Annotated in this window: 58 protein-coding genes (2 of these 58 cut by a window edge); 14 read left to right on the plus strand and 44 right to left on the minus strand. The window is 55.7% G+C overall.

Features of this window, described 5'->3' with window-relative positions:
• From urtB to UF64_RS16010, 3 genes are all read right to left on the minus strand, one after another.
• Positions 1-1318 carry the 5' portion of an urea ABC transporter permease subunit UrtB gene (gene urtB / locus UF64_RS16000; protein ID WP_082049874.1) on the minus strand. It extends 386 nt beyond the left edge of the window, so 1318 of the gene's 1704 nt are visible here — the first part of the coding sequence; its start codon is at positions 1316-1318; its stop codon lies off the left edge, out of view.
• A gap of 142 nt (positions 1319-1460) precedes the next feature.
• Positions 1461-2735, minus strand: a complete 1275-nt coding sequence (gene urtA, locus UF64_RS16005) for an urea ABC transporter substrate-binding protein (RefSeq protein ID WP_044829636.1) — start codon at positions 2733-2735, stop codon at positions 1461-1463.
• 361 nt (positions 2736-3096) lie between these two features.
• Complete coding sequence (locus UF64_RS16010; RefSeq protein ID WP_044829637.1) at positions 3097-4050, minus strand: LysR family transcriptional regulator; 954 nt, start codon at positions 4048-4050, stop codon at positions 3097-3099.
• Between the two features lie 100 nt (positions 4051-4150).
• Here UF64_RS16010 and UF64_RS16015 point away from each other — a divergent pair, with 100 nt between their 5' ends.
• On the plus strand, positions 4151-5134 hold the full coding sequence (locus UF64_RS16015) for an MBL fold metallo-hydrolase (RefSeq protein ID WP_044829910.1): 984 nt from the start codon (positions 4151-4153) through the stop codon (positions 5132-5134).
• Between the two features lie 107 nt (positions 5135-5241).
• On the opposite strand, the gene UF64_RS16020 is transcribed toward UF64_RS16015, so the two are convergent.
• Positions 5242-6465 (minus strand): urate hydroxylase PuuD, encoded by a 1224-nt coding sequence (locus UF64_RS16020; protein WP_235285109.1) that lies wholly within the window; start codon positions 6463-6465, stop codon positions 5242-5244.
• Between the two features lie 260 nt (positions 6466-6725).
• Between UF64_RS16020 and UF64_RS16025 the strand changes: the two genes are divergently transcribed.
• The gene (locus tag UF64_RS16025) at positions 6726-7637 is read left to right on the plus strand and encodes a LysR family transcriptional regulator (protein ID WP_044829638.1); all 912 of its coding nucleotides are present in this window, start codon (positions 6726-6728) and stop codon (positions 7635-7637) included.
• Between the two features lie 68 nt (positions 7638-7705).
• Here UF64_RS16025 and UF64_RS16030 read toward each other — a convergent pair whose 3' ends face one another.
• The 3 genes from UF64_RS16030 to UF64_RS16040 all read right to left on the minus strand — a co-directional run bounded on the left by UF64_RS16030 (position 7706) and on the right by UF64_RS16040 (position 10575).
• On the minus strand, positions 7706-8743 hold the full coding sequence (locus UF64_RS16030; protein ID WP_044829639.1) for a histone deacetylase family protein: 1038 nt from the start codon (positions 8741-8743) through the stop codon (positions 7706-7708).
• A gap of 77 nt (positions 8744-8820) precedes the next feature.
• Positions 8821-9990: a methyl-accepting chemotaxis protein gene (locus tag UF64_RS16035; RefSeq protein ID WP_044829640.1), complete on the minus strand. Its 1170-nt coding sequence runs from the start codon at positions 9988-9990 to the stop codon at positions 8821-8823.
• A gap of 51 nt (positions 9991-10041) precedes the next feature.
• The gene (locus UF64_RS16040) at positions 10042-10575 is read right to left on the minus strand and encodes a PAS domain-containing protein (RefSeq protein ID WP_044829641.1); all 534 of its coding nucleotides are present in this window, start codon (positions 10573-10575) and stop codon (positions 10042-10044) included.
• Between the two features lie 431 nt (positions 10576-11006).
• Between UF64_RS16040 and UF64_RS16045 the strand changes: the two genes are divergently transcribed.
• On the plus strand, positions 11007-11378 hold the full coding sequence (locus tag UF64_RS16045) for a hypothetical protein (RefSeq protein ID WP_044829642.1): 372 nt from the start codon (positions 11007-11009) through the stop codon (positions 11376-11378).
• Between the two features lie 126 nt (positions 11379-11504).
• On the opposite strand, the gene UF64_RS16050 is transcribed toward UF64_RS16045, so the two are convergent.
• From UF64_RS16050 to uraH, 9 genes are all read right to left on the minus strand, one after another.
• Positions 11505-12587, minus strand: a complete 1083-nt coding sequence (locus UF64_RS16050; RefSeq protein ID WP_235285110.1) for a BMP family ABC transporter substrate-binding protein — start codon at positions 12585-12587, stop codon at positions 11505-11507.
• Between the two features lie 209 nt (positions 12588-12796).
• Positions 12797-13717: an ABC transporter permease gene (locus UF64_RS16055; RefSeq protein ID WP_044829643.1), complete on the minus strand. Its 921-nt coding sequence runs from the start codon at positions 13715-13717 to the stop codon at positions 12797-12799.
• A complete protein-coding gene (locus tag UF64_RS16060; RefSeq protein ID WP_152630721.1) occupies positions 13717-14796 on the minus strand; it encodes an ABC transporter permease in 1080 nt (359 codons plus the stop codon). Before UF64_RS16060 ends, UF64_RS16055 begins: the two co-directional genes overlap by 1 nt.
• Positions 14783-16414, minus strand: coding sequence for an ABC transporter ATP-binding protein (locus tag UF64_RS16065; RefSeq protein ID WP_052657672.1), 1632 nt, complete (start codon positions 16412-16414; stop codon positions 14783-14785). Before UF64_RS16065 ends, UF64_RS16060 begins: the two co-directional genes overlap by 14 nt.
• Before the next feature lie 63 nt (positions 16415-16477).
• A complete protein-coding gene (locus UF64_RS16070) occupies positions 16478-16951 on the minus strand; it encodes a nucleoside deaminase (RefSeq protein WP_200892690.1) in 474 nt (157 codons plus the stop codon).
• Positions 16952-17061: 110 nt separating this feature from the next.
• A complete protein-coding gene (xdhC, locus tag UF64_RS16075) occupies positions 17062-18096 on the minus strand; it encodes a xanthine dehydrogenase accessory protein XdhC (RefSeq protein ID WP_044829646.1) in 1035 nt (344 codons plus the stop codon).
• 3 nt (positions 18097-18099) lie between these two features.
• The gene (gene xdhB / locus UF64_RS16080; protein ID WP_044829647.1) at positions 18100-20496 is read right to left on the minus strand and encodes a xanthine dehydrogenase molybdopterin binding subunit; all 2397 of its coding nucleotides are present in this window, start codon (positions 20494-20496) and stop codon (positions 18100-18102) included.
• Positions 20489-21985, minus strand: coding sequence for a xanthine dehydrogenase small subunit (xdhA, locus tag UF64_RS16085; RefSeq protein WP_044829648.1), 1497 nt, complete (start codon positions 21983-21985; stop codon positions 20489-20491). Before xdhA ends, xdhB begins: the two co-directional genes overlap by 8 nt.
• Before the next feature lie 8 nt (positions 21986-21993).
• The gene (gene uraH / locus UF64_RS16090) at positions 21994-22347 is read right to left on the minus strand and encodes a hydroxyisourate hydrolase (protein WP_044829649.1); all 354 of its coding nucleotides are present in this window, start codon (positions 22345-22347) and stop codon (positions 21994-21996) included.
• A 696-nt stretch (positions 22348-23043) separates the two neighbouring features.
• On the opposite strand from uraH, the gene puuE reads away from it, so the two are divergent.
• The 4 genes from puuE (at position 23044) to UF64_RS16110 (ending at position 26136) form a co-directional block, all read left to right on the plus strand.
• Complete coding sequence (gene puuE, locus UF64_RS16095; protein ID WP_044829650.1) at positions 23044-23958, plus strand: allantoinase PuuE; 915 nt, start codon at positions 23044-23046, stop codon at positions 23956-23958.
• A 38-nt stretch (positions 23959-23996) separates the two neighbouring features.
• Positions 23997-24524, plus strand: coding sequence for a 2-oxo-4-hydroxy-4-carboxy-5-ureidoimidazoline decarboxylase (gene uraD / locus UF64_RS16100; protein ID WP_044829651.1), 528 nt, complete (start codon positions 23997-23999; stop codon positions 24522-24524).
• A gap of 76 nt (positions 24525-24600) precedes the next feature.
• Positions 24601-25617 carry an allantoicase gene (gene alc, locus UF64_RS16105; protein ID WP_044829652.1) on the plus strand — a complete coding sequence of 339 codons (1017 nt, stop codon included), beginning with the start codon at positions 24601-24603 and terminating at the stop codon, positions 25615-25617.
• A 9-nt stretch (positions 25618-25626) separates the two neighbouring features.
• Positions 25627-26136 (plus strand): ureidoglycolate lyase, encoded by a 510-nt coding sequence (locus UF64_RS16110; RefSeq protein ID WP_200892691.1) that lies wholly within the window; start codon positions 25627-25629, stop codon positions 26134-26136.
• Between the two features lie 6 nt (positions 26137-26142).
• Here the strand turns inward: UF64_RS16110 and UF64_RS16115 are convergent, their stop codons facing one another.
• Together UF64_RS16115 and UF64_RS16120 are read right to left on the minus strand one after the other, a co-directional pair.
• Positions 26143-26817 carry an HAD family phosphatase gene (locus UF64_RS16115; protein ID WP_044829654.1) on the minus strand — a complete coding sequence of 225 codons (675 nt, stop codon included), beginning with the start codon at positions 26815-26817 and terminating at the stop codon, positions 26143-26145.
• A gap of 6 nt (positions 26818-26823) precedes the next feature.
• Positions 26824-27504 carry a tetratricopeptide repeat protein gene (locus UF64_RS16120; RefSeq protein ID WP_235285111.1) on the minus strand — a complete coding sequence of 227 codons (681 nt, stop codon included), beginning with the start codon at positions 27502-27504 and terminating at the stop codon, positions 26824-26826.
• Between the two features lie 262 nt (positions 27505-27766).
• Between UF64_RS16120 and UF64_RS16125 the strand changes: the two genes are divergently transcribed.
• Complete coding sequence (locus tag UF64_RS16125; protein WP_044829656.1) at positions 27767-28036, plus strand: type II toxin-antitoxin system ParD family antitoxin; 270 nt, start codon at positions 27767-27769, stop codon at positions 28034-28036.
• A complete protein-coding gene (locus UF64_RS16130) occupies positions 28026-28370 on the plus strand; it encodes a type II toxin-antitoxin system RelE/ParE family toxin (protein ID WP_044829657.1) in 345 nt (114 codons plus the stop codon). The genes UF64_RS16125 and UF64_RS16130 overlap by 11 nt, the downstream gene beginning before the upstream one ends.
• A gap of 110 nt (positions 28371-28480) precedes the next feature.
• Here the strand turns inward: UF64_RS16130 and UF64_RS16135 are convergent, their stop codons facing one another.
• The 14 genes from UF64_RS16135 to pspA form a co-directional block, all read right to left on the minus strand.
• Positions 28481-29263 (minus strand): succinate dehydrogenase iron-sulfur subunit, encoded by a 783-nt coding sequence (locus UF64_RS16135; RefSeq protein ID WP_044829658.1) that lies wholly within the window; start codon positions 29261-29263, stop codon positions 28481-28483.
• Positions 29264-29288: 25 nt separating this feature from the next.
• The gene (gene sdhA, locus UF64_RS16140; protein WP_044829659.1) at positions 29289-31085 is read right to left on the minus strand and encodes a succinate dehydrogenase flavoprotein subunit; all 1797 of its coding nucleotides are present in this window, start codon (positions 31083-31085) and stop codon (positions 29289-29291) included.
• Positions 31086-31089: 4 nt separating this feature from the next.
• The gene (gene sdhD, locus UF64_RS16145; RefSeq protein WP_044829660.1) at positions 31090-31473 is read right to left on the minus strand and encodes a succinate dehydrogenase, hydrophobic membrane anchor protein; all 384 of its coding nucleotides are present in this window, start codon (positions 31471-31473) and stop codon (positions 31090-31092) included.
• A gap of 26 nt (positions 31474-31499) precedes the next feature.
• The gene (gene sdhC, locus UF64_RS16150; protein ID WP_044829661.1) at positions 31500-31880 is read right to left on the minus strand and encodes a succinate dehydrogenase, cytochrome b556 subunit; all 381 of its coding nucleotides are present in this window, start codon (positions 31878-31880) and stop codon (positions 31500-31502) included.
• A 572-nt stretch (positions 31881-32452) separates the two neighbouring features.
• Positions 32453-33028 (minus strand): alpha/beta hydrolase, encoded by a 576-nt coding sequence (locus tag UF64_RS16155; RefSeq protein WP_044829914.1) that lies wholly within the window; start codon positions 33026-33028, stop codon positions 32453-32455.
• A gap of 342 nt (positions 33029-33370) precedes the next feature.
• The gene (locus UF64_RS16160; RefSeq protein WP_044829662.1) at positions 33371-34420 is read right to left on the minus strand and encodes a MaoC family dehydratase; all 1050 of its coding nucleotides are present in this window, start codon (positions 34418-34420) and stop codon (positions 33371-33373) included.
• A gap of 120 nt (positions 34421-34540) precedes the next feature.
• The gene (locus tag UF64_RS16165; protein ID WP_044829663.1) at positions 34541-35419 is read right to left on the minus strand and encodes a CoA ester lyase; all 879 of its coding nucleotides are present in this window, start codon (positions 35417-35419) and stop codon (positions 34541-34543) included.
• 135 nt (positions 35420-35554) lie between these two features.
• Positions 35555-36706: a serine hydrolase gene (locus tag UF64_RS16170; RefSeq protein WP_235285112.1), complete on the minus strand. Its 1152-nt coding sequence runs from the start codon at positions 36704-36706 to the stop codon at positions 35555-35557.
• A gap of 59 nt (positions 36707-36765) precedes the next feature.
• On the minus strand, positions 36766-37086 hold the full coding sequence (locus tag UF64_RS16175; RefSeq protein ID WP_044829664.1) for a hypothetical protein: 321 nt from the start codon (positions 37084-37086) through the stop codon (positions 36766-36768).
• A 38-nt stretch (positions 37087-37124) separates the two neighbouring features.
• Complete coding sequence (locus UF64_RS16180; RefSeq protein WP_052657674.1) at positions 37125-37670, minus strand: EndoU domain-containing protein; 546 nt, start codon at positions 37668-37670, stop codon at positions 37125-37127.
• Positions 37671-37784: 114 nt separating this feature from the next.
• Complete coding sequence (locus UF64_RS16185) at positions 37785-39161, minus strand: ATP-binding protein (protein WP_044829665.1); 1377 nt, start codon at positions 39159-39161, stop codon at positions 37785-37787.
• Positions 39162-39559: 398 nt separating this feature from the next.
• The gene (locus UF64_RS16190) at positions 39560-40129 is read right to left on the minus strand and encodes a hypothetical protein (protein WP_235285113.1); all 570 of its coding nucleotides are present in this window, start codon (positions 40127-40129) and stop codon (positions 39560-39562) included.
• Complete coding sequence (pspB, locus tag UF64_RS16195) at positions 40126-40383, minus strand: envelope stress response membrane protein PspB (protein WP_235285114.1); 258 nt, start codon at positions 40381-40383, stop codon at positions 40126-40128. Before pspB ends, UF64_RS16190 begins: the two co-directional genes overlap by 4 nt.
• A gap of 48 nt (positions 40384-40431) precedes the next feature.
• Positions 40432-41109, minus strand: coding sequence for a phage shock protein PspA (pspA, locus tag UF64_RS16200; protein ID WP_044829666.1), 678 nt, complete (start codon positions 41107-41109; stop codon positions 40432-40434).
• Between the two features lie 169 nt (positions 41110-41278).
• On the opposite strand from pspA, the gene pspF reads away from it, so the two are divergent.
• Positions 41279-42292 carry a phage shock protein operon transcriptional activator gene (gene pspF / locus UF64_RS16205; protein WP_044829667.1) on the plus strand — a complete coding sequence of 338 codons (1014 nt, stop codon included), beginning with the start codon at positions 41279-41281 and terminating at the stop codon, positions 42290-42292.
• Here the strand turns inward: pspF and UF64_RS16210 are convergent.
• Complete coding sequence (locus UF64_RS16210) at positions 42289-43122, minus strand: AbiJ-NTD4 domain-containing protein (protein ID WP_044829668.1); 834 nt, start codon at positions 43120-43122, stop codon at positions 42289-42291. The two genes, pspF and UF64_RS16210, sit on opposite strands and share 4 nt — an antisense overlap.
• A gap of 97 nt (positions 43123-43219) precedes the next feature.
• Between UF64_RS16210 and UF64_RS16215 the strand changes: the two genes are divergently transcribed.
• From UF64_RS16215 to UF64_RS16225, 3 genes are all read left to right on the plus strand, one after another.
• Complete coding sequence (locus UF64_RS16215; RefSeq protein ID WP_044829669.1) at positions 43220-44368, plus strand: 2-methylaconitate cis-trans isomerase PrpF family protein; 1149 nt, start codon at positions 43220-43222, stop codon at positions 44366-44368.
• A 113-nt stretch (positions 44369-44481) separates the two neighbouring features.
• Positions 44482-44733 carry a helix-turn-helix domain-containing protein gene (locus UF64_RS16220; protein ID WP_044829670.1) on the plus strand — a complete coding sequence of 84 codons (252 nt, stop codon included), beginning with the start codon at positions 44482-44484 and terminating at the stop codon, positions 44731-44733.
• Positions 44733-46052 (plus strand): type II toxin-antitoxin system HipA family toxin, encoded by a 1320-nt coding sequence (locus UF64_RS16225; RefSeq protein WP_044829671.1) that lies wholly within the window; start codon positions 44733-44735, stop codon positions 46050-46052. Before UF64_RS16220 ends, UF64_RS16225 begins: the two co-directional genes overlap by 1 nt.
• Before the next feature lie 2 nt (positions 46053-46054).
• On the opposite strand, the gene UF64_RS16230 is transcribed toward UF64_RS16225, so the two are convergent.
• The 10 genes from UF64_RS16230 to UF64_RS16275 all read right to left on the minus strand — a co-directional run bounded on the left by UF64_RS16230 (position 46055) and on the right by UF64_RS16275 (position 57226).
• Complete coding sequence (locus UF64_RS16230; RefSeq protein ID WP_044829919.1) at positions 46055-47188, minus strand: acyl-CoA dehydrogenase; 1134 nt, start codon at positions 47186-47188, stop codon at positions 46055-46057.
• Between the two features lie 77 nt (positions 47189-47265).
• The gene (locus UF64_RS16235) at positions 47266-47886 is read right to left on the minus strand and encodes a carbonic anhydrase (RefSeq protein ID WP_044829672.1); all 621 of its coding nucleotides are present in this window, start codon (positions 47884-47886) and stop codon (positions 47266-47268) included.
• Between the two features lie 141 nt (positions 47887-48027).
• Positions 48028-48339, minus strand: a complete 312-nt coding sequence (locus tag UF64_RS16240; protein ID WP_044829673.1) for a hypothetical protein — start codon at positions 48337-48339, stop codon at positions 48028-48030.
• 4 nt (positions 48340-48343) lie between these two features.
• Entirely contained in the window at positions 48344-49318 is a 975-nt protein-coding gene (locus tag UF64_RS16245; RefSeq protein WP_044829674.1) for a sodium-dependent bicarbonate transport family permease, read from the minus strand.
• Between the two features lie 171 nt (positions 49319-49489).
• Positions 49490-50677 (minus strand): acetyl-CoA C-acyltransferase, encoded by a 1188-nt coding sequence (locus tag UF64_RS16250; RefSeq protein WP_044829675.1) that lies wholly within the window; start codon positions 50675-50677, stop codon positions 49490-49492.
• A 66-nt stretch (positions 50678-50743) separates the two neighbouring features.
• A complete protein-coding gene (locus UF64_RS16255) occupies positions 50744-51916 on the minus strand; it encodes an isovaleryl-CoA dehydrogenase (RefSeq protein ID WP_044829676.1) in 1173 nt (390 codons plus the stop codon).
• Positions 51917-52042: 126 nt separating this feature from the next.
• Complete coding sequence (locus UF64_RS16260; RefSeq protein ID WP_044829920.1) at positions 52043-52507, minus strand: PaaI family thioesterase; 465 nt, start codon at positions 52505-52507, stop codon at positions 52043-52045.
• Positions 52508-53007: 500 nt separating this feature from the next.
• Entirely contained in the window at positions 53008-53841 is an 834-nt protein-coding gene (locus UF64_RS16265) for an ABC transporter substrate-binding protein (protein ID WP_052657675.1), read from the minus strand.
• 291 nt (positions 53842-54132) lie between these two features.
• On the minus strand, positions 54133-55914 hold the full coding sequence (locus UF64_RS16270) for a DEAD/DEAH box helicase (protein WP_044829677.1): 1782 nt from the start codon (positions 55912-55914) through the stop codon (positions 54133-54135).
• Between the two features lie 421 nt (positions 55915-56335).
• The gene (locus tag UF64_RS16275) at positions 56336-57226 is read right to left on the minus strand and encodes an efflux RND transporter periplasmic adaptor subunit (RefSeq protein ID WP_044829678.1); all 891 of its coding nucleotides are present in this window, start codon (positions 57224-57226) and stop codon (positions 56336-56338) included.
• On the opposite strand from UF64_RS16275, the gene UF64_RS21010 reads away from it, so the two are divergent.
• Positions 57210-57494 carry a hypothetical protein gene (locus tag UF64_RS21010; RefSeq protein ID WP_235285115.1) on the plus strand — a complete coding sequence of 95 codons (285 nt, stop codon included), beginning with the start codon at positions 57210-57212 and terminating at the stop codon, positions 57492-57494. The genes UF64_RS16275 and UF64_RS21010 overlap by 17 nt on opposite strands.
• Before the next feature lie 36 nt (positions 57495-57530).
• Here UF64_RS21010 and UF64_RS16280 read toward each other — a convergent pair whose 3' ends face one another.
• Positions 57531-57671, minus strand: partial view of a hypothetical protein gene (locus tag UF64_RS16280; protein WP_044829679.1) — the 3' portion only. The gene runs 573 nt beyond the window's last position; only the last 141 of its 714 coding nucleotides appear in the window; its start codon lies beyond the right edge, outside the window; it ends in the stop codon at positions 57531-57533.

Raw genomic sequence — 57671 nt, forward strand, 5'->3', positions numbered from 1 at the left:
CAAACGCGGTATAGCGCAGCACGGCCGCGATGCCGGCAACAACGATGATGCTAAACAGAATGATCCACAGCCGGTTATAGGTCAGGACCAGACCGGTCGAAAATTCGATCGCGCCACTCATGAAGTCGGGCGCAGTCACCTGCTGATTGGTCGCGCCAAAGATCGTGCGGATCGCCTGCTGCAAAACAAGGCTGACGCCCCATGTCGCCAGCAACGTTTCCAGCGGACGACCATAAAGGAAGCGGATCACACACCGTTCGATCACAACCCCGACCGCACCTGCGACCAGAAAGGCAGCCGGGACTGAAATCACCAGCGACCAGGCCGAACCGGATGGCAGGAAAGATCCCAGCGCCTGCTGCACCATAAAGGTGGTATAGGCGCCGATCATGATCATTTCGCCATGGGCCATGTTGATGACCCCCATTACGCCAAAGGTGATGGCAAGACCAACAGCGGCCAGAAGCAGGACCGAACCCAGACTGATGCCGCGATAGACATCGCCGACTGTCTGCCAGGTCGATAGGCGACCCTCGACAGATTCCAGTGCATCTTCGGCGGCGGCAACCACTTCGGGCTCATACCCCTCGGCCTCGGCACTGGCGACAAATTGCGACAGCACGGCACGGATTTGCGGGGTGGTTTCGCTTGAAAGAACTTCGATCGCAGCTAGACGTTCTTCGGTGGTTTCACCGGCTGCCAGCGCCATGGTTGCACGCGCCAGTTCCATCCGTGCGAGAAGCGTTTCGTTTTCTTCGCGGTCAATCGCACGCAGAAGCAACGGCAACATCGCCGGATCACGGGCATCCATGATCTGTTCGACCGCATTGGTCCGCGTCGTCAAATCCGAACTAAACAGGTTCAGCGTCGCCAAGGCATCGCGCAGCACACCGCGCAGACGGTTATTGACCTTGATCTTGGAGATTTCCTTCGATCCGCTTTCACCAACCTCTTCGCCGCTGACGATGTCGATATGGGTATAGACCTTGCCCTGTTTGCGGGTGATCACGATGTGCTCATCGCTTTCGCGGACATAAAGATCACCCTCAAGCATCGCGCGCAGGATCGGCGCAACACGGGGGTCCCCGTCTGCGGCCATTTCCTCGATCACTTTAATTTTCTGGGTCGCACTTTTTGCATTCAGACCTTCGGCAACGATGCGAAGTTCTTCGTCGCTATAGGCCATTGCCCCCTTGGGCAGGGCAGTCGCAAAAATCAAAAGACAGGCGAAAAGCAGCCCGAAACCAAGGACAACTTTGCGGGCCTGTTGAATGCAGAACGGAGAACGGCGCAGCATCGAAAACATGTCATTGCGCATGATCACCAAACCTTTGAATGCAAATGGGAAAATGAAATAAAGAATGGTCAGGCCGAGCCGCACAGAAAGACAGCCCCATAGTGCCTAAGCACCAAAGTGAACAGGCCGGTCGCATACAAACGACCGGCCCATCCGAAACCAATTAGTACATCGGTTTTTCACAGTTGCCGCAGACCCACGGATAGGTCCAGTCGGCGGTCAGCTTTGCGCTTTCCGGCAGGAAGTCCGACCATGCATCGCCAACGACGGTGCCTTCGGTTTCCCAAACGATGTCGAACTGACCATCATCCTGAACTTCGCCGATCAGAACCGGCTTGGACAGGTGGTGGTTGGTGTTCATGACAGCGGTGCCACCGGTCAGGTTGGCAACTTCCTGGCCATACATTGCCTGACGAACGGCATCAACATCGGTGGTGCCAGCCTGCTCGACAGCCTGTTTCCACATGTTAAAGCCGATATAGGTTGCTTCCATCGGGTCGTTGGTTACGCGCGACTCATCACCGATGAAGGCGTGCCATTTTTCGATGAAGGCAGAGTTGGCATCAGACTCAACCGACTGGAAGTAGTTCCAGGCAGCAAGGTGACCAACCAGCGGCGCGGTATCGATACCGGCCAGTTCTTCTTCACCAACCGAGAAGGCAACAACCGGAATGTCTTCGGCTTTGATGCCCTGGTTTGCCAGTTCCTTGTAGAACGGAACGTTCGCGTCACCGTTAATGGTTGAAACCACTGCGGTTTTCTTGCCAGCAGATGCGAATGCTTTCACGTCAGCAACGATCGACTGCCAGTCGGAATGACCGAACGGGGTGTAGTTCTCCATGATGTCTTCATCGGAGATACCATTGCCGTTCAGGTAAGAACGCAGGATCTTGTTGGTGGTACGCGGATAGACATAGTCGGTACCCAGAAGAACGATACGCTCGGCAGAACCGCCATCTTCGCTCATCAGGTAATCAACAGCCGGAATGGCCTGCTGGTTCGGAGCGGCACCGGTATAGAACACGTTGCGCGAGCTTTCCTCACCTTCGTACTGAACCGGATAGAACAGCATGCTGTTGAGTTCTTCGAAGACCGGCAGAACCGATTTACGCGAAACCGACGTCCAGCAACCGAACACAACATCAACCTGTTCCTGTTCGATCAGCTCACGGGCTTTTTCAGCAAAAAGCGGCCAGTCAGAAGCCGGGTCAACGACAACTGCTTCGACTTGCTTGCCAAGCAGACCACCGTTCTTGTTCAGATCATCGACCAGCATCAGGACGGTGTCCTTCAGCGTGGTTTCGGAAATTGCCATCGTCCCGGAAAGAGAGTGCAGCACACCGACCTTGATGGTCTCTGCTGCCTGTGCGGCTGACATTGCCATTGCAGACACTGCCATGGCCCCAGCGCCGATAAGCGCTTGAAGCTTCTTGTTCATTTATAGCCTCCACTGAGTTTTTATTGCACCGCGGCTACACTTGCTAAAACCGTGCCAGACTCAGAGGCCAAATCGAATAAAATCGCGAATCGAGGGATTCCCACGCAATAAGCAACTATTTTACAACTTGTTTGGGGAAAATATTTGCGCGCCCTATTCTATCTCTGATTATTTTTCGATCATTGATTACAATTTGATTATTTTTTGATCAGATTGACGCCGCCGGTTTCAGCCCCTATTTCAGGAGCGGAAGTTTCGCCTGCGCTGAGCTTATTGCACCACAATCCGCCCTGTGCCGGCCCGCTTCCCGCCCCGCCGGGAGACCGGCGGGGCGTTTTACTTTTTGCATGCGTTGGGATGATTACTCGGCAGCGCGCAATTCGCGGTCCGGCGCGATCGAATCAATGGCCAAACGGATTTGGTCACGCAACCAGATCAGGCCGACATCCTTGTCGGTCCAAACAGCCCAGTTCATCGTCACCGGCGGAAACGCCACATAAATCGGCATCGGGCAATAGGACAAACCGAACAGCGGCGCATATTGATTGGCAATACGGCACGGCACTGTGGCAATTACCGCACTGTTGCGCGCCGTTGCCAGCAACGGCATGAAATCAGGCGCAGCCAACACGACATCAAGATCAATCCCCAACCCCTGCAGCGCAACACCAACACACCCGGCGACATTTTCTGTCTGAGACAGCACGGCGTGGCGCGATGCCAGATAGTGTTCGCGCGAAATCGGCAGCGGCAAATCCAGAATGTCCGGGTTAAAACAACACGCGACCTCCGAATTAAACAGGATTTCTCCGAAATGCCCGGACCGCAACTGGCTTTTGCAGCCAATTGCGAGATCGATTTCGCCAGCATTGATCATCGCATCCACCGTTTCCGATGTGATGGTACGGCTCAAGACCTTGATGCTTGGCGCCTGTCGCTGCAAATGCTGCATCAGAACCGGCAGCAAAATCATGTCCATTTCACCGGTCACGCCCAAGCGGAAAACACGTTGGGCGGTTTGCGGATCAAAAGAATCCGTCGCATGAAGGGCGTTCTGTGCCTGCGAAAGGGCGGTGCGCACCGGCCCGGCCAGCGCACGGGCTTTTGCTGTCGGCTGCATCTTTTGACCGACACGCACAAACAGGTCATCGGCCAGCAACATGCGCAAGGTATTGAGATTGTGGCTCATTGCCGACTGCCCGATACGCAGTTTCTCGGCCGCCTTGGTCACGCTCATTTCCTGCATCATGACGTCAAACGCAATCATCAGGTTGAGGTCAAAAGACCGTAAATTGAAATGATCAATATTATCCATGACTGACATCGATTTGATTACTGACTGGCCGCACTATAACTTTTCTCCATCAGTTTTCAACCAACCGGTTCCCCACCGGAATGATGTGAAGGAAAAGAAAATGCTATCTCGCCGTGATCTTCTTAAAAGCACGCTTGCCGCTGGCGCCGTGGGTGCAATCGGCAGCACTGTCTTTGTGCCACTCGCCGCCAAGGCAAAGGCACCCCTAGTCGGAACACAAGCACCGGGTTACTACCGCATCATGGTCGGTGACGTCGAAGTCACCGCCCTGTCCGATGGTGCGGCCCAATTCCCGATCGCCGATCTTTATGTCAACACCACGCCCGCGGAAGCACGCCTTGCACTGGCTAACGCGTTTCAGGGCACCCCGACCTATCTGTCCGTGAATGCCTATCTGCTGAATTTTGTCGATCGCCTTGTCCTGCTTGATGCGGGCACCAGCGACCTGATGGGCCCAGCACTGGGCAAACTTCCGGCCAACATCGTTGCATCTGGATATCATCCTGATCAGATTGATGACGTCGTGATCACCCATATTCATCCCGATCACACCGGCGGCTTAACACTCGCAGGCAAAAAGGTCTTCCCCAACGCCACAGTCCATGTCCCCGAAGCGGACAAGGCCTTCTGGCTTAGTGCCGAGAACAAGGCAAATGCCCCCGAAGACACCAAGGGCTTCTTTGATCAGGCCGTTGCTTCCATCAAACCATACGAAGACAGCAACAGCCTGAAAATTTACGCCCCAAACGAAGCGGCCATCGAAGGCATGGTCAACACCACATTCCGCCCCGGCCATACGCCCGGCCACAGTGCGCTTTGGATCGAAAGTAACGGCGAAAAGTTTGTTTACTGGGGTGACATCACCCATGGCGATGTCGTCCAGTTTGACGATCCGAATGTCGCGATTGCCTTTGATGGCGATACGGAACTGGCGGTCAAGTCGCGTGAAGCCGCCTTTGCCGAGGCCGTTAAGGAAAAATACCTTGTTGCGGGCTGCCACGTCGCCTTCCCGGGGCTTGGTCATGTGCGCGAAGACGCAACCATGTATGACTGGGTGCCAATGAACTATCGCGCTGACGTCTAAGACCGGGAAAATACCCCCCATCCCCACCGGTTACAAGACACCCCGTCAACGCAAAAGGGCGGTCGCATCACGCGGCCGCCCTTCAAATTTTTGCCTACGAAACTTTCTTATTCCGGCATGCCCGCCCGGATCCACTGACCAAGCTGCGCGCGTTCTTCGTCGGTCATTTCCGTCAGGTTCCCCAGCGGCATGGCGCGCCCGATAACCGCCTGGGCCAGCATGCGCTGCGCATTGGCTTCGATCTGGGCCAGATCATCAAATATCACACCGGCCGGGGCCTCGTCGAACCCTTCATCCGTCGGATTGGCGGAATGACACGTCGTGCAACGCGTCTGGACAATCGCCTGTGCATGGTCGGCGGTAATGATGTCTTCATCAGCCAGCTTCACCGCATTGGGATCGTAACTGGCAAACATCGCCAGCACCGCCATGCCGACAGCTGCAGCCGGAAGTTGCCATGCAATCGCCTTGCCGGTGCCACCAGCGTTGCGGGTGTTAAAGAAGTGGCGCACCAACCCGCCAATGATCAGGATCAGCCCGACAATCAGCCAGGACTGATCGTGCGAGAACAGCATCGAATAGTGGTTGCTGATCATCATCAGCAAGACCGGCAGGGTCAGATAGTTGTTATGGGTCGACCGTTGCTTGGCCTGCAGCCCCAATGCCGGATCGGGCTTTTCACCGGCCATCAGGCTGGCGACGACCTTTTTCTGATTGGGAATAATGATGCGAAACACGTTGGCCGCCATGATCGTGCCGATCATCGCACCGACATGGATAAACGCCCCGCGCCCGCTAAAAACATGGGTAAACAGATAGGCCGCGGCCATGATCAGGACAAATAGTGCGACTGCAAGCTTGCCGGTACTTTTGCCAATCGGGCTTTTGCAGATGATGTCATAGATCACCCAGCCGGCGAACAGGCTGCCAAGACCAATCAGGATCGCATCCATCTTGGTCAGCGCCAGAACACTCGGATCGATCAGATAGCTTTCGGCACTCCAGTAATACATGGTGACCAAAAGCGCAAAACCGGTAATCCAGGTGAAATAGGCTTCGTATTTGAACCAGTGCAGCTCGGGCGGCATGGAACTGGGCGCGACCATCCATTTGTTCACATGATAAAAGCCGCCGCCATGCACCATCCAGGCTTCGCCATAAACGCCTTCATCCATGCCCGGGCGCTTGCGCAGACTAAGGTCCAGCCACACGAAATAGAATGAAGACCCGATCCAGGCGATGCCTGTAATCAAATGCGCCCAGCGCAGGATCAGATTGATCCAGTCCTGAAACAGAATATCCACGGTGCTTGAAACCTCCGTCTCGCCCATGCGCGGTTTCCGGCGCGCTGGCAGCCCTGCCTTGATGATGCCCCGGGGCCCTTGATGCGGCTCTGATGGCGCTATTTTGCCCGGGTTGCGTCCAGTCGATCTGTTTTCTGTCCTAACACAGTCCCCCGACCGCCTCTATTATTTAGGGGCCGAGCATAATCGAAATTACTTTCAAAATAATCTTTAAAATGGCAGAGTGTGGCCGCCAAATTGAACATATAATGATTTAAAAAACCCAGACGTCAGGAGCTTCCCGCGCCATGTCCGACTTTGAGGACATCCAGATTTTTGTCCGTGTTGCCGAACTTGGCAACCTTTCTGCTGCCGGGCGTGAATTGCGCCATTCGGCGGCCGTGGTGTCAAACCGGATTGCCCGCCTTGAAGAACGGCTAGGTGTGCGCTTGCTCAATCGGACCACGCGCCGGGTCAATCTGACGACCGAAGGCGATGTTTATTACCGGCACTGCCTGCGCATTCTATCGGAAATGCAGGAAGCCGAAAACGCCATCGCCAATCAGAAAAACACCACCCGCGGCCCGGTCACGCTGACCTGTCCGGTGGCGTTTGGCAACAAATACGTCGCCCCGATCATTCCGAAATTCGTCGAACAGAACCCGGATGTGCAAATCCGCCTGCATCTGTCTGACCGGCTGCTCGACCTGCTGCAAGACAAGGTCGATCTGGCGATCCGCATTGCCGAACTTAAGGAAAGCTCGCTGATTGTGCGCAAGCTCGCGGCCAACAAACGCATGCTGGTCGCAAGCCCGGATTATCTTGAAAAGAACGGCACACCCAAGGTGCCTGCAGACCTTCTTAATCACAATTGCCTGCTACTGCGCTTCCCGGGATCACAGCAATATCAATGGACGCTGCAAGGCCCGAGCGATGACGCCCCGGTGACCCTGGCGGTCGCCGGTTCGATGGATTCAGATAACAGCGAAGTCCTGACCCGCTGGTGCCTTGACGGCCATGGTATTTCATTGAAATCGAACTGGGAAGTCGACGAATATCTGCGCGACGGGCGCCTCAAACGCGTCCTGCCCGATTGCCAGCCGCCATCCCATGCGGTTTATACGCTCTATCCGGAAAACCGCTATCTGCCGACCCGCGTGCGCGCCTTTGTTGATTTTCTGGTCGCCGAATTTGGCGGCACACCGCCTTGGGAACGCTGAATAAACAACGCTAAACGAAAAACGCCCCGACATCCGTTCGGGGCGTTTTTGTATTCGATTGGGCTGGCCTAGTTTTTGGCAAGCTCAAGATAGCCGCTCAACACGGCCGCAACATTCAGCCCGATCACGTCATGAGCATAGCCACCTTCCATGGTGAACATGGTTTTAAGGCCAAGCCGCCCGATCATCTGACCAATACGGTTGAAATCATCGGTCTGGAGCTTGAAGTCGCAAATCGGTTCGGCCTCATGGGCATCCACACCAAGGGCGACCACCAGCGCATCAGCCTGCCAGGTCAGAAGTTTCTGCATCGCCTTGGCAAAGCCAGCGCCCCAGGCACCAAAATCACTGCCGCCTGGCAGCGGCACATTAAGGTTCGCCCCCTGCCCGTCATTGCGGCCGGTTTCATTGGCATAGCCCATGAAGAACGGGAACTGATGGGTCGGGTCGGCATGGATCGAAATCGTCAGAACGTCCCCGCGCTCATAGAAAATATCCTGCGCGCCATTCCCATGATGGTAGTCGATATCAAGGATGGCGACCTTTTTCGCACCCTTGGAAATCATGTGCTGGGCGGCGATGGCAGCATTATTCAAGAAGCAATAACCGCCATAGCGATTGGCATGCGCGTGATGCCCGGGCGGACGGGTCAGGGCAAAGGAGGATTCACCATCGCTCCAGGCTGCGTCGGCGGCCGATATGGTTGTTTGCGCCCCCCAATAGGCGGCCTTCCATGTGCCTTGCGTGATCGGGGTATCCGATGAAATGGCATATTGCCCCAGACGCGCACTGATATGTTCGGGCTTGCCGCCGGAAAAACCACCGGTCGGCCAGACATAGGGGAACGCATCGCCCTTATTGCCGGCCTTGGTCCAGCTATCCCACGCGGTTTGAAGGAAATCGATATAGTCGGGATCATGGATGGCGCGGATCGGGTCCATGCCGTGATCCTTGGGATCAAACAGCTGCGCCTTGATCGCATGCGCCACTGCATCGCGAATGATCGGAATGCGTCGCGCGTTTTCAAAACACGGTACCATACGGCCGTGATGCATTTCGCCTGCCCCGTCATGGGCATCGTGACGCGAATTGAAGAAAACCCGCATGGCACCGCTCTCCTACTAAAACTTTCTATCGGCCACCATCATGACGCCCGATGTGACGTGTTGCACGCAGAAAGCGGCTATTTCTTGGCGGTATAAAGCAGTTTTTCGATGGTATCGAGGAACACACCAAGCTGATTGCGCAGGTTTTCCGACTGATCGGCAAGACGGCCCGCCATGTCGCGCGTGGTGTCGGCGGCCTCACCCGTGCGTCCGGCCATGTCGGAAACCACAGTGATATTGTCGGTCACTTCCTGTGCGCCACCCGATGCCTGCTCGACATTACGCGTGATGTTGGACGACAGGTTTGCCTGGGTTTCGACATTGCCCGAAATCGTGTCCGAACGGGCGGCCAGATCATCAATCACACCGGCAATTTCGCGGATCGAACCGACAGACTGCTCGATCGCGGTCTGGATGTCCTGAACCTTTTCCTCGATGCTTTCGGTCGCCTTGCTGGTCTGGTTGGCAAGCCCCTTGACCTCGTTTGCGACAACCGCAAAGCCCTTGCCGGCTTCACCCGCACGGGCCGCCTCGATGGTGGCGTTCAGCGCAAGCAGGTTGGTCTGGGCGGCGATATCGCGGATGAAACTGACCACTTCAACAATCTCGCCAGCCGCAGTTTCAAGCTGACCAATACGGCCATCGGTTTCCTGGGCAAGGCCGTTGGCGCGGTTGGCAATTTCAACCGATTCACGAGCCTGCTGGGAAACATCACGGATCGATTCATTAAGCTCTTCGGATGCCACGGAAAGTTCGCTGACATTGGCCGCCGTCTGGCGGGCTGCTGCCGCGACATTGGTCGAACGCGAACTGGTTTCATGGGCGATGGAATTGGCATCCCCCGATGCCTCAGCCAGGGCAGAGGCGGCATTGGCAATATCATCAACAGCGGCAAAAGAACCGCTTTTGAATTCATCAAGGATATCGGCAAAGCCCGAAAGCTTCTGTTCGATCGAGGCACTGGCCGCATTGATGCGCTTGGCCGAAGACAGATATTCCCCAACCAGCCCGGTCTCGACGATGCGCCGGTAATAGCGGTTTTCCGAAACCGCCCCCATCGATGCAGCACTTTCGCGCAGGAACGCGTCATTGCGGTCAATCAGACGGTTGATCGCAATGAACAGTTCGCGCATGTCCGGATGACTGTCGACATTGGTAATGCGGGCTTCGTAATCACCATCGGCTGCGGCCAGAACCACATCCAGTGCTTTTTTGATACCTGATTTTGAACCACCAAATAGCGACATTAGAACCTCGAACCTTCGATTTCGGGGGTGGGGAGCCACCCGGGGATACGTCTAAAGACTTTGAACAAACCTGTCGTAGGACAAGCCCATGTCAGAAAGCTTCTTTTCCAGGGCCGCAAAGGCCTCATTCATGCCGTCCTTGCGATTGGGCACGCTGTCTTCGATCTCGCAAAGCTCCGCATAAAGCGGAATGATCTTTTCGCTAAGAACCTTCGGATCAGGGACCCGGCGGTTGGAATGGTACCCAACCACGTTGTGACTGGCGTCAAAGGTTGGCGTCACATGGGCATAGACCCAGTAATGGTCACCGTTGCTCGCCATATTCACGACATAGGCAAAGATCTCGTGACCGGAAGAAATCCGGTCCCACAAAAGCTTGAAAATGCAGCGCGGCATATCCGGATGGCGAATGAGCGCATGCGGCTTTCCGAGAACGTCACCTTCGGAATAATCAGAAAGGCGCAAGAACACCTCATTAGCATAGGTAATGTGCCCTTTGAGATCGGTCTTGCTGACGATCAATTCATCCGGTTTGAAATGGCGTTCCCTTCCCGAAGGCTGAATGCCTGAAGGCTTGTCGCTCACCTTTTAGACCCCGATACTTTTTTTAATTGAAACACTCGGACAACCTTAGGCTGCCAAGAGTATTGTTTAACTTATTATGATGTATAAATGACAGTACTAACTGAATACACTAGGTTTTCATACGCTTCTTTCTCAATATCTAACAGACAAATCTGGAATTATTATTGGATAAAGCATTATCGCCCCCCCCACTATTCAACCCTTGATTGTTACAGAAGGCTTCATAGAGGCGTAATCACTTCATCAACCAAGAGATGCAAGGCGCCGAACTTGCCGAATCCGGAAATGATGGAATGAACCACCGACTGGAAACCGGGTTGAGCATCACAAAACATCCAGACGCGACCTGATTGCCGCAAACAGGAATTCTGCACGTCTGTAATAATTTCATGTATCATCAACCGAAACGGGAACCGTCAGGAACACAGCGGATGACGAAAGATCTTCGGAATTTTCCATATCGCGTCGTCATACATGAAAAGCATTCCGCGCAAGGGGTGCTCGACTGGCTCGACGTCAATGTCCTGAGCAAGAACTGGACGATGGGCATTCGCAACATCGAAATCCCGCGTGGCGATTCGTCCGATCCTATTGTTGATATGGTGATCTATTTCAATCGCCGCGAAGACATGGAACGCTTCCGCGACAAGTGGGCGGGCAAGACCCGCGAACACAAGGTCAAGCTGCATGGCTGGCGCGCGGCCCTGTACGCGCTGTTTCATCTGCGCACCGAAATGGTCGCCTATGAAAAGGCTGCGGAACCCAAGGCCAAGAAGCCCGACCCTGCAAAGAAGCACGGCTAGATCACATATCAGGTGGTCGCAACTTCTCCGGTGCGACTACTCACAACCTGCCAAGAAAAAAGCCCCGCGCAAATGAATGCACGGGGCTTCGTCATTTGACCGATCCGGATGGATCGGAAATTCGACTTATTTCGGCAGTTCGGCATCGATGCCTTTGATGTACCAGTCCATACCCAGCAGCATGCCGTCATCAGCAACTTCGCCTTCTGCGACACGCAGTTCGCCGGTCTGATCATAGATCGGGCCGGTGAACGGGTGGAATTCACCCGAAGAGATTTTGGCAGCGGTTTCTTCTGCCAGTGCTTTCACGTCGTCAGGCATGTTGGTGTACGGTGCCATTTCGACCATGCCGGTGTTGATGCCACCCCAGGTGTCGGTGGATTCCCAGGTACCGTCGGCAACAGCCTTGGCACGGGCAACATAGTAGCTGTCCCAGTTATCAACGATCGCGGTCAGCTGTGCTTTCGGTGCGAACTTGATCATGTCAGACGCCTGACCGAAGCCAAGAACGCCACGGTTTTCAGCAACCTGAAGCGGTGCCGGGCTGTCGGTGTGCTGAACCATGATGTCTGCACCCTGATCAATCAGCGCCTTGGCCGCATCGCCTTCCTTGCCCGGATCGTACCAGGTGTTGGCCCAAACGATTTTGACTTCAACGTCCGGGTTAACCGACCATGCACCCATCATGAAGGAGTTGATGCCACGGACAACTTCCGGGATCGGGAAGGAACCGACATAACCCACAACGTTCGACTTGGTCATTTTACCGGCGATCACGCCAGCAACATAACGGCCTTCATAGAAACGTGCCGCATAGGTCGACAGGTTGTCGGCGCGCTTGTAACCGGTTGCATGTTCGAATTTGACATCCGGGAACTGCTTGGCAACTTTTTCGGTCGGGTTCATGTAACCGAACGAGGTGGTGAAGATCAGGTTGTGGCCGGTCTGGGCCATCTGACGGATCACGCGTTCTGCGTCGGCACCTTCCGGAACGCTTTCAACAAAACTGGTTGAAGCAGCATCACCGAGTTCGGCTTCAATCGCCTGACGGCCGATGTCGTGGCGATAGGACCAACCGTGGTCACCAATCGGGCCGACATAGACAAAACCGACTTTAACGTCTTCGGCCTGGGCTGCACCCATGCCGGTTGCGAGGGCACCAACAGCCGCAACGGCGGCAAGTGTGCGCTTCACGAGGCTTGCATTCATAATTTCAGTCTCCCTGTTAGACACTCAATCAGGATTTATACGTAATTCCTGATCGCAATCAATGACGCGTTCCTGCACAAACCAAATCTCACACAAACCGGCCAGGCTGTGCCCGGCTTGTGTGAGGTTTGGCAAGTACAGTCTTCCTCCCGGTCGGGCCGAAACATCATTTGACGTGTTTCGGTCCCGCACACAAAGCCGCCCAATCCCTATTGGGCAGCCCTGAACGCCTGACCAATACAGGCCGGCGCATTCAGTCTGATTTTCGCACGGTCGCTTGAAATAATCACCAGCACGATCACGGTCGCCAGATAGGGCAGCATCGACATGAACTGGCTGGGCACATGAATGCCCGCACCCTGCGCATGCAGCTGCATCACCGAAATCAGGCCAAACATATAAGCCCCGGCAACCAGACGTCCCGGACGCCAGGTGGCGAACACCACAAGTGCCAGCGCGATCCAGCCGCGACCCGCGGTCATGTTTTCCGCCCACATCGGCGTGTAGGAAAGCGACAGATACGCCCCACCAAGGCCCGCCATCGCCCCGCCAAACATCGTGGCAAGGTAGCGGATCTTGATCACGGAATAGCCAATCGCATGTGCCGAATGATGGGAATCGCCAACTGCCTTAAGCACAAGACCGGCCCGCGATTTCGCAAGGAACCACGCAACCCCGATCACAACCGCAATCGACAGGTAAACGAGGAAATCCTGCCCAAACAGGATCGGACCAACAATCGGAATGGCGCTGATACCCGGGATGGCAAGGGCTGGCAGCGGCTCAATCGCAAAGCCGACAAAGCCCGATCCGACCAGGGCCGAGAAACCAACCCCGAAAATCGTCAGTGCCAAGCCCGTCGCCACCTGATTGGCCATCAGCGTCAGGGTCAAGAACGCAAAGATCAACGAGATCAAGGTGCCCGCCGCAACTGCGGCCAGAATGCCGAGGATGGCCGACCCGGTTGAAGCCGTCACCGCAAAACCGGCAATCGCGCCAACCAGCATCATGCCTTCAACACCAAGGTTGAGCACACCGGATTTCTCGGTCACCAGCTCGCCAGTTGCGGCAAGCAAAAGCGGGGTGGATGCGGTAATCACCGTCAGGATAAAGGGAACAATCCATTCCATTATGCGGTTCTCCCTTTTGCGGCGATGGCGCCGAAACGAATGCGGTACTTGGTCAAAACATCACAGGCCAGCAGGAAGAACAGCAAGATCCCCTGGAACAGCCCGGTCACTGCATTGGGCAGACCCAATGTAATCTGCGCCAGCTCCCCACCAAGATAGGTCAGCGCCATAATAATACCGCCAAACAGAATCCCAACCGGATGCAAACGGCCAAGGAACGCCACGATAATCGCGGTAAAACCATAGCCGGGCGAGATGGATGGCTGAAGCTGCCCGATCGGACCTGATACCTCAAACAACCCAGCCAGACCGGCCAGTGCACCACCCAGAAGAAGCGTAAACCAGACCATGCGTTTCTGACGGAACCCGACATGGCGGGCGGCCTGCGGGGCCTTGCCAACAACGCGCAGCTGGAAGCCGATTACGGACTTTGACAGCAACAACCACCCGGCAATCACGACAAACACCGCAACGGCTGTGCCAAGATGCACACGCGATCCTTCAAAGATGATCGGAAGCAACCCGGCATCCGGGAACGGGCGCGATTCCGGGAAGTTGAACCCTTCGGGGTTGCGCCACGGGCCATGCACCAGGAAGCTCAGGAACAGCGTCGCGACATAGGTCAGCATCAGGCTGGTCAGAATTTCGTTGGCGTTAAACTTTGTCCGTAGCAATGCCGGGATCGCAGCCCAGAATGCACCGCCCAGCGCGCCCAGAACAAACATGGCCGGCATCAAAAGAATGCTTTCGCTGTCATGGAAATAAAGCGCCAGTCCGCCGCCGAAAATCGCCCCCATGGTTAGCTGGCCTTCGGCCCCGATGTTCCAGACATTAGCCCGGAACCCCATGGCAAGACCGACCGCAATGATGACAAGCGGGGTCGCCTTCACGAACAGCTCGGAAATGCCATAGCTGTTATTGATCGGCAGGATGAAGAACGTATAAAGCGCGTCAAACGGGTTCTTGCCCAGAAAGGCAAAGATGATCCCGCCGACGACAAGCGTCATAAGGATTGCCAGAACCGGCGACAGATAAACCATCGCCTGGGAGTGCTGGCGACGGGGTTCAAGCCTGACCAAGGCGACCTCCCTCTACTTGCGTGTCGTGCGCCGGGTTTGTTTGGCCTTCAAGATCATGAAGCCCCCCCATCAACAGACCAATTTCTTCGATGCTGACATCTGCCATCGGACGCGGTTTGGACATTTTGCCCTCCGCCATCACAACGACTGAGTCACAAATGGCATAAATCTCGTCCAAGTCCTGCGAAATCACCAGAACCGCTGTCCCCTTGGCTGCCAGATCAAGCAATGCCTGATGAATGGCGCTCGCAGCACCGGCATCAACACCCCAGGTCGGCTGGGAAATCACCAGAACGCCCGGGTCCTGCAAAATTTCGCGCCCGACGATAAATTTCTGAAGGTTCCCGCCCGAAAGCGACCCGGCCTCTGCCCCCGAACCGGTGGTTCGAACATCAAACGTCTTGATGATGTTATCGGCGAATGACTTGGTCGGCACTTCACGGATCAGACCACGTGCGGAAAGCGCCATGCGGCGAAACGCCGTCAAAAACCCGTTTTCCGACAGGCTCATATCGGGCACCGCCCCATGGCCGTTGCGTTCTTCAGGCACAAACGTCGCACCCAGACGACGACGCCGGCGCGGGCCGAAATGGGCAACCGGGTTGCCATCGATCTTGATGCTGTCGGGGGCTGCTTCCTGTTCGGTTTCCCCGGCAAGGGCGCGGAACAATTCGTTCTGACCATTACCGGCAACCCCGGCAACACCCATGATTTCCCCGCCGCGCACCTCAAGATTAATGCCCTTAAGGTCAGTGCCAAACTGCTCATCGCTTTCAAGCGACAGATTGGAAACCGCAAGGCGCACATCGCCAAACTGGCGGGCTTCGCCGCGGTCCGGCGCGGTCAGTTTCTGGCCAATCATCATTTCGGCCATGGATTTCGCGGTTTCTTCGCGCGGGTCACAGCCACCGACAACCTTGCCACCACGCAGCACGGTCGCCTTATGACACAGCGCCTTCACTTCATGCAGCTTGTGGCTGATATAAAGGATCGCGCAGCCTTCATCGGCCAGACGACGCAGCGTCTCGAACAGCTTTTCCACTTCCTGCGGGGTCAGGACCGAGGTCGGCTCATCAAGGATCAGAAGTTTCGGGTTCTGAAGCAGACACCGCACGATCTCGATGCGCTGACGCTCACCGACCGAAAGGGTGTAAACATGGCGGTCCGGGTCAAGTGGCAGGCCATAGGTCTTTTCAACCTCAAGCACCTGCTTGCGCAGCGCATCCATATCGCGCACGTCATTCATCGCAAGTGCGATGTTTTCAAGCACCGTCATGGTTTCAAACAGCGAGAAATGCTGGAACACCAGACCGATACCCATTTCGCGCGCATCATGCGGGCTTGCGATCGTAACCGGCTTGCCTTCCCAGATCAGCGCGCCCTCATCGGCCTGCAGCACGCCATAGATAATTTTGACAAGCGTACTTTTGCCGGCACCATTTTCACCCAGAAGCGCGTGGATTTCACCAGGCTCGATACGGAAACTGATATCGTCATTGGCCAGACAGCCCGGAAAGGCTTTGGTCACGCCGCGCACTTCAAGCTGCGCTGGCCCTGCCCCCTTCACGGTATTTGCCCCGGCTTCACCGGTCGTTGACGTCACTGTTGCCACCCCCATTTAGCGATATGTCTTGCACCCAACACGCCGTTTTACCCCATAACGCACTGCAATCAAACGGTCTCAATAAGCGATCTTGTCGGTTTTGAGATCCCAGGCGGCAAACACTTCGCGCGCCTCGGGCAAATCGACATGAATAATCGGCAAGGACCGCTCTTCGATCGGCTTTGCCACCTCATCATAAAGGAACTGATCATCAAACCCGATGGCAGCAGCATCTTCGCGCCCATTGGCGTAATAGATCTTGTCCAAGCGGGCCCAATAGATCGCAGACAGGCACATCGGGCAAGGTTCGCAACTGGTATAGATTTCACACCCCGACAGATTGAACGTGCCCAGCTTCGCACAGGCCGCGCGAATGGCGCTGACCTCGGCATGGGCGGTCGGGTCGTTCTGGGACGTGACATTGTTCCATCCTTCCGCAATCACTTCGCCATTGCGAACAATGATTGCCCCGAACGGTCCACCGCATCCCTCATCCATCTTTTGCCGCGACAAATCCACGGCATGGCGCATATGGCCCTTGGCGTCACACACAGCCAAACTCTCCTCTACGAAACCTCCGGCCCGGTACCCCGAACCGCCTGATCAGGCCGTCATTGCGCGGCCCTTTATCATTAATGCCACCTTCAATGAAGGTGTTTCACTCAACCCACCCCGTCTGATGCGGATTTGGGCGTTTGTGTATGCGCCATCTGTGCTTCACGCACGGATAGCACCTGTGCGGCAACCGATGCCGCAATCACCACCGGCTGTTTGCCGGTAATGCCTTGAATTCCAATCGGAGTGGTCAGACGACCGATTTCAACCGCACTCAACCCCCGATCAGAAAGACGTCGGATGAAGCGTGCACGCTTGGTTTGGCTGCCGATCATGCCAACAAAACCAAGATCATCCCGCACCAAAGCCGCCCGGCAGATCTCGAAATCAAGCGCATGGTTATGCGTCAGGATCAAAACATGCGCCCCGGCCGGAATGTCGGCGACCTCGGCTTCGGGTTTATCACTTTGACAAACCTGAACATTTTCGCCCTCAACACCCGCCAGAAACTCTTCGCGCGAATCGATCAGGCGAATATCAAATGGCAGCGGCGCCAAGGCCTGCACGACCGCCTTGCCAACATGCCCGGCACCAAAAATCCACATCGGGGTTCGCGCATCATCAAGCCGCAAACAAAGCGTTTCCACCCCGTTCAGCGATACAATCCCGCCGCGTGCGGCCCCGAAACTGCCCGCAAGCATCTTGGCATGCGCACCACTCACCCGCGCGATCTCGCTGCAATCGGTCGGCATCGTCACCCAGTGGCCATCGGAACGGACCGGCGCAGTTTCAATTTCTTGCAACACCGTGCGCAGTGTTTCCTTGGCAACCCCGCGCAACAGATGAAAGCCAACCTCGACCGAGCCGCCGCAACATTGCCCAAGCCCGGGGCCCAGCGGAAAACGCACGATCTCGGCAAGCGGCAGGGTATCGGCCCCCGCATCCAGACCTTCGCGGACGCGTCGCGTCACCTGATGCTCAAGATTGCCACCGCCGATCGTGCCGGAAATGGCATCACGCGTGATCAGCATGAAGGCACCCACCTCGCGCGGGGTCGATCCACGAATGGCCGCCACACTGACCAGCATCACCGGACCCGGCTGGGACAGAAGCCTGATATGATCGCTGCGCGACAGGGTCATGACCTATTCCCCCGCCATCGATTGCGCGGAATGAACCTGCTCAATCATCCGCTTGGCACAATCGGCAACCGCATGCAAAACCGCCTCGGGCGTTGCCGGGGTATCCAGGGCCGGGACGATCTTGTGGTTCGTCACCGATGCCACCGCATCGGCAATCGCACGATGCACCGAAATCGCCAGCATCAAGGGCGGTTCACCGACTGCCTTTGAACGATGGATGGTTTTTTCAACATTTCGTCCGGACGACCAAAGCTCAAGCCTGAAATCTTCCGGTCGGTCAGAACATGCCGGGATTTTATAGGTCGACGGCGCATGGGTACGCAGGCTGCCCTTTTCGTCCCACCACAGTTCTTCGGATGTCAGCCAACCCATGCCCTGAATGAAGCCGCCTTCAATCTGGCCAAGGTCAATTGCCGGGTTCAATGACCGCCCGACATCATGAATGATATCAACACGCGTCACCTTGTATTCACCGGTCAGGGTATCGATCAAAACTTCCGAACAGGCCATGCCATAGGCAAAGTAATAAAACGGCCGGCCCGATGCGCTTTCGCGGTCATAATGGATTTTCGGCGTCGCGTAATAACCGGTCGCGGATAGCGACACACGCGCGAGATAGGCCTGCTTGATCAGATCGGCGAAAGCCAACTCTTCCGTGTCGCCAACAATGATCTTGCCAGGCACAAAGCGCACGGCACTTTCCGCGACACCATATTTCTCGGCGGCGAAGGCAATCAGGCGGTTCTTGATCGTCATCGCCGCATCGCGCGCCGCCATGCCGTTCATGTCCGCCCCGCTTGAGGCCGCGGTTGCCGAAGTATTCGGCACCTTGCCGGTATTGGTTGGCGTGATCTTGATCTGATCAAGATCGATCTGGAATTCCTCAGCGACGACCTGGGCGACCTTGATAAACAGGCCCTGCCCCATTTCCGTCCCGCCATGGTTCAGATGCACCGACCCGTCCTGATAAACATGGATCAGCGCACCGGCCTGATTAAGGAACGTCGTGGTAAAGGAAATCCCGAACTTCACCGGCGTCAGCGACAGGCCCTTTTTCAGGACCGGGCTCTCGGCATTAAACGCAGCGATTTCTTCGCGGCGCTTGCGATAATCGCTGGCTTTCAGGATATCGTCGGTCAGCTCCGAAAGAACATTATCCTCGACCACCATATGGTACGGCGTCGTATCGCGACCCTTGCCGCCGTAATAGTTGGCAATGCGTACATCCATTGGATCGCGCCCAACGGTCATTGCGATTTCATCAATGATACGCTCAATCGCAACCATCCCCTGCGGCCCGCCAAATCCACGAAACGCGGTGTTGGACACAAGATTGGTCTTGCAGCGATAGGACCGGATTTCGACATCGCCAAGGTAATAGGCATTGTCAGTATGGAACATCGCACGGTCGGCAATCGCGGCTGACAAATCGGCAGAAAAACCGCAATTGGCGGCATACTGGATATCGAGCCCGCAAATCCGCCCGTCATCATCAAAGCCGACATCGTAATCGACAATGAAATCATGACGCTTGCCGGTCATGACCATGTCGTCATCACGATCCAGTCGGAACTTCGCGGGGCGTCCGGTTTTGGTTGCAACAATGGCCGCAAGGGCCGCCCATTGCATCGCCTGGGTTTCCTTGCCGCCAAACCCACCACCCATGCGCCGCACTTCAACCGTGACCGCATTGGCCGGACGGCCCAGCACATTGGCAATATTATGCTGCACTTCCGATGGATGCTGGGTGGAGCAATGCAGCAACACATCGCCATCCTCGCCCGGCATGGCAAAGCTGATATGGCCTTCAAGGTAAAAGTGATCCTGCCCGCCAATTTCCATCCGACCCGTTTGGCGATGTTTGGCGCGCGCCAGCGCCGATTTGGCATCGCCCTGCTTCATTACATGTGCCGGTGCGACGAAAAGCTGCTTTTCCAGTGCCTCGACCACATCAAGAACCGCTGGCAGTTCTTCATATTCGATCTCGGCAAGTTGGGCGGCGGCACGGGCCTGCGCGCGGGTTTCTGCCGCGACACAAAAGACCGGCTGGCCATAAAACTGCACGATGCCATCAGGCAGGACCGGCTCATCGTGGGTGTGCGCGGGCGAAACATCATTCACGCCGGGAATGTCTTCAGCGGTCAGAACACAGACCACACCCGGGGCCGAGCGCACCTTGGAAAGGTCCAGCTTGGTAATCTTGCCATGCGCAATGTTCGAGGCACCCGGCGCCAGATGAAGCGTTCCAAACGGCTCATTGATGTCATCAATATAGACCGCCTCACCCGCCACGTGTTTCGGGCCGCTGTCATGCTTGGAGCTTGATCTGACACCCCCGCTTAATCCGGCGGTCGGTGCAATCACCTCGTCCTTATCGGCTTTCATGACTTGATCAGACATGCGTTGCCTCCTTGCCAACAAGGCGGGTGGCAATATCGGGCGCACTGGTTTCGATAAACAACTTGGTCAAAAGGTTTTGCGCCACCAACATGCGATATTCCTTCGATGCGCGCATATCGCTCATCGGGGAAAACTCGCTGGCCAGTGCCAACTGCGCGGCATTGAGGTTCACCTCATCCCAATCCTTGCCGATCAGGGCCTCTTCACATTTCCTGGCCCGCATCGGGGTGCCCGCCATGCCGCCAAAGGCCGCGCGGAACTCGGCAACCTTGCCGTCCTCATCAACCTTGATGGCAAAGGCGCCAAGAACGGCGGTGATATCCTGATCAAAGCGTTTGGAGATTTTATAGGCCTTGAACACCAATCCAGTTTTTGGTTTGGGCACAATCACGCTTTCAACAAACTCGCCCGGATGGCGGTCCTGTTTGCCATAGGTGATAAAGAAGTCTTCCAGCGGGACTTCACGCCGGACATCGCCCATGCGCAGCACGATCTTTGCCCCCAGCGCAATCAGGGCCGGCGGCGTATCGCCAATCGGGGACCCGTTGGCAATATTCCCGCCCACTGTGCCAGCATTGCGGATTTGCCGCGATCCGATCCGGCGGACAAGTTCGCCAACATCGGATGCCACCCGACCTAGTGCATCATGCGCGCGGCTATAGGTCACACCAGCGCCAATCACCAATGCATCGTCGGTCTCGGTGACCGATTTCAGATCGGCAACATCACCAATGTAAATGATCGGGTCCAGACGCTTGAGCATCTTGGTCACCCAAAGCCCGACATCCGTACCCCCGGCCAGAACCGTGGCATCCGGGTGCGCCACCAAAAGGGCGGCCAATTCATCAGACGTGCGCGGCGCAAAATACCGCCCGGCGGGATGTTCGAGTGCCAGCGTGCCCTCGCCTTCGACCATCGCGGTCAATCTGGCGGCAACATCAGCCCGGCGTTTTTGTTCGGCACTGTCATTGGCGGCAACACCACCTGCCTTGCGCGCGGCCTCGATAATCGGGCCATAGCCGGTGCAGCGGCACAGGTTCCCGGCCAAGGCATCATTGATCGCCCCCCGGTCATCCTCGCCACCATCCAGCCACAGCTGATAAAGGCTCATGACAAAGCCCGGCGTACAGAAACCGCATTGCGATCCGTGGGTATCGACCATCGCCTGCTGAACCGGATGCAGGGTGCCGTCCGTCGATTTAAGATGCTCGACCGTCAGAAGCTGCTTGCCATCAAGGGTCGGGACAAACTGGATGCAGGCATTAACAGTGCGATATGCCATGCCGCCTTTGCCATCGGGCTCGCCCAGCACCACCGTGCAGGCACCGCAATCGCCCTCGGCACAGCCTTCCTTCGTTCCCGCCTTGCGCTCAGACAGGCGCAGATATTCAAGAACCGTCATCTGCGGATCAACACCCCGCAGGCTGCGTTCCTCGTCGCCAAGCAGAAAACGGATATCAGAACGGAAGGACCCGGTCGCACTTGCCATGTCTGACCTCAGCTGCCGCGATAGGTGGAATAGCCGAACGGCGACAGCAAAAGCGGCACATGATAATGCGCCTGCCCGTCGGAAATACCGAAACGGATCACGACCTGATCAAGGAATTTCGGCTCGGGAAGTTCGGTGCCACTGGCATCGAAATAATCGCCCGCATAAAAAACAAGCTGATACTGACCCGGTTTGAAAGAGGCGCCTTCCAGCATCGGCCCGTCGGTGCGGCCATCGGCATTGGTCACGGCTTCGGCAACCATGTCATCATGGCCATTGCCAAAGCGATGCAGCTCAATGCGGATTCCGGCAGCCGGGCAGCCTTTTGCCGTATCCAGTACATGGGTGGTCAGTCGTCCCATGCCGGGCCTCCTCTCTCGTTCTAGGGTCAGGACTTATTAATTTGATTTGAATGGTTAAACAGATTTGTGCGGATACGCGGAGCGAAACCGCAGGAAGATAAACATCTTTCAAGGTTTCTCGACAAAGTAGCCCGTGCAAATCCGTTTAATCCGAAGGACAGACGTTATATTTGCAAACTCCGGCGTCAAACCTCTTGGTCGGGATACCAACCCGCCCCGCGAGCTTTTCCTTGGATTTCACAAATATAAAGTCTGCCATTCAAATCAAATTAATAGGTCCTGACCCTCATTTTATGAGCGGTCGCTTCTCCCCGAGGTCGGCATTCTGTTTGTGTTTTTGTGCCGAACCAATTTTTAAGCGATTTAAAATCGTCGCATTACACCCCGTCCGGGGGAAAGAGGCGATAAAGTGAAACTATATCAACAATTCTTTGAAAAACGAAAACAACAGTTTCAGGCACTATGAACGCAAACACAGGCGAAACGCCTTGATAGACCGCGAATAACGCGGCACTAATCTGATCCCGTCCAGGAACATTATCAAAACAGCCTTGATAGTGCGGCACGTCTTTGGCCCGCCACGCACAGGTTTCTTTCTTGCTGCGCTGCGGCCGATGGTTAATGCTACACCAAACGGGCCCGACAACAAAGCCGGGCGTACGGGATCAATCCCACAGAATTCAGGAGAAGGTTCGCATGAACGACCAGACATATGCGCGTGATTTGATTGGTTACGGTGAAAACCCGCCCAAGGCCAACTGGCCGAACAAGGCGCGCGTCGCTGTTCAGTTCGTGTTGAACTACGAAGAAGGTGGCGAAAACTGCATCCTGCATGGTGACCGCGCGTCCGAGGCTTTCCTGTCGGAAATGATCGGTGCCGACATGCGCGAAGGTGTCCGCCATATGAGCATGGAGTCGATCTATGAATATGGCTCGCGCGTTGGTGTCTGGCGGATCCTGAACCTGTTTCGCGAACGTCAGATCCCGATCACCATCTTTGCCGTCGCCATGGCGCTGGCCCGCCACCCGCGCGTCGGCGAAGTCGCGATGAAGGACGGTCACGAGATCTGCTCGCACGGTTATCGCTGGATTGATTATCAATACATGGCCGAAGATCAGGAACGCGAACATCTTCACAAGGCGATCGAGATCATCAAGGACGTCACAGGCGTTCGCCCGCTTGGTTGGTATACCGGGCGCACCAGCCCCAACACCCGCCGTCTGGTGGCCGAAGAAGGCGGCTTCCTTTATGACGCCGATGATTACAGTGACGAACTCCCGTTCTGGAGCACCCAGACAGAAACTCCGCACCTGATCGTGCCCTACACCCTTGATGCCAATGACATGCGCTTTGCCGCCATGCAGGGCTTCAATTCCGGTGAACAGTATTTCCAGTATCTCAAGGACAGCTTCGACACCCTTTATGAAGAAGGGACCGAAACCCCGCGCATGATGTCGATTGGTTTGCATTGCCGCCTCGTCGGGCGTCCGGGCCGGTTTGCAGCCCTCAAGCGCTTTGTCGATTATGCCCAAAGCCACGACAATGTCTGGTTTGCGCGGCGCATTGATATCGCCCGCCACTGGCGCGAACATCACCCATTTGGTGGCTGAGGTTACGGCCAGGCCCGATCGAGAAACACAAGGTCGATATGACAGAAACCAATCAGTCCCTGTTTGAAACCCGCCCGCCAAGCACGCTCGCCGAAAGCGCGTTTGTCTCGCTTTATGGCTGGGTTTATGAACATTCCCCATGGGTCGCCCATCAGCTTTATGCGCGCGGGATTACCGATGACCTCGATAATCCTGCGTCCCTTGCCGATGCCATGGCAGCCATCGTCAACGGTGCGGTTGATGATGACAAACTCTCGCTTCTGCGCGCCCACCCCGATCTTGCTGGCAAGCTTGCGCTGGCTGATTTGACCGCGTCTTCGCAAAGCGAGCAAAAGGGTGCCGGCCTTGATCAATGCACGCCTGATGAACTTGCCCGCTTTACCGAGCTCAATGACCTCTATAAACAGAAGTTCGGTTTTCCGTTCATCTTTGCGGTCAAGGGCTTCCATCGCACCGATATTCTCGATGCGTTTGAACGCCGCGTGAAAAACGATACCGAAACCGAATTCAACGAGGCGATCGCACAGGTTCACCGCATTGCCAAATTGCGGCTCGAAGCGCTGTAGGATCACCCGCAGCACCCGATCCGGTGACCAATGACGAACGCCAAATAATAAACGACTATTTCAGGATAATACGACCATGAGCCATCAGGAAAACACCGACGCACCGGAATTTGCACGGCGCTTTGTCAATCTGGCCGACGAACGTCTGGGCGCAGAAGCAATCTTTGCGACCGACGATTTCTTCGCCGACAAGCAGCGCATGCTGCAAACCGCTGACGCGGTGTTTTATCCGGATCGCTATGACGATCACGGCAAATGGATGGATGGCTGGGAAAGCCGCCGCAAACGTGTCGAAGGCCATGATTACTGTGTTGTCCGCCTCGCGACCTCGGGCCGGATTTACGGTGTTGATATCGATACCAGCCACTTCACCGGCAACTTCCCGCCGGCGGCATCGCTTGAAGGCTGCTATTGCCCGGATGGCGATCCGGCAGACGACGCCAAGTGGGACGAAATCGTTACCCCCATGGGCCTTGGCGCAAGCGCACATCATTATGCCGATGTGACCTCAGATGCGATCTATACCCACGTCCGTCTGCACATTTACCCGGATGGCGGTGTCGCCCGTCTGCGCGTTTATGGTCGCCCGAACCGCGACTGGACTGAAATGGCCGCCAAGGGCGAACAGGTCGATCTGGCCGCGATGATCAATGGCGGTGTGGTTCTGGACTGGTCCGATGCCCATTACGGCAACCCGAACGCCATTCTGGCCCCCGGCCGCGGGGTCAATATGGGGGATGGCTGGGAAACCCGTCGTCGTCGTGAACCTGGCAATGAATGGCTGATTGTCGAACTCGGCAATCCTGGCGAAATCGAAAAGATCATCGTCGATACCTGCCACTTCAAGGGCAACTATCCCGACCGCGTGTCCATTCAGGGCGCATTTGTTGACGGTGAAAAGGACAAGTCGCTGCGCGCACGTTCGATGTTCTGGTCGACCATCCTGCCCGAAAGCAAGATGCAGGCAGATCACATCCACGAATTTGATGCATCGGCCCTTACCGTCAATGGTCCGGTCACCCATCTTCGGGTCAACTCGATCCCCGATGGCGGCATCAGCCGTTTGCGCATCCTTGGCAAACCGACGAAGTAACGGGGCCAAGTGATGCAGCTTCCCATCGAATATCTGACGCCAGAGGCCTTCGAACCCTTTGGCGAGGTCATCTCGACTGCCACCGCGCGCGATAGCTACAAGATCAATCAGGGCACCACGACGCGGTTCCATGATATCTCGCGCGTCGATGTCGGGGACGAAGGCGGTGCCCCGATCATCAGCATCTTTCGCGGCACACCCCGGCCCAAGCCGATTGAAATCAGGATGATGGAACGCCACCCGCTGGGATCACAGGCCTTCATCCCGCTTTCGGGTCAGAAGTTCCTGATTGTGGTCGCTACGGGCACAGACACACCCAAGCCCGAAGACCTGCGCGCATTTCTGTCAGATGGCACGCAGGGCGTGACCTACGCCAAAAACGTCTGGCACCACCCGTTACTCGTCCTTGAAGAAGACAGCGATTTCCTGATCGTTGATCGCAGTGGCCCCGGCAACAACCTCAATGAGGTCGATCTGCCCCTGGTCGATGGCGAGGCCATCACGCTTGATTGGGCCTGATCCGATCTAGCCCGAAATCAGTCCAAGATCTTGCAGGTAACCGTGCAGCTCTGCGCTGTTACCTGCAACATACCCTGCCCCGGCATCACGCAGGATGTCGGCATCCGCCGCACTGCGATGCGCCCCGCCCAGAAAACCGACCGATTGCATGCCCGCTGCCTTGGCCGCAAGCACGCCTGACGGACTGTCTTCGATCACCAGACAATGCTCTGGCACCCAGTCACATGTTTGGGCCGCCAACAGGAAAACATCCGGGGCGGGTTTACCACGCGCGACTTGCTCGGCTGAAAACACCCGATCTTCAAAAAAGCCCGCAAGATCGGTCAGACGCAAACATTGATCCAACCTTGCCAGATCACTGCCCGACGCCAGGGCGACTGGATCTGCGATATTGCGTAAAAGATCAGGAATACCGGCAATCGCTCGTAATTCGCTTTCAAAGGTCCGGGCCAGTTCGGCCTCGCAGCGGACCTGATAGGAAACGGCTTCAATCTCGGCCCCGAAGCGGGCATTGAGTGCTGCGATCATTTCACCGTATGTCACACCACCAAAATTGCGCGCCAGCTCGCCCGCTGTGATCGTGACGCCATAGTCGGGCAGCAGCTTCTCATCGACAGCAAAAGACAAAATCTCGCTATCGATCAGAACTCCGTCACAATCAAAGATGATGTGTTGGACCATGAATGCTTATTGCGCCGGGGCCGCCGCTCCGCCATTGAGATCAAGTGCAAGCAAACGTTTCTGAATGGTCTGCGAAAGCACCGGACCGGCACCGGCCTGAAGGGCACGCTGATAGGCGGCACGTGCCATTTCGGTCTTGCCCATCGCCAGCGCATTATCGGCGAAATGCGCAATATGCTCGGCTGTTGGCATCGCCTTGTTGACCCGGATAAAGACTTCCTCGGCTTCCTGGTACCGGCCTTGGCGATAGAGGATCAAGCCATAGGTATCAAGTGCACCCGGATCATCCGGGGCCACCTGCAGGGCCTGCTTTGACAGGCGCTCGGCTTCCTGCAAATTCTCGCCGCGCACGGCATAATGATAGGCCAGCCAGTTGGCCGCCCCCATATTGCCCTGCCCTGCCGCCTGATAGGCCTCAGCCGTCATGGTATCGCGATAGGATGAAATCACGCTTTCAATCGATGTCTGATCCAGCCCGTCGACCCAGGTCAGCCCAACCCGGACGGCCTTGCAGCCTTGCGCATTCGCCTGCTGGCACATCGCCACCGCTTCCTCAACCGCGCCAATAACTGTGGCATTGGGCCCCGCGGCATATTCCTTGCCCGCCGCATCACGCGCCATGGCCTTGAAATCAATCATCGCCCGATAACGATCATCGACCTTTTGCTCGGTGGGCGCTGCAAACATATCCTGCGCTTCCCACTTCGAACCGGTTTCCCCGCAGGCAGCAAGGCCCAATAGCAAACCCAGACCAACAAACGGGGCAAAAGCACGAAGAGATGAAATACGGCGATGGGGCAAGATGAACGTTCCCTGCTTGATGAAAACCCGACCAGCACTTTAGCGGTTTTACGTAAGACAGATATTAACAAAGCGCGACAAAATCGCAGCCTGAACTTGACATAAATACTACTGGGTAGCACCATTCAGGATATGAAGGAGGCTGCCCATGACCGTGAAGTCGTCTATTTCTCTGACAGATAGCCAAAACGCCTTTGCCCGTGAGCTGGTCGCACAGGGAAAATACCCCAGTGTCAGCGCCGTGCTTCAGCAAGGCCTCGAACTATTGCGCAATAAATCCGAAACCGAGTCCCTTGAGACCGAGGCGTTGCGCCAGATCATTACGGCGCGACGCAAAGGCGAGTTTGTCTCAAGCACAGAAATGAAAGACCGGATTTCAGCAATCGCAGCCAAAAAGCGTGCGTCGCATGACCTATGAGGTCATCTATTCGGCGGATGCCGAACGTGACTTTGAACTGATTTTCGACTTCCTGCTTAAAAGCTATGTCGAATTTGGTGAAGCTTCCGACAGTGCGGCTTCACATGCGCAGCAACGCCTGCTCGATATCCACGACGACATCGAAAAACTCGGAAATGCGCCTTATTGCGGCACATTGCATGACACCATCGCGGCGGGACTTCGCCACGTCACGCTTGGCCGTGCCATTGTCTGGTTTGACATCAACGAAGACGACAGGACAGTCCGTATCCTCGCCATATTCTTTGGCGGGCAGGATCATGTGCGGCACATGCTGGCACGGCTGCTTCAGTAATTATCCACGACCAGACCAGCACGAAAAAGCCGCCGGGATCATCCGATCACCGACGGCTTTAACATGCAGGCGTTAAACGCCAATATCAGGGCAACACTACCAAGCCTTCATCAGGCGCGGCGTTCTGCGATCATCTTTTTGATTTCGGTGATCGCAAGGGCCGGGTTCAGGCCTTTCGGGCAGGTGTTGGTGCAGTTCATGATCGTGTGGCAACGATACAGGCGGAACGGATCTTCGAGTGCATCGAGACGTTCACCGGTATATTCGTCACGCGAGTCAGCCAGCCAACGGTATGCCTGCAGCAGAACCGCCGGGCCGAGGTAGCGGTCCGAGTTCCACCAGTAGGACGGGCACGCGGTCGAGCAGGAGAAGCACAGAATGCATTCCCACAGACCGTCAAGCTTGGCGCGCTCTTCACGCGACTGCAAACGTTCGCCGTCCGGCGGGGTCGGGCTGTCAGCCTTGAGCCACGGCTCGATCGATGCGAGCTGTGCATAGGGCTGGGACAGATCCGGCACCAGATCCTTGACCACCGGCATATGCGGCAGCGGATAGATCTTTACTTCGCCCTTGATGTCTTCGATCGGCTTGAGGCACGCAAGCGTGTTACGGCCATCAATGTTCATCGCGCACGAACCGCAAATGCCTTCACGGCAGGAACGGCGGAAGGTCAGGGTCGCGTCGATCTCGTTCTTGATCTTGATCAGCGCGTCGAGAACCATCGGCCCGCACTTATCCAGGTCGATGTCATAGGTGTCGGTACGCGGGTTATCGCCACTGTCCGGATCAAAACGGTAAATCTTGAACGAACGGACATTCTTCGCGTCAGCCGGCGCAGAGAACGTTTTGCCCTCTTTGACGACCGAATTGGCGGGAAGATTGAATTCTACCATCTCTCAAATCCTCTCTTGCCGCGCCTTAATAGACGCGCTCTTTCGGCTCGATATACGACACTTCATCGGTGAGCGTGAAGGTATTGACCGGACGATAGGTCAGATCAACGCCATAGCCCTTCTCGGTATCGACGGTCGCAATCGTGTGCTTCATCCAGGTTTCGTCATCACGCTTCGGGAAATCTTCGTGGGCATGTGCACCACGCGATTCATGACGCGCTTCTGCCGAATTCATGGTTGCTGCGGCACAGGTCATGAGGTTCTCAAGCTCGAGAGTCTCGACCAGGTCCGAGTTCCAGATGAGGGAGCGATCCGAAACACCGACGTCGGGAAGCGTCTTGGCGGTTTCAGAAAGTTTGTCCTTGCCCTCTTTGAGGATTTCCGAGGTCCGGAACACGCCGCAGTTGCCCTGCATGACGCGCTGCATTTCCAGACGGATATCCGCGGTCGGACGGGAACCCTTGGCCCAGCGCAGGCGGTCAAAGCGTGCAATCGCCTCGTCGCCATCGGTGGTTTTGAGTTCCTTGAAGGATGCCTTGGAATCGACCACTTCGGCCGCATGCAGACCGCATGCACGACCAAACACAACAAGGTCGAGCAGCGAGTTGGTACCCAGACGGTTTGCACCGTGGACCGAAACGCAGGCTGCTTCACCAGCCGCCATCAGGCCCGGAACAATTGCGTTCGGGTCTTTGGCAGTCGGACGCAGAACCTCGCCCTTATAGTTGGTCGGGATACCGCCCATGTTGTAATGGACCGTCGGCAGGACCGGAATCGGTTCCTTGGTCGCATCAACACCGGCAAAGATTTTCGCGGTTTCGGTAATGCCCGGCAGACGTTCCCACAGCACTTCCGAACCAAGATGTTCAAGGTGCAGGTGAATGTATTCGCCATGCTCGCCAACACCACGACCATCACGGATTTCCTGTGCCATACCACGCGACACGACGTCACGCGATGCAAGGTCCTTAACGGTCGGCGCATAACGTTCCATGAAACGTTCGCCTTCGGAGTTGGTCAGATAACCACCTTCACCACGGGCACCCTCGGTGATCAGGCAACCTGAACCGTAAATGCCGGTCGGGTGGAACTGAACGAATTCCATATCCTGCAGGCCAAGACCCGCACGGGCCACCATGCCATGACCGTCACCGGTACAGGTATGTGCCGAGGTGCAGCTGAAGAACGCACGGCCATAACCGCCAGATGCCAGAATGACCATCTTGGCGTTGAAGCGGTGCAGTTCACCGGAATCAAGATCCCAAGCGACCAGTCCTTTGCACGAACCGTCTTCATCCATGATCAGATCAAGGGCGATATATTCGACAAAGAACTCGGCTTTGTTTTTCAGGCACTGCTGATAGAGGGTGTGCAGCATGGCGTGACCGGTACGGTCAGCAGCAGCACATGCACGTTCAACCGGCGCCTTGCCGTGGTCACGGGTGTGGCCACCAAACGGACGCTGATAGATTTTGCCATCTTCAGTACGCGAGAACGGCATGCCGTAATGTTCAAGTTCATGAACCGCCGGAACGGCGTTACGGCACATATATTCGATCGCGTCCTGGTCACCAAGCCAGTCCGAACCCTTGACGGTGTCATACATATGCCACTGCCAGTGATCCTCGGACATGTTGCCAAGCGATGCACCGATACCGCCCTGGGCAGCAACGGTGTGCGAACGGGTCGGGAAGACCTTGGTGATACATGCGGTTTTGAGCCCGGCTTCAACCGTACCCAGTGTCGCGCGAAGACCTGCGCCACCCGCACCCATAACGACGACGTCGTAGTTATGGTCGATAATTTTATAAGATTCACTCATTGGCTCAGGCTCCGGCAAAAACGATACGCAGGACTGAAATGATCGCGGCCACAGACAGGAACGCTGCGACAGCCTTGATCAGCATCAGCGAGATCATTTCTGCTTTACGGTTATGCACATAATCTTCGATCACGACCTGCAGGCCATGCGTGAAGTGCACGGCAACACTGACGATCATCAAAACCATCATGGTCGAATGGAAATACGAGCTCAACCAAGCGTGAACGGCATCGTAATCTGCCGTATGCCCGGCAAGAATCGAAACAATGAACCAGATGCCGAGCGGAAGGTTTGCAGCAGCCGTAACGCGCTGGGTCCACCAGTGCGAAGAGCCACTTTTGGCAGAACCGAGACCGCGGACACGGCCCAGATCGGATTGCATCTTCATGACAAGTTGTCCCCTCTTGCCCGGCCTTAGGCCAGACCGATGATCCAGGTGAGAATGGTCAGCACGATTGCCGCGCCAAAGACGATCGGGTTGCCTTTTGCAGCACCCTCATTCGTCAGGCCGCGACCGGTATCCCAGATCAGGTGACGGATACCGTTGCAAGCGTGGTAATAAAAAGCCGCCGTCCAACCGAACAGCAGCAGCAGACCAAACCACGAGGTGAAAAATGCGTGATAGCCGTTGAACGCATCACGACCGGCGCCGGCACCAATCAGCCAGGACGCCAAAAATACGAAACCAATGGCAAGGCCGACACCCATCGCACGGAAGGAGATGGACATCTTTGCCGTCATCGGAAGCCGGTACACCTGCAAATGCGGAGACAGCGGCCGATTGGCTTTGCTCATAGCGGAATTGCCTCTTCTCAAAGTAGCTGGCGGGAAAGCAGGGTTTATTTACCCATGCAGCGGGTTTGAGTCAATCTGAACCCCTTTGTAAACCAAAGATTTCAGTGACAAATTGCCCCAACTGCCTCCGTTGAACTACGTAGGTTGACCTCTCAGACACCGTAAACACCCTGCGGGATGGGCGCTGCAAAAGACACGTGTCTTTCACATACGGCGTAACGTGCTTTTAGCAATCGCACAATTAGACCTTCTTACGCAAGGAAACTGCCTGCGGATCGGGTCTTATTTATGGCTAAAACGTATGAATGCAAAGGCCACCGATCAAGATCGGACACCCAACACGGGTTAAATTAGCCTTTCGCGTCCCAAGGAAGGGTTAAGCTGATCTATGATCATAGCGACAGAAATTACAGAAATCATCGAGTCTGTTTCGCGCTCGTTTGCGCCTGCATTGCCGATATGCATCAGGTTCCAAGTTGCCAGACGCAAGCTTCGGGTTTCGGCCTCTGTATCAATTGAAGCAATGATTCTTCAAATAGTTAGTATTGTGCTCCGTCAGCCTCGCAAGTGGGTTAACGCTCGTCACAAAAACTACTGAAACGCTCCAACAGCGCTCGGCCTTCTTGCCAGTCACCAAGACCACTATCCGAGCCAAGGTGACCAAGACTCCCAACGAACTCAATATCTCCACCCCAAGCATCCGCAAATACTCCGGCTCGCGAAGTGGCCAAGTACTCATCATTGTTTGACGCGATGATCAACGAAGGAAATTTTAATTTCTCAAGGGGAACGGGCCTGAATGTTGAGTATGCTGCTGGCGGGTCGGCCCAAACCCCGTCTACGTCTGCAGGAGCGACCAAAAACAAACCGGCCAAGTTTTCTGGGTTGCGAGCTGCCGCGTAAACCGCAGCAATGCAGCCTACGGAATGAGCCACCAGAATCACAGATCGATCGCTACATTCAATCTGACGAACAATTTGTCGAACCCATTCTTCTTTCAACGGGTTATTCCAGTCAGACTGCTCAATACGCTCCATACCAGTACTGTTTCCCTCCCAGCGCGACTGCCAATGCCCTGAGCCAGACCCCCCTCCTCCTGGAATCGTCAAGTAACGGCGCACCTTTCCCCTCTTTTCATGCTCGGTCATAGTTTTACTGTCCTCTTTGTTTTGCATTGTCTTGAGGGTGAAGAACCAGTTCTGGATTTATGACTCACGGTTCTAATTTTATGGGTCAATTCACAATCTGAACGATCCAGCATCTGCAATTTCAGCTCAGTCTCAAGACGCAACAAAGCATCCACAACGAGACGGTCATGAACGAAGGGCGGTCTTACCGATGGTTTGACTTTAGTGATGACATGTCCGCCCGGTAATTTACGCCTAATCTGAAAGTCGACCACATTCAACCCAAAGTTACTTCTGCAGTTAACCAGACAATCTTTGAGAACAATCAGCGACGCCGCAAAATGACGACCAAATCCGCCCCCTCTAGCGCGGAATCAGAACCGTGTAGTCGAAATCAAGCAACACATCGGAATGATATTTGCCATCCGCATCTTTCAGCGGGAAGTCACTGGCCTGACGATCGCGCACTGCAACAAGACGCAGACGAAGTGCACCCAGATCACGCCGACCAGGCACTTCAAATTTGCCGAGAACCTCTGACCACGCAAAGATCGTATCCCCGGCAAAGGCCGGGTTGGCATGTGTCCCGGCATTGATCGCGGCAATCCGAAACGCATTGCCAAGTCCGTTAAACGACAGCGCCCGGCACAGCGAAATGATATGCCCGCCATAAATCAGGCGCTTGCCAAACCGTCCGCCATTGGCCGCGACCTGATCGAAATGGACCTTGGCGGTGTTTTGATAAAGCCTGGTTGCGATCTGATGTTCGGCTTCTTCAAGGGTCATGCCATCAACATGATCAATCTTTTCGCCGACATAATAGTCATCCCAGCAATGCGGCGATCCCGCCAACTGGGTTGAATAGGCCGATGCATCCAGCCCGACCGGGATCTGGAATGCTTCGGGTGCGACAACACCGGGCAATTCCGGAAGGACCGTTTCCGGGGCCGGCGCGCTTTCATCGCGTTTACGCACCATGACCCAGCGATTGTAATCAAGCACCATCTCGCCGCGCTGATTGCGCCCGACGGAATTGACGTAAACCACACCGGTCTTGCCGTTGGAGTTTTCCTTGATCCCGGTCACGGTGGATACCGAACTGACCGTATCGCCGGGATAAACCGGAACACCAAACACACCCCCGGCATAGCCCAGATTGGCCACCGCATTTAGCGACACATCAGGCACCGTCTTGCCAAAAACCATGTGAAACGCCAGCAAATCATCCACGGGTGCAGCCTTATAGCCAATGCTTTGGGCAAACTCGTCAGACGACTGCACGGCAAAGCGCGGGCCATAAAGCCCGGTATAAAGCGCGACATCGCCAGTCGAGATCGTGCGCGGGGTGGCATGGCGGATTTCCTGTCCGATCTGGAAATCCTCAAAATAATTGCCCTGATTGGTCTTTGACATTCGATTGCCTCCCTGAAAGGCCGGATGATCCAAGAAATACCGATGCGCGCTGTTTTGGCTGTCTTGGATGCAGCCATTTTCGCTCAGTGCGCGCCGTTTTATCTGATGGTGTTCGGGCGCTTAGGCCCCGTCCATTTCCGCGATCAAATCTGCCATCGCGACCAGTTTCTTGGCCGATACCACATGCAGATTTTCAATCAGCTTGCCATCAACCACGACAACGCCCTTGCCGGCGGCACTGGCTTCTTCGTGGGCGGCAATGATCTTGCGCGCCCAGTCAATCTCGGCCTCTGCCGGGGCAAAGGCCGCATTGGCCGCGGCAATGGTTTTGGGATGAATAAGCGTCTTGCCGTCAAAGCCGAACTCGCGCCCCTGCTTGCAGGACGCCTCAAACCCGGCATCGTCAGACAGATCAAGATGCACACCATCAAGGATCGCAAGCCCGTAGGCCCGTGCCGCCAACAGGCAAAGCCCAAGACTGGTCACCATCGGTAAACGGTCCGGCGTATGGGCACAGTTCAAATCCTTGGCAAGGTCCGATGTCCCCATGACAAACCCGCCAAGACGGGGATGGGCACCGGCAATTTCCTTGGCATTAAGCATGGCAAGCGGGGTTTCCATCATGCACCAGATGGTCATGCCGGCATGCGCGCCTTCGGCTTCCATGATATTGGCGACCTGACGGACCGTATCGGCACTTTCGACCTTGGGCAGCAGGATGGCATCAGCCGATGTTTTGGACGCCGCCACGATATCGGCATATCCCCACGGGGTATTCAGGCCATTGGTCCGGATCTGGATTTCACGTTTGCCATAACCACCCTCGGAAAGCGCGCTCACAATCTGATCGCGTGCGGTATCCTTGGCATCGGGGGCCACCGCATCCTCAAGATCAAGAATAAGCCCATCTGCCGGAAGCGTGCGACCCTTTTCAAGGGCACGCGCATTGGAACCCGGCATATACAAAACAGAACGGCGCGGACGTGGGGCAGCAGCCATCAGGAATCTCCCGCTTGATAATATTCGTACAATATTTAGATTTAATTTTTACGAAAATTACCCAAACTTGTTTTCCCCTGCAACCCAATTTTTGCGGTGCGGCATCGCATGCTCGACCGATAGGTAGATGATTTTTTATTCCGGCGCGCCGAACAAACCGGTCATCAGCATGCTGGTGACACTTGGCACCTCATTCAGCGCCCGGCCATTGGCAAGAAACACCACCACCGTGTCCTGCTCCGGGAACCAGGAAAACTCGGCCGAGTAGCCAAAATAGATCCCGTCATGCCCCCAGACCGGGCCCCAGTCACTCGCCCCGATCATCAACCCATAACCATAAGACCCGTCGCCGGCAAAGGCGGTATCGGTCGTTGCGCGTTCAAGCGCATTCGACCCCAACAGGACCCCGTTCACAAACAGAGCACGGGCAAACTTGACCATATCCTCGGCGGTCGAAATCACCCCGCCATCGGCCAGTTGATCGCCCACATCATAATCCGTGACGTCTTCAAGCTGCCCATCGCCATTGGCGTCATCAAAACCGCGCGCAAGCGATGCCGGCCTTGGGAAACTGCCAAAGGATGTGTCGGTCATCTCGGCCGGGGCAAAGATCCGGCGACCAAAAACGGCACTGCTATGCGCGCCCTCGACCGCCTCGATCATCACGCCGAGCAGGATGAAATTGCTGTTGGACGGCGCATAATTTGTGCCCGGGGCGAAATAGGCTTCCCGATCGGCAATCAGTGGCAGCAACTCGACATTGCGCCAGCCATGTTGCGGGTCGCGCCCGACCAGCTCGAAAAAGAACTCGCCATCAAGATAATCGGGAATGCCCGAACTGTTGCGCAGCAAATCACGAATGGTGGCGCGATCAGAATTGGCAATGCGGTCGCGAAATTCCTCGGGCAGGTATTTGCCAATCGGGTCGGCCAGATCAATCCGCTTTTCCGATGCCAATTGCAAGGTGACCACAGCCGTCATCATCTTGGTCAGCGACCCGATATAAAACTGCCGATCGCGCGTCATGCCGGTTTCGGGCCGGACACTGGCATATCCCGTCGCGGCATAGCGCACATTGCCCTCGCCATAGCCAATCGCCACCACCCCACCGGGCAGACCGGCATGCTCGACATATTGCGACAAGAATTTTTCCAGCGGATCAGACGGTGCTTCCTTGGCAGTCCCGCTTTGCGCCAATGCAGAATGGCTTGCTGACATGGCAAACGTCATTGCCACCGCCATCACCACCATCGCACGCGCGGGAATACGCCAGAATGCTGCGTTCAAATCGCTCTACTCATGTTGCCCAACCTTGCCCACCTTCGGGCAAATTGCTTTCCGCCCGGTTAATCCGGGCTTTGCGAAATCAACGCGTACCATGCTTCAAGTGCGCCCCGAAATTCGTCCGTCGGAACCGAAATGGCAGCCTCGCCGGTTTCCTCATAAACTGGAACGATTTCAGTAATCTTTTCCCCCACTTTAAGCATGTAGGCATTCATACCCATTTCCCAAGATGCTGCCTCACCGTTCTGGACCGCAGCAATTTCAGCAAGTACCCATTTCGCTTTCTGCGGAACCGATTGAATGTCGGTAGCAAGGCAGGCGGCAATCCGATCATGTGCTGGATCACCATCTTTCTTGCCTGGCCACCCAGGTCGATGCTTCATGTCGCCTGCCCTTTTCTAAATCGTATCAGTTACGCGACTTAACGGTTCGGGAACGCCGTATTCACATAAGGTTTTCCCAAGCTGATATTGAACAATGCATCATTATCCGCATTGCAATATTGGGTTTCCGTGCCATCGGTCGGCTTCGGATCAGGACGATTCGGGCCACATTCACCCCAAGTGCAAGCACTGTTGCTTGCCTTGTTGGCATAGGCATAAAGAACCGATTTCACGACTTGATCCTTGCTGCAGCTATCAGGAAACATCGTCGAAGACTTGGATTTTCCATTCATCGAAAATGTAATCTCGTAGATGCCGCGTGCATCAGGCTGCACCGTCACCGTCACGTTGCTGACAGTGGTCGGATTGGTCCCACCCGGACGCGAATGGAACCCTTTCACCTTGCTTGATAAATATTCCCCGCAAAAAATATGCGTCTCGTTCAGGGTGACACCACCGTGATTGACACTACCCGCCGGGCACGCAACCTGTGCGGATGCCTGCGAAATGCCCGAAAGGGCAACGACGCAAAACGCCAAAGCCACGAAGGCCGCGACATGGAAAAGCTTGGAAAGTTTCGTCATGAACGAACTCCTTTACTTTGTCCGATGCAGTTCCTGACCGCACCGAACAGCACGGCCATACTGCCAAGATCAGACGCAGCGTTGCAATTCATGTGAAGCCGATTTGCGGCGCGATCAAAGCTGCGAAAATTCAAGCCCGATCCGAAGGGCAAGCACACTGGCCGGCTCAAAGCGCATCGGCACCCCGCCAAGCTTGCCGCCATGCCATTGCGCCTTGGTCAGGACAAACGCGCCAAGCGGCAGGGCATGACTGCCCCGGAAATTGACAAGCGCACGGATTTCCTTGGGCTTGCGGATCGGCTCATCACGCCACAGGCAGTGATAGGCAAAAAGCGGCGTTCCAGACCGTCGATCCAAAAACACAAACGGCACCTCATACTGACCCCAGCGGGCGTAATAAAGGCTTTCCATACCAACCGATGAGGTCAGAAACTGCGTCTGGATCGCGGTTTCGGCAAGCCGCGTAATCGTCGCGCTATCGGATGCCCGCCCGCCAATCAAACCGGTGCGAAGCCCCGGATGGATCAGGTGCACCTTGAACGCCACCGCGCGCTGAAAGGGTTTGGCATCCTGATCTACACGCTCAAGCCGGCGCACCAGCCAGGCACTTTCAAGATACTCAAGGTAGCGACGCAGCGTGTTCTTGGCGATATCAAGCTCGCGCGCCAGCGTTTCGATCGAGAATTCCGACCCGGTGTTATAGGCCAGAAGCGAAAACAACCGATGCAGGTCCGACGGACTTGAAATGCCATGCAGGCCCGGCAAATCGGAATGAAGCGACCGATGAATCGCCCCGGCCTCGCCATTGGCGGCGTGAAAACCGCCTTCGTTGATGTAATCCTCAAACAGGTCGTTCAGTTCCACCAACCCGTCTGGCACATCGGCGGTATAGCGCCCGACATTGGGCGTTTCGGGCAAAACGTCACTCGGCGCGATGCCCTTTTGCTCAAGATATTCGGCAAAGCTGAAGGGCGGTAAAAACAGGCTCTGGATATATTCCGCATTCTCACCCGCCGGGGCCAGCGCACTGACCGCGACCACGCGCAACATCGGATCGGCCGCCAGAAGCTTTACAAGGCTCGCCTCCCAATCGCGCTGATAGGAGACCTCGTCGATAAACAGCCACAGCGGATGATCGGCCGAGATCCCGCGCATGGAGCGCAGCAATTTCGGCAAGCGCGGCAGATCAATTTCCAGAAACAGCGGATGTTCAAGCGACACATAACAAACATGACGTCTGGGCGTGTCATTGTTCAAAAGCTCCGCCACGGCCTGGCGCATCATCACGGTCTTGCCAACGCCCCTGGGCCCGGTCAGAACCAGCGCCTTCTGCCCGTCATTCTTTTCAATCGCACCCCAGAACCGCTTGAAAAAGGCGCGCTGCGGCAGACCTTGCACCTGATCATCGGTGACACCATCCCACCACGGGTTATCGAGCATCAAACGATGCAGAAAATCCTGTTCCCCGGGATGTTCGATCATGGTCGCCATATGATGTTCCCCAAAACGCTGCCTGCCCTATAGCGCACTATATGGGCAATTTTCCCGACTTTGCCGGAAAAACCTTTAAATTAGGTATAGTGATAAACGCTATTTGGAGGTTTTGCCGCAAGAACCTGCAAACAAAAGAAAAACCGGACTGCATCTGCAATCCGGTTTAACTGTTTGACGACGGTTCTTCGGGTCAAGACCCGTGCTAACGCGAGGGGGGATTTGGGGTAGCTGAGAAAACCGCCGTCAATCTCGGTTGCTGAACAATACCTCTCGTTGGATCGTCATTCCCGCGAAGGCGGGAATCCATCAGCACTTCAACAGGTTATGGATTCCGGGTCTGCGCTTTGCTCCGTTCGGAATGACCAAACTGGCCGATTACGGGATTGCCAATAATCTTACGCCTTCGACCCATCCAACTTGCCGTCTTTATCGGCCTTACCGGTTTCGTCATCCTCTTTCATCTTTTTGAATTCGGATGCCATACGGTAATCGCCAGATGCGACAAAACCTTCCATTGAGCCGGTGCGTCGCTCCAGATCGTCAAACTGCTCGCGCAGCTCTTCCATCCAGCTTTCTTCATAATCAACACCAACCGTCGGGCGTTCGTCCTCGACATCCGGCTTACTGTTGTTCTGACGTGCTGCACGACCGGCCGATGTGCTTTGACCAGCACCGCGCACCTTGCCGCGCAGGCCATCGAACCAGTCGGGATGATGGACATAGGCCCATGCCAGACCAAACAGCATCACGCCGACCGGGAAGCTGAAGATCAGAACCAGAATGAAGGCAATCAGCACCCCTTTGCGGGGAATGCCAAAGGCTTCTGAAATGCCGCGCGTGGTGCGCCCGATCACGCCATGGCGTTTCGATCCGTCGGCGTTATCGCCCGAGCCACATCCACAGCGCGCGCGTCTTTTGTGACTGCGCCCAAAACCGTCTCCGGCAGTAGCTTGCTGAGCAGTCATATCCTGTTCCTCCATTCGGCAACCTCGGCATCTAACAGGCGTTCAAGTGTTTCGACACGGGTTTCGAGTCGCTTTGCCCGCTGTTTCAGATCCGCCACGATTTCCTTTTCGCGCGCGGTCTGTTCCGGGCTTTGTGTGCGTTGCTCTGCCTTCATGCGCTTCCAGACCGTGATGTAGTGAAACACCACCCATACCGGGCCCACCACGGCGATTAAAACGATCAAAGGTACGGCAATCGCCCACATATTCGACATCTCGTTCTTTCAAACAGACCTGTGCTTCAAAACACATAAGCCCGTTACTTATTTATCTTTCTTCGTGTCTTTTTTCACACGCGCTTTGAGTTCCTTGAGATCATCCTCGATCCCGAGCTCCGCCTCAAGGTCGTCAAACTGCTCTTCAAGGCTCTGACCCCGGCCAAGCTCCCAGGAGTCCGCGTTGGCTTCAAGCTCGTCAATCCGGCGTTCCATCTGCTCATAGCGTAGGAGCGCGTCATCAATCTGACCGGAATGCAGCTTTTCTTTCATTTTGACACGCTTTTCAGCCGTCTGCATGCGGATTTCAACCGTACGCTGTTTGGCCTTGGCTTCATTCAGCTTGTTCTGAAGCTTGTTGAGGTCCTCGTCATACTTGCCAAGGGTTTCCTCGATCACTTCAAGCTCACGCTCAAGCACAAGGCTCTGATCGGCCAGACGACGGCGCGCCATCAGCGCCCCCTTGGCCAGATCATCACGGCCCTTGGAAACGGCAAACTCTGCCTTAGTATCCCATTCGACCTGACCGTCATGAAGCTTACGCAGCTTGCGCTCGACTTCCTTCTTATCGGCAATCGCCTTGACGGCGGCGGACCGGACCTCAACCAGGGTGTCTTCCATTTCCTGGATCATCAACCGCACCATTTTCTCCGGATCTTCGGCACGATCCAGCAGCGAGTTGATGTTGGCATTTACGATATCGGACAAACGCGAAAACACGCCCATTGTCTGATCTCCTTGTTCATTCGGGGGACGTACAAATTCTGCACTCTCTATCTCAAGAACCGTGCCAGTTTTGAAATCCCGAAAAATCAATAACTTAACAAATCATCAGACTTTTTAAGTAACTTTTATCGCGACAATATTGTCGTTTTTCGATAACGTTTTTCGCGAAATGGATAGCTTGCAACCGATATTGGGCGAAGACCCCGTTTTTCTGGCCGCCCTTGAACATGTTTCACGTCTGGCGCCGATTGAACGCCCCTGTCTGGTGATTGGTGAACGCGGCTCGGGCAAGGAACTGATTGCTGCCCGCCTGCACTATCTGTCGCGCCGCTGGGGCGGTCCACTGGTTAAGGTCAATTGCGCCGCCCTGACCGAAAGCCTGCTTGATACCGAACTGTTCGGCCACGAAGCCGGCGCCTTTACCGGGGCAACCAAACGCCATGTCGGACGGTTCGAGCGTGCCCATGGCGGCACCATCATTCTTGATGAAATCGCCACCGCCAGCCCGGTGGTGCAGGAAAAGCTTCTGCGGGTGGTTGAGTATGGCGAGATCGAGCGTGTTGGTGGCTCGGAAGTTATCGAAGTCGACACGCGCGTCATTGGTGTGACAAATGAAAACCTGCGCGAACTGGCCAAAACCAACAAGTTCCGCGCCGATCTGCTTGATCGCTTGGCCTTTGACGTCATCGCCGTCCCGCCGCTCCGCCAACGGTCTGATGATATCCTGTTGCTCGCCGAACAGTTCGCGCTGGAGATGACAAAACGTCTGGGCCGCAGCGTCTTTCCGGGTTTCTCACGACATGCCGCCGAACAATTGCTCCGCCATCCCTGGCCCGGCAATATCCGCGAACTGCGCAACGCGGTCGAACGCAGCATTTACCTCACTGAAGACGACGAAACCCCGCTGGCCCACATCACCCTTGATCCGTTTGACGGCATCTGGTCAGAAACCGACACCAGCACAGCCAGCCAAGCCAACCCGATTGAAACGCCCGACCCCGACAGCACCCCGGACGGCACCATCGATTTCAAATCCCAAGTCGCCAATTTCGAAATCAAACTGCTGCAACAGGCGCTCCGCACCCACGCCAACAACCAGACCGAGGCCGCCAAAGCACTTCACCTGAACTACCACCAGTTTCGCCGCCTGATTGAGAAGCACAACCTGAGGACAGGCACCTAAGCAATCTTACTTTTTGTGCTATCGATCAGATAATTCACAAAGGCAGAACAGGCGACAATCATAAACCTTGCTTCAGCATTGCTGATCTCAGCCTCCTCCAGCATAGCATGACGAATACCACTACCGTCGCTGGTGTAACCGTATAGCTTTTGAAAGCTATCCCGCATCGCTGGGTGCAACCCATCAATCTTCTTAAGTGTTTGGCCTAATGTATCTTTATTCGACCCGGAGATTATCGCACATGCTGATTCAACGGCTGAAATAGCCTCTTTAATCGCGTTTCGGTAATCGGGGTCTGGGCGTTTAGAATATAACGCCAGAGATGCCTTTAGATGCGCCGATGACGCAGCAAACGGTCCATCGTTATCTATGGCTTGCTTTATCTCGGCAGTTTCTTCAACATCACGAAGCAAAGTCACCATACCCCCAACTACCCGGTATGCTGAACGTTCTTCCTCTAAAGCCCGATTTATCGACTTGACGAAACCTTGCCAACCATTGTTGGCGGAGAATTTTGCTAAGTTGAATTCGACAAAATCGAAGACCTCGTACCAAACCCCTTGTAGCATGAAAGCCTTGATTTCAGCGGCTGCATCACCTGAATACTTGGGTATTGCGTCAATTGGGTAACGAAAGAATTGATACCATACCTTTTCGCAATAAAGCTTGAGCTTAATGTTGTGCCTAATTTCGGCAGCTCGATTAAATCGCTCGAAAACCTGCATAAAGACAATGCTCCACAGGCGATTTCTAGTATGCTCACTTATCCATTCAGGCCTCTCTAGGCTGGCTAAGTCTACATAACCGTTCCTCTCAGAAAATCTGCGCATCAGCAAAATCCCGGCCAAAAAAACATTTCGCACACGAACATTAGAAAACTCCTTCTTTTAAACAATATAGCCTTCTATCGCTGGTAGTTTCAATTTCATGAACAACAACTCACTGCCCCAAATCCCGCTCCGTGCTGTTTTCATGCGCGGCGGCACCAGTCGGGCGTTGTTTTTCCGGGCTGAGGATTTACCACCTGCAGGTCCCGCGCGCGATTCCATGATCCTGAGCGCCATGGGCAGCCCGGATCCGAACAAGCGCCAGCTTGATGGCATGGGGGCCGGGACGTCTTCGACCTCGAAAATCGCGATCATTGCCAAATCAACCCGCGAAGATGCCGATATCGATTACACCTTCGGGCAGGTTTCGGTGGATGCGCCGGTGATCAGCTACAAGGGAAATTGCGGCAATATCTCCTCGGCCGTCGGGCCTTATGCGGTTGAGGAAGGATTGGTTGAAACGTCCGGCTATCAAGCGACTGTCCGCATCCACAACACCAATACCGGCAAGATCATCGTCGCCAGATTTGACCTGCAAAACGGTTTGCCGAAACTCGACGGTGATTTTGCCCTGGATGGTGTCGCGGGGACCGGCGCGCCGATTGCGCTTTCCTTCCTGGCACCCGGCGGATCAAGCACCGGCAAGACGCTCCCGACCGGCAGGGCGCGCGAGGTTCTGGAGACCGATGGTTTTGGCGCCATCGAGGTTTCACTGGTCGATGTCAGCAACCCGATTGCCTGCATCCATGCGCAAAGCCTTGGCCTGACCGGACGCGAAAGCCCGGCCGAGATCACCGAAACGCCGGGCCTGTTGGAGAAAATCGAAACCATCCGCATAGCCGCAGCCGTTCGCATGGGGATTTGCAGCCTCGAAGAAGCTCAAACCACCGTGCGCAACCTGCCGCAAATCGCCATCGTCTCCGCCCCGACCGATCAGGACAGCCCGGCCACCAATATCGTACTTCGGATGATTTCGACCGGGCAGGCCCACGCATCCAGTCCGATCACAGGTGGGATTTGTCTGGCCGCGACCATGAAACTGCCGGGCTCCGTCGCCCATGCACTGGCGCGTGCGAACAAGGATACCCGTCAGCCACTGAGCATCGCGCATCCGTCCGGCACGCTGGCCCTGGATGCCGATATCAGCGGCAGCACGGTCGACGATTTCTCTGTTAACGCCGTCACGGTGTTTCGTACCGCGCGACGTTTGATGCAGGGCGAGGTCATGGTGCCCCGCCACCGCATTTGAGCATTTATTCGCCATTTCGCATAAAATTAAATTATTACCCAAATCACATAAATTGAGATTATGTGCTATAATCGATATTGTCTTTTTATGAGAAACAGCGCATAATTATTTGTATGAACGAATTAGCACGCACACCAAAGCAGATTGGTAACTCCATCCGCCGCGCACGTAAAACCCGCGGCTGGAGTCAAACGGTCCTTGGGCAGAAATCAAACCTGCGACAGGAAACAATTTCTCTAATTGAAACCGGCAATCCATCAGCGCGCATGGACACCATTCTGACCGTCCTTGCCGCACTTGATCTGGAACTCAGAATTCACACCCGATATCAAGGCTCCTCATCCGATATTGAGGACATATTCTAGTGCCACGAAAAGCCAAACATGCTCCGTTGAACGTTTACCTGAATAACCGACTAGTCGGCCAGCTTCACAAACAAACTAGTGGAGCTATAAAGTTCATATACGATGAAAACTGGTTAAATTGGGAACATACTTTTCCCATCTCTCTTTCGATGCCACTTCGGGAAGACGCCTATAGCGGTGAAGCTGCGGTAGCCGTATTTGACAACTTGCTACCTGATTCCGACCTTCTGCGCAGACGTGTTGCTGAAGAAGTCGGAGCACGCGGTATCGATGCTTACAGTTTACTGAAAGCCATTGGACGCGATTGCGTCGGCGCCCTTCAGTTTGTGCCAGGTGAACTTACACCAAGCACAGACAGCACCAAAATTTATGGAAACCCTGTCTCAGAACAGGAAATTGAGAAAGTCCTCAACAATTTGGCCCAAGCCCCATTGGGACTGCAGAAAGATGACGATTTCCGAATTTCAGTAGCTGGAGCACAGGAAAAGACAGCTTTTCTTCGCCATGAGGGAAAATGGCTAAAACCAGAGGGAACAACCCCAACCACACACCTTTTCAAAACCCAGATCGGACATTTACCAGAGGGCATTGACCTCACAAACAGTGTGGAAAACGAGTTTTATTGCCTTCAGCTTTTCAAAGCATTTGATCTTCCCGTTAACAATGCTGAAATCAAGACCTTTGGCGAAACCAAAGCCCTTGTAATCGAACGGTTTGATCGACGCTGGACGAAAGACGGGCGACTACTCCGATTGCCACAGGAGGATTGCTGTCAAAGCCTGTCCGTTCCACCTACCATGAAATACCAAAACCAAGGTGGTCCGGGAATTACCGACATTCTCAACCTCCTAAAAGGAAGCGACTACCCAGCGGATGATCAGAGCCGTTTTCTTAAGGCACAAATTCTATTTTGGCTGATAGGGGCAACCGATGGTCACGCCAAGAACTTCAGCGTCTTCTTAAGGTCGGGTGGCGGCTATTCACTAACACCATTCTATGACGTACTCACAACACAGCCCTGCCTCGACGCAAAGCAAATTACGCGACGCCAGATGAAACTGGCAATGTCAGTCGGCAACAGTCGTCATTACCGTATCGACCAAGTTTACCCGCGCCACTTTATTCAAACATCAGACCAAGCAGGACTATCGCGACAAGTCATTCAAGAAATACTTGAACAACTGATCGAAACCGCGCCCAAAGCCATTTCAAACCTCGAAAGCACCCTGCCTGATGACTTCCCGGACGAAATTCACAGCTCTGTTCAAACGGCCATGAGACAGCGGTTGGATAGCCTACAACTACCAACCGGGATGTAATCTCAGTCAGCCAGCGCCCGCGCAATCACCATGCGCTGGATATCGGACGTGCCTTCATAGATCTGGCAAACCCGGACATCGCGATAGATACGCTCGACCGGGAAGTCCTTGAGATAGCCATAGCCGCCATGAATCTGGATCGCGGCCGAGCAGACTTCCTCGGCAATTTCAGAGGCAAACATCTTGGCCATGCAGGCCTCGGTCAGACACGGCTTGTGATCATCACGCAAAATGGCGGCGCGATGGACAAGCAACCGGGCCGCATCGATCTTGGTCGCCATATCGGCCAGGCGGAACGCCACCGCCTGATGATCAATGATCTTTTTGCCAAAGGTTTCGCGTTCATTGGCGTAGTCCTTGGCGGCCTCGAACGCGGCGCGGGCCATGCCGACCGACTGGGCAGCAATGCCGATGCGCCCGCCTTCAAGATTGGCCAGCGCGATCTTGTAGCCCTGTCCTTCTTCACCCAGCATATTGTCGGCTGGTACCCGGCATTCAACAAAGGTGATCTGACAGGTGTCAGACGCATTCTGACCAAGCTTTTCCTCAACCCGGGAAACGACGTAGCCCGGGGTATCGGTCGGCACGATAAAGGCGGAAATGCCGCGCTTTCCGGCATCCGGATCGGTCACGGCAAAGACGATGGCAACGTCGCCCTCAGACCCCGATGTGATGAATTGCTTCGCACCATTCAGGATCCAGTGATCGCCATCGCGGACCGCACGGGTGCGTAGCGCACTGGCATCCGATCCGGCCTGCGGTTCGGTCAGGCAGAAGGCCCCGATCTTTTCACCGCGCGCCATGGGCACAAGAAATTCCTGTTTCTGTGCCTCTGTCCCGAATTTCAGGATCGGCATGCAGCCGACAGAGTTATGCACCGACATGATGGTCGAGGTAGCACCATCACCAGCGGCAATTTCCTCAAGCGCCAGGGCATAGGCGACATGATCCATGCCCGCCCCGCCATACTCGTCAGGCACCAGCATGCCCAGAAAGCCAAGCTCGCCCAGCCCGGCAATGGCTTCTGCCGGGAAGGTGTGGTGGATGTCCCATTTTGCGGCATTGGGTTTGAGTTCGTTTTCGGCAAACTCACGCGCAGTATCGCGCACCATGATCTGATGTTCTTCCAACCGCATGACGGTCATCCTCCCACTGTGCGTTCGCGGGCGATGTCCGGCCATGCGATCAGAAAACAGCTTTGATCAGACCGGGCTTATTCTTCGCCCTGAACAAATTTGTCCTGCTCGGCATCAAAGCGCCACAGGATCCCTTCTTTCATGCCGTACCACCAGCCATGCAGCTTGAGGTCACCGGCCTCGACCCGTTCCTTGACGAACGGGAACGACATCAGGTTTTGCAGCGAGTTACGGATCGAATGGCGCGATACCTTGTCGGCATCCGGGCCATGTTCCAGGCAGCATTTCGCAATGCTGACCCACTCGCCGATAAAGTCACGATCCGGCACCTTGCCGGTTTCGCCATGTTCGACCAGCGCCTGCATGCCCCCGCATGCCGAATGGCCGAGAATGACGATGTCCTTGACCTTGAGATCGCGCACCGCAAATTCGATCGCCGAAGACGTCCCGTGATAGTTTTCATCGGGCTCATAGGGCGGAACAAGGTTTGCCACGTTACGAATGACAAACATCTCGCCCGGTTCGGCATTGGTGAGAATGGCGGGATCAACGCGGGAATCAGAACAGGCAATCAGAAGAACTTCCGGTCGCTGGCCCATGCTGACCAGATCTTCAACGCGCTCCGGGCGCTGATCATAATACATCGCCTTGAAGCTCTTGAACCCGGCAAGCATCCGATCAACGGTTGGCTTTGACATCTCGCGAAGTCCCCTATTCTGTATGACTCTGTCGACAAAATAGGACCAAATTGCCCAAGTTGATAGCCCTCATTCACACCTTTTGAATCGTTCTAAACGTGCGACCTCCTTTGTTTTGATCCCAACAAAACCCTGACGTTTCTAGAAGCGGTCCGCGCGCAGCACCTGACAATCACTGATTGTGACAACGCCGATATGGCGGTCCACCACCTCGAATGCGGCTTCCAGCATCCGGTCAAGTTTCTCGGGCCGGATAATGCAGATCACCTGAACCATCCCGCCGCCGCGCGATATGGTGTCATCGCGGCTCCAATTGCCTGACCGACCCGATCCACCAAGGACTGGCAGAACCGAAAAGCCGGTCACACCGGCCCCTTCAAGCGCCTGACGCAGGCGGCTTTCCATGATGGCTTCGATAATGATCGCCACGCGTTTGGCATCATGCTTTTCCATGGGATTAACCTCCGTGAACGGCGCTGGCCATCGCAAGATAAAGCGGAATGCCAAGCGTCAGGTTGAAGGGGAATGTCACGCCAAGTGACAGCGTAAGATAGACCGACGGATTGGCTTCCGGCAGGGCAACACGCATCGCGGCCGGAACCGCGATATAACTTGCCGATGCGGCCAGCACCATCAGAAGCACCGCGCCACCCAGTGACAACCCAATGATCAGGGCAAAGGCGAGCCCCAGGCACGATCCGATCACCGGCATCAGCACCCCAAAGGCCAGTGGCCCCGGGCGTAACACCGCGCGCCCCTGCTTAAGGCCACGTCCTGCAACCAGCCCCATATCAAGCAGGAACAGGCACAGAACCCCCTGGAAGGGCGAAACAATCAGCGCCTCGATTTTGGCCATGCCATCCGCACCGGTGATCCAGCCGATAAAGAAACTGCCGACCAGCAAAACGATTGAGCCATTGAGCAGGATTTCACGGATCAGCGCGCCATCCAACCGGCCCTTGCCCCCTGATGAGACAAGCAACAGGGCCGAGAATATGGCTGGTGCTTCCATCGCGGCTGCAACCGCGACCATATAACCCTCTGCCGCGATGCCGGAACTTTGCAAGACCGAGGTCGCCGCGACAAAGGTAACAATCGAGATGGAACCGTAATGCCCGGCAACCGCGGCCGCATCCGTGCGGCTCAGTTGCGATATCCAGCGCAACAGGGCAAAGGCAATAAACGGCAGCACAAAGGACAGGATCAAACCCGCCGCCAAACTCATGCCCAATGTCAGGTCGATGCCGTTATTGGAAACGGCAACCCCGCCCTTGAAACCGATGGCAAACAGCAGATACAGCGAGATCCCCTTGGCGACGGCCTCAGGGATCGTCAGATCCGATCGCGCAAGGGCGGCACCCACCCCCAGAACAAAGAATAGAACGATGGGCGACAGAAGATTTTGCGCCGCCAGGCTCAACACATCTTGCATGGCTGTCCCTTGACTATGATACCCCGATATCGGTCGCGCAGATGGCTTTGCACCCGCGCTAAAACCATGGTTCCGATAGCAGGATCACGGTTTTCTGTCACCAGAAAGCCCCGCACGCCAAACGGCGGGGCGTAATCTGGTTCACAGGACCTTACAGGCTCATACGCAAGCTTACAAAAGTTCGATCGCAACGGCGGTTGCTTCACCCCCGCCAATGCAAAGCGATGCCACACCCTTGGTCCCGCCATGGGTTTTAAGCGCATGGATCAGGGTGACCAGCAAACGCGCACCGGTCGCACCAATCGGATGGCCCAGCGCACAGGCACCGCCATGAACGTTGACCTTGCCATGATCAAGCTCAAGATCGCGGATGGCGGCCATCGCCACGACAGCAAAGGCTTCGTTGATTTCCCAAAGATCGACATCGTCCTTGGTCCAGCCAGCCTTACCCAGCACCTTCTTGATCGAGTCAATCGGGGCGGTCGTGAACCAGCAGGGCTCCTGCGCATGGGTTGCCTGACCGGTGATTTTGGCCAATGGCTTCAGCCCGCGCTTTGCGGCCTCTGATGCGCGCATCATGACAAGGGCCGCGGCGCCATCGGAAATCGATGCGGAATGGGCGGCTGTCACCGTGCCGTCCTTGGCAAATGCCGGGCGCAGGGTCGGGATTTTTTCCGGTTTGGCTTTGGGTGGCTGTTCGTCAGCATCAATCGTGACCTCGCCCTTGCGGGTGGCATAGGTTACAGGGGCGATTTCATCACTGAAATGACCTGCCTTCGCGGCCTCCTGCGCGCGGGTCAGCGAGGTGATGGCATAGTCATCCTGCGCCTCGCGGCTAAAGCCGTACTTTTCAGCTGTTGCCTCGGCAAAGGTGCCCATGGAGCGCCCCTTGTCATAGGCATCTTCCAGACCATCGAGCGCCATGTGGTCATAGACCATGTCATGACCGTATTTGTGGCCCGACCGCATTTTCGGCAGAAGGAACGGCGCGTTGGTCATGCTTTCCATACCGCCGACCACCATGACATCGGCGCCACCGGCAACCAGCGTGTCATGGGCAAACATCACGGCCTTCATGCCCGATCCGCACATCTTGTTGATCGTGGTCGCCCCCGCAGCCCGCGGAATGCCGGCATTCCATGCGGCCTGACGGGCGGGTGCCTGCCCCTGACCGGCGGGCAGGACATTGCCCATGATGACTTCATCAATTTCATCGGCGGATACACCGCCGCGCGCAAGGGCAGCCTTGATGGCAACGCCGCCCAGCTCGGATGCGGTCACAGTGGCAAAATCACCCTGCAGGCCACCCATCGGGGTGCGTGCGCAGGAAACAATGACGATCGGATCAGAAGTGCTCATGGTCAGAGTCATGGGTCAGAGTCCGTTTGTTTTCGTGGGACGAGGGTTTTGGTTAAAGCTCAGAACTCAGGCGGTTTCGCCAAACAGTTCACGGCCAATCAGCATACGGCGGATTTCGCTGGTGCCCGCACCGATTTCATAGAGCTTGGCATCACGCAGCAGGCGGCCGGTCGGATATTCATTGATATAGCCATTGCCGCCCAGCGTCTGAATGGCTTCGAGCGCCATCCAGGTCGCCTTTTCCGCAGCATACAGGATCACACCCGCCGCATCCTTGCGCGAGGTTTCATCACGGTCGCACGCCTTGGCGACTTCATAAACATAAGCGCGGCAGGCATTCATCGTGGTGTACATGTCCGCAATCTTGCCCTGCATCAGCTGGAACTCGCCAATCGCCTTGCCGAACTGTTTGCGCTCGTGAATATAGGGCACGACCACATCCATGCAGGCACGCATGATGCCGATGGGACCAGCGGCCAGAACCGCGCGTTCGTAATCAAGGCCGCTCATCAAAACGCGCACGCCACCATTAAGCTGGCCGAGAATGTTTTCCTCGGGCACTTCGCAATCCTGAAACACCAGCTCGCAGGTGTTCGACCCACGCATGCCCAGCTTGTCGAGCTTTTGCGCGGTCGAGAAGCCCTTGAAAGTTTTTTCAATGATAAAGGCGGTAATGCCCTTGGGTCCGGCATTGGGATCGGTTTTGGCGTAAACCACCAAGGTATCGGCATCCGGGCCGTTGGTGATCCACATCTTGTTGCCGTTCAGGATATAACGATCACCCTTTTTCTCGGCCTTGAGCTTCATGGAAACCACGTCCGATCCTGCGCCCGGCTCGCTCATGGCAAGGGCTCCGATATGCTCGCCGCTCATCAGTTTGGGCAGGTATTTCGCCTTCTGTTCGGCTGTGGCGTTGCGTTTGAGCTGATTGACACACAGGTTGGAATGCGCGCCATAAGAAAGTGCTACCGAGGCCGAAGCACGGCTGATTTCTTCCATGGCAATGACATGCTCAAGATAGCCAAGGCCGGTGCCACCGTCTTCCTCGGACACCGTCATGCCGAGCAGGCCAAGATCGCCGAACTTGCGCCACAGATCATTGGGGAACTGGTTGGTTTCATCAATCTCGGCCGCGCGCGGGGCGATTTCGGCCTCGGCAAAGGACGAGACGGTTTCGCGGATCGCTTCTGCGGTTTCGCCAAGATCGAATTTCAATCCGGGAAAGTCGAAAAATGCCATGATGGTGTTCCTGCCCTAGATGTTTTCTCGGTGTTTTCTGACTGTTTCACACGTGTTTCACGCGGGTGATCTACTGGTGATCTTCTGGCGGTCTGATTTTTTGATAAAAGTGAATAATCACCGCGATTATGCAACGTCATCCAATAATTCCGGCGGCAGCTTCATGACCTTGAGCGTCTGAAGCGATGTCGCGCACAGAACCGGTTCATCATTCCTCATACCAAAGACATCGATGCGGGTGACAATGATCGACCGCCCCCGTGAAACAACCTCGCCAACCGCGGTCAAGCGATCCCCCAGACCGGGGGCAACGATGTTGAGTTTATATTCAATCGTCAGCATCCCCTGATCTGCCTCAACCAGGCTCCAGCCGGCAAAACCCCCGGCAATATCGGCAAGCCCCGCAATCAAACCGCCATGGAAATAGCCGTTATGCTGAATAAGATCGGCGCGCGATGGCACAACCACCTCGACCCGGCCCGGCTGCACATCGGTGACTTCGGCCCCGATCGACAGATTGTAGGGCTGCTGGGCAAAACGCTTGCGCACTTCGGCAGCGTAATCGGGGTTTTGCGGTTCAAACGAAGCCATGTCGCGATCCTGTGGTGAGGCCAGCACAGCCACAAGGGACTGCACCGGGATATGACGCGACTCTGTTGTAGTTAACGTTAACGTTAACGTCAAATCAAATCCGCATAGCTATACCAATTTATTTAAAATCGCCGATTGAGGCGCGGTATGGCGCAGCTTTGGCCGGTATCGGTGTAGGTACGGGAGGCGGGAGGTGGCAGTTGGCATGGCAACATTGTGGGAAGCGCGCCTGCCGGAGGCGTGGCCGTGGTTAAAGCGGGCACGTGAGAGGACCGCATGGAAGTTGGGTGTGCGTGAGGCGCCCCAAGTGGGGGTGGGGTGTTCGGCACGGGTCCGGAGCACCGCGCGCTGGGTGCTTGGTACCGCCGACTGCGGCGCGAGCAGAGGTGCTGCGGTTTGTGATTGGGTGCGGTCGGGTGTGGAGCGCAGGCGGTTGGCCGGTGGGCGGCCGGTGGGCGGGCGGCTGCCGGCCGGTTTGGCGGCAGCCGGGTTGGTTTGCCCTAGTTGGTGTGTTCGCCCCATTCCTGGATGCTGGCTTCGAGCATTTGGGTCATGAGACCCTGCGAGACCAGTTCGAACACGGCTTCCGAGAGGCGGCCGCGCAGTTCGCCGGTGTTGCATTCCGACTGATGGGACATGGTGATATAGAGGTCTTCGCTGCTGACCGGGGTGTCGTAGCTGCGCAGATTGGTGATGTTTTCATGCGCGATCACGGCCTTGCCGGGGAATTCTTCGTAGATCAGGTATTCCGCCCGGTTAAGCGAGAGCATCTGCAGGCCCTGCTCAAGACTTGGCACTTGGCGGATGGTCAGGTCTTGACGGGCATAATCATCAAATGCCTGCCCGAAACTGTTATTGATCACAGTCAGGCCTTCGATACCGACAAGATCAGACCATGCGCTATAGTGCAGATCAAGATTGTCGCGCGTCCAGATCAGGGTACGGGTGCCCTGAAAGGCCGGATGAAAATAATCCATATAGGAAAGACGCGGCACGGTCAGAAAGGCGCCGGCGATCAGATCAATCGTGCCGTCGCGCATATGCTGCTGCACACGGCCCCAGCTGCCGGAATGGACCACCTCGATCTCGACACCGGCGCGCGCGCCGACGGTTTTGATGAATTCGGCCGCCGCACCATGCAGGGCCTGCCCATCCTTCGACACCCACAGATACGGCGGATAATCGGGATTGCCAGACGCGATCAGCTTTGAACAATCACGCTGACCATCGACGTCAGATACAGATCCAGCGTCGCCCGATTGCGCGCGCACAGAGCCGGAACCGATCACAGTCGTCAAAAGCACGGCCAAAAATGCACTTCTGATGTTCATCATTGCCACTCTTCCCCTGCCCTTACCCCCAACCGGGATGCAGACAGAACAGATACCTTACGCTTAGGTGTAGTAAATTTAGACGAATTCCACACTAAAGAATAGGTATAAACCGGTTTATGTAAAATTCAACACAGGAAATACACGCCAAAATAGCGAGGGACCGGCCGTTTCCAGCCAGTCCCCCTGTATGTATTTCTTTGTGAAGCGGGTTGCTACGCACCGACATGAACAAAATTCACATCGTTCCCCGGCGTAGCGCCCACTTATTTCCCGCAGGCAAGCGGGGCAGGATTACGCCGAACGGCGTTTCATGCCCTGATTGCCACCGCGGTTGTCGCGGCGCGGACGATCGTTGAAGTCACGACGGCCGCCATCGCGTCCACCGTCACGGTTGTCGCCACGGGCACGGAAGTTGCCGCCGCGATCGCCACGCGGTTTGTCCGAGAAGCGACGTTCGTCACGGTTGCCACCTTCGCCACGGCCTTCACCGCGGGGGCGGAAGTTGCCACCACGACCGCCACCATTGCGGTCTTCGCGATCACCGCGCGGTGCACGGTCATCATTGTCAAAGCGCGGCTTGCGATCATTGCGGAAATCACCGCCGTCACGACGCGGACGATCATTGAAATCACGACGACCGCCGTCACGGCCACCATCGCGACCTTCGTCACGACCACCGAAACCACGGGCAGCGCGATCACCCTGGAAACCGCCATCGCGGCCACCATCACGACCGCCGCCGAAGCCACGACCGCGACCACCGTCACGATTGTCACCCCGGGCGCCATCACGACCTCCACCGAAACCACCACGGCCCCGGCCACCATCACGGCCGCCAAAACCACCGCGACCGCCGCCGCCGAAGCCACGACCACCGTCACGGCCACCACGACCGCGACCACCGCCACCACCGGCACCGAACGAACGGGGCGGCGGAGCTGCATGGAATTCGTGATCTTCGTCGATCTCGACATCCTGCTTGATGATGCGTTCAATGTTGCGCAGCAGACGAATGTCGCGCGGTTCACAGAACGAAATCGCGATACCTTCGGCACTGCCACGACCGGTACGACCGATACGGTGGACATAGCTTTCCGGGTCCTGCGGCAGGTCATAGTTAATGACGTGCGTGATGCCCGGAACGTCGATACCACGTGCAGCAACGTCGGTCGCAATCAGGACCGGGAAACGGCCGTTGCGGAAGTTGCGCAGGATTTTCTGACGGATGCGCTGCTGCTTGTCGCCATGGATGGCATCGCTGTCGATGTCTTCATCGCGCAGCTGGAACGACAGTTCGTCGGCATCTGCCTTGGTCTTGGTGAAGACCAGAACGCGTTCGACTTCATCACGGTTGAGAAGCTGAACCAGAAGCTTGGTCTTGTCGTGACGTTTGACAAACATGCCACGCTGGGTGACGCGTTCGGTCACGCTGGCCTGCGGTGCGGTTTCAACCTTGACCGGGTCTTTGAGAAGACGGTCGGTCAGGTGTTTGACTTCGGCCGGCATGGTTGCCGAGAACATCACGGTCTGATGATTGTTCGGCAGCAGTTCCGCCACCGTCAGCACGTCTTCGGAGAAGCCCATATCGAGCATGCGGTCGGCTTCATCAAGGATGAAGACTTCGACATCGTCGAAACGAACCGTATTGCGCGACATGTGGTCAAGCAGACGACCCGGGGTCGCAACCAGGATATCAACGCCACGGCGCAGTTCCTGAATCTGCGGGCCCATCGGGGAGCCACCAAAGACAACAGAAGAAAACAGGCGGATGCCTTTTTTGAAATCACGCAGGCACTGGCCGATCTGGGTCGCCAGTTCACGGGTCGGTGCCAGAATGACGGCACGCGGCTGACCCGGTTTCGGGCGCATCGGGTTTTCAGCAAGACGCTGCAGCAACGGCAGGCAGAAAGCAGCAGTTTTGCCGCCACCCGTATGGGAAATACCCATCAGGTCCTTGCCTTCGAGAAGTGCGGGAATCGTCGCAGCCTGAATTTCGGTCGGCGCGGTAAAACCGGCAGCTTCAACATTGCGCAACAGGGGCTCGATCAGGTTGAGCCCATTAAAATTCGTCATAAAGGAAAGTCCTTCGTTTATCCGGTCGGCGCCATGTTAACGCCTAAAGTGCCTGCCCAAACGCAGTCATGACCGGTGCTTGGCAAAGAGCCAGCGTCGGACCCGCATGAGAGGCAAATGATGTGAGGTATCGACGTCATCACGTCGTACCCGCCCTCGCCTTTTCATACAGTTCCTGACAGCTCATTCTGTCTTTGCAAGCGAAGGAATGAGCGGGGTGATACAGGTCGCCCGCCAATAAGTCAATCAATCCCTGCGCCCATCAGCCATGCAAAAATGCTTAGTCCTTGAGATTGCGACGAAAGTTTCTTTTTTAAATTAGACACTTCAGCACCGATTTAACGGTTAAACACCATTGAATTTTCTCTGTTCGCTGAGTGCACTTTAAAGACAATATCCAAATGTACTGTTTGATCCTTCTCTACCTTGACAGGCGGATCTCGTCACCTTTTTGCAGTCCCGACAACACTTCCACCCCAGACGGAAATGCCTTTCCCAAAACAACACCAACCGCCATCTCTTGACCTTCTCGTCGTATTTTCACCTGATGCACCTCGGCAGACCGGATGACAGCAGAGGGTGGTATGATGATCGCGTTCGCATTTGCATAGGTTTCAATAGTCATTCGCGCTGACATCCCGATGCGAATGGACTGATGTAGAATTTTGTCATCAACTGAAAATGCTGACGTCACTTTAAAAGATGGAATGCGACTTCCGTTTTCGTCCTGACTTGCCTGCGCACTCACGCTTGCAACTCTTCCGACAATTTCCTGTCCGGGAAAAACATCACTTGTGATAATCACATGCTGTTCGGGCTTCACACGATTAACATCAATCTCATCAACGCTGCCTGTCACCACAAAACGACTGGTATTTGCAATGGAAAACAGCGCCGTTCCTTTGGTTACGCGTGTTCCCACATCAAGTGATGTCGGTAAAGATGAATTATCTTCAACAGGTGGCCGCACAACGATACCGGAAAACCGGACTTCAATCCTTGTATTGTTCAGTTGCTGATCCAGTTCCTGAAGAGCGGCCTCAGCATTCTGGAGCTCAAGTTGTGATAAAAATCTGTCATCCTGGTCCCCACTTGCCTTAATGGCAGCCAGTTCCTCTTTCGCCCCCGCGACGGCAGCTGTTTCCGTTCTTGGAATTGGTAGCGCCCTTGTAAACCCGACCGCGACTGTCACTGTCCAGAACAATTTCAGCGCGCCTGCGACTTTCTCGTCTCCGTCGGGATGCGCTTCTACTACTGGCTCTTTTCCAAACCTAACGGCTGGCAACTCAACAACCGTGGCACTGATTAACACTCAACCGCGCAGCCAAGCCTGCAGCATCCAGTATCAGAAAAGCGGCTCAAGCGCTTATTGCCGCTTTGTAGTTTCTCGGTTGACCACCTTCAGCCTCGGCCAATTCCGCTGGAACTACCCGCAAGTCTATATCACGAAAGGTGGTGGAGCAGACTGCACCTATACCTTTACATCAGTTTCAGACACCGGGGATATTGCTACTGGAAGTAACGGCGACTTCAGCGTAACGCTGACAGTAGACGAACAATCCAAGCTGGAATGCATTTGACCAGAGGCGCAGATATGAGTATCTGCGCCTTCTCTGTTAGGCACTTAAATCCACATGCCGCGCCCCGCCATTGGCATCCGACCACCACATCAAAGCATCACGGTAGGCTGGCATATTCGGAAAATCGTGTGAATTCCCATTTCGGGCAATCACCTGATCCCATGCCTGTGTTAACTT

It is taken from the genome of Thalassospira sp. HJ (assembly GCF_000948415.1).
Taxonomy (GTDB): domain Bacteria; phylum Pseudomonadota; class Alphaproteobacteria; order Rhodospirillales; family Thalassospiraceae; genus Thalassospira.

What these genes read in the sequence shown, in the direction of transcription:
- UF64_RS16130 (WP_044829657.1), top strand. Translation starts at nt 28,026, where the DNA reads ATGACCTATGAGGTCATCTATTCGGCGGATGCCGAACGTGACTTTGAA.
- sdhA (WP_044829659.1), bottom strand. Translation starts at nt 31,085, where the DNA reads ATGAGTGAATCTTATAAAATTATCGACCATAACTACGACGTCGTCGTT.
- UF64_RS16255 (WP_044829676.1), bottom strand. Translation starts at nt 51,916, where the DNA reads ATGGCATTTTTCGACTTTCCCGGATTGAAATTCGATCTTGGCGAAACC.
- UF64_RS16240 (WP_044829673.1), bottom strand. Translation starts at nt 48,339, where the DNA reads ATGGAAAAGCATGATGCCAAACGCGTGGCGATCATTATCGAAGCCATC.
- UF64_RS16015 (WP_044829910.1), top strand. Translation starts at nt 4,151, where the DNA reads ATGCTATCTCGCCGTGATCTTCTTAAAAGCACGCTTGCCGCTGGCGCC.
- UF64_RS16250 (WP_044829675.1), bottom strand. Translation starts at nt 50,677, where the DNA reads ATGAGCACTTCTGATCCGATCGTCATTGTTTCCTGCGCACGCACCCCG.
- pspB (WP_235285114.1), bottom strand. Translation starts at nt 40,383, where the DNA reads ATGTCGAATATGTGGGCGATTGCCGTACCTTTGATCGTTTTAATCGCC.
- UF64_RS16175 (WP_044829664.1), bottom strand. Translation starts at nt 37,086, where the DNA reads ATGAAGCATCGACCTGGGTGGCCAGGCAAGAAAGATGGTGATCCAGCA.
- UF64_RS16265 (WP_052657675.1), bottom strand. Translation starts at nt 53,841, where the DNA reads ATGATGAACATCAGAAGTGCATTTTTGGCCGTGCTTTTGACGACTGTG.
- UF64_RS16010 (WP_044829637.1), bottom strand. Translation starts at nt 4,050, where the DNA reads ATGGATAATATTGATCATTTCAATTTACGGTCTTTTGACCTCAACCTG.
- UF64_RS16125 (WP_044829656.1), top strand. Translation starts at nt 27,767, where the DNA reads ATGACCGTGAAGTCGTCTATTTCTCTGACAGATAGCCAAAACGCCTTT.
- UF64_RS16135 (WP_044829658.1), bottom strand. Translation starts at nt 29,263, where the DNA reads ATGGTAGAATTCAATCTTCCCGCCAATTCGGTCGTCAAAGAGGGCAAA.
- uraH (WP_044829649.1), bottom strand. Translation starts at nt 22,347, where the DNA reads ATGGGACGACTGACCACCCATGTACTGGATACGGCAAAAGGCTGCCCG.
- xdhA (WP_044829648.1), bottom strand. Translation starts at nt 21,985, where the DNA reads ATGGCAAGTGCGACCGGGTCCTTCCGTTCTGATATCCGTTTTCTGCTT.
- xdhC (WP_044829646.1), bottom strand. Translation starts at nt 18,096, where the DNA reads ATGACCCTGTCGCGCAGCGATCATATCAGGCTTCTGTCCCAGCCGGGT.
- UF64_RS16245 (WP_044829674.1), bottom strand. Translation starts at nt 49,318, where the DNA reads ATGCAAGATGTGTTGAGCCTGGCGGCGCAAAATCTTCTGTCGCCCATC.
- xdhB (WP_044829647.1), bottom strand. Translation starts at nt 20,496, where the DNA reads ATGTCTGATCAAGTCATGAAAGCCGATAAGGACGAGGTGATTGCACCG.
- pspF (WP_044829667.1), top strand. Translation starts at nt 41,279, where the DNA reads ATGGATAGCTTGCAACCGATATTGGGCGAAGACCCCGTTTTTCTGGCC.
- UF64_RS16155 (WP_044829914.1), bottom strand. Translation starts at nt 33,028, where the DNA reads ATGACCGAGCATGAAAAGAGGGGAAAGGTGCGCCGTTACTTGACGATT.
- UF64_RS16020 (WP_235285109.1), bottom strand. Translation starts at nt 6,465, where the DNA reads ATGGGCGAGACGGAGGTTTCAAGCACCGTGGATATTCTGTTTCAGGAC.
- UF64_RS16120 (WP_235285111.1), bottom strand. Translation starts at nt 27,504, where the DNA reads ATGTTTGCAGCGCCCACCGAGCAAAAGGTCGATGATCGTTATCGGGCG.
- uraD (WP_044829651.1), top strand. Translation starts at nt 23,997, where the DNA reads ATGACAGAAACCAATCAGTCCCTGTTTGAAACCCGCCCGCCAAGCACG.
- UF64_RS16115 (WP_044829654.1), bottom strand. Translation starts at nt 26,817, where the DNA reads ATGGTCCAACACATCATCTTTGATTGTGACGGAGTTCTGATCGATAGC.
- UF64_RS16065 (WP_052657672.1), bottom strand. Translation starts at nt 16,414, where the DNA reads ATGGGGGTGGCAACAGTGACGTCAACGACCGGTGAAGCCGGGGCAAAT.
- UF64_RS16045 (WP_044829642.1), top strand. Translation starts at nt 11,007, where the DNA reads ATGACGAAAGATCTTCGGAATTTTCCATATCGCGTCGTCATACATGAA.
- pspA (WP_044829666.1), bottom strand. Translation starts at nt 41,109, where the DNA reads ATGGGCGTGTTTTCGCGTTTGTCCGATATCGTAAATGCCAACATCAAC.
- UF64_RS16025 (WP_044829638.1), top strand. Translation starts at nt 6,726, where the DNA reads ATGTCCGACTTTGAGGACATCCAGATTTTTGTCCGTGTTGCCGAACTT.
- UF64_RS16210 (WP_044829668.1), bottom strand. Translation starts at nt 43,122, where the DNA reads ATGCGCAGATTTTCTGAGAGGAACGGTTATGTAGACTTAGCCAGCCTA.
- UF64_RS16270 (WP_044829677.1), bottom strand. Translation starts at nt 55,914, where the DNA reads ATGACGAATTTTAATGGGCTCAACCTGATCGAGCCCCTGTTGCGCAAT.
- UF64_RS16215 (WP_044829669.1), top strand. Translation starts at nt 43,220, where the DNA reads ATGAACAACAACTCACTGCCCCAAATCCCGCTCCGTGCTGTTTTCATG.
- UF64_RS16220 (WP_044829670.1), top strand. Translation starts at nt 44,482, where the DNA reads ATGAACGAATTAGCACGCACACCAAAGCAGATTGGTAACTCCATCCGC.
- UF64_RS16190 (WP_235285113.1), bottom strand. Translation starts at nt 40,129, where the DNA reads ATGACTGCTCAGCAAGCTACTGCCGGAGACGGTTTTGGGCGCAGTCAC.
- alc (WP_044829652.1), top strand. Translation starts at nt 24,601, where the DNA reads ATGAGCCATCAGGAAAACACCGACGCACCGGAATTTGCACGGCGCTTT.
- UF64_RS16235 (WP_044829672.1), bottom strand. Translation starts at nt 47,886, where the DNA reads ATGTCAAAGCCAACCGTTGATCGGATGCTTGCCGGGTTCAAGAGCTTC.
- UF64_RS16260 (WP_044829920.1), bottom strand. Translation starts at nt 52,507, where the DNA reads ATGGCTTCGTTTGAACCGCAAAACCCCGATTACGCTGCCGAAGTGCGC.
- sdhD (WP_044829660.1), bottom strand. Translation starts at nt 31,473, where the DNA reads ATGAAGATGCAATCCGATCTGGGCCGTGTCCGCGGTCTCGGTTCTGCC.
- UF64_RS16030 (WP_044829639.1), bottom strand. Translation starts at nt 8,743, where the DNA reads ATGCGGGTTTTCTTCAATTCGCGTCACGATGCCCATGACGGGGCAGGC.
- UF64_RS16165 (WP_044829663.1), bottom strand. Translation starts at nt 35,419, where the DNA reads ATGGCTGCTGCCCCACGTCCGCGCCGTTCTGTTTTGTATATGCCGGGT.
- puuE (WP_044829650.1), top strand. Translation starts at nt 23,044, where the DNA reads ATGAACGACCAGACATATGCGCGTGATTTGATTGGTTACGGTGAAAAC.
- UF64_RS16230 (WP_044829919.1), bottom strand. Translation starts at nt 47,188, where the DNA reads ATGCGGTTGGAAGAACATCAGATCATGGTGCGCGATACTGCGCGTGAG.
- UF64_RS16055 (WP_044829643.1), bottom strand. Translation starts at nt 13,717, where the DNA reads ATGGAATGGATTGTTCCCTTTATCCTGACGGTGATTACCGCATCCACC.
- sdhC (WP_044829661.1), bottom strand. Translation starts at nt 31,880, where the DNA reads ATGAGCAAAGCCAATCGGCCGCTGTCTCCGCATTTGCAGGTGTACCGG.
- UF64_RS16035 (WP_044829640.1), bottom strand. Translation starts at nt 9,990, where the DNA reads ATGTCGCTATTTGGTGGTTCAAAATCAGGTATCAAAAAAGCACTGGAT.
- UF64_RS16160 (WP_044829662.1), bottom strand. Translation starts at nt 34,420, where the DNA reads ATGTCAAAGACCAATCAGGGCAATTATTTTGAGGATTTCCAGATCGGA.
- UF64_RS16050 (WP_235285110.1), bottom strand. Translation starts at nt 12,587, where the DNA reads ATGAATGCAAGCCTCGTGAAGCGCACACTTGCCGCCGTTGCGGCTGTT.
- UF64_RS16185 (WP_044829665.1), bottom strand. Translation starts at nt 39,161, where the DNA reads ATGGCGACCATGATCGAACATCCCGGGGAACAGGATTTTCTGCATCGT.
- urtA (WP_044829636.1), bottom strand. Translation starts at nt 2,735, where the DNA reads ATGAACAAGAAGCTTCAAGCGCTTATCGGCGCTGGGGCCATGGCAGTG.
- UF64_RS16180 (WP_052657674.1), bottom strand. Translation starts at nt 37,670, where the DNA reads ATGACGAAACTTTCCAAGCTTTTCCATGTCGCGGCCTTCGTGGCTTTG.